Below are 55,249 nucleotides of genomic sequence, written 5' to 3'. Positions count from 1 at the left end.
ACGTCATCATCGAACCAGGACTGAAGGTATGCAGCACGGGGACCAGTGTCCTTGATCACCTTCCAGCGCTTGGTGCGCTTCAGCGAGGCAGAGAGCCGGGATTCCACTGCCCGGAAGGCCGCCACCGGCGTGACGAGTGCTTGAAGCTTCGCCTGTGCGATATAGACGGCCAGCGGATTGATGTCGGTGCCGTAGCCTATCGCGCGAGAGTGCGCGCACTCGACCAATGTGGTTCCACTGCCACAGAACGGATCAAGGACCCGCTGACCGGGCGAGACTTCAAAGATGTTGAGTAGCGCCCTGACGACCTGCGGATTGAATTTCCCCTTGTACTCGTGAAGTCCATGAACAGAGTACCTTGTCGCTTGCCTATTTTTTCCGAGGCGAGCAGCATCTTCGAGACGGGCCTGAGTTGTCTCCACAGCTCCGTGCCCGTTGATCGCCTGCGAGAAGTACGTGAGCCGCGCCGCGCTTTCGCAATCAACCGGATCAAGAATTTCGATGCCCTCGGGCACCTCGCGCAGCTTCACTCCATCGAATAAAGCGGAGATTTCACGGGCCGCAAGATCCCGCTCGTAGGGATAGTAGCGATAGTTGTGCCACGTTAAACGGATCATGCCGCATCCCTCCGCAGCACAAGCACCGTCTCCTTCTTTATGTTGGCATGTGAAAGATTAAAGGACTTCCGGTTTGCCGACAGGACTCTGTCTTTGAGGAACACGGGTACAAATCCTGTGGCGAGTCCGGCGTTCTCAATAATCTTGGCGTTATCGACAATTTTGCCGTGAATGCGGGAGCGGCCCACGACGAAACAGGCATACCCGCCCGGCACGACGACTTGCTCAAGCAGAGCGAACGTTTTTCGCATCTGGTCCACAAAATGATCTGCCGTATGGTGGTTTTTCTTGAAGAAATGGGCGCGCGCGCCGATTTCCTTTTCCTTGACCGCAATAGGATCGAAGCCCAGCCACCACATACGATATTTATGGTAAAGCCAGTACTCGTAGGCGTTCGGGTATGGCGGCGAGGTGATGACGAGGCCAACTGGCTCTCCGACATCAGCAGCATTGACCTGTAATGTGTCCGCCTCAATCACAGTTGATGGCGACAGCGCGTAAGTGCGAGAATGAAGAACGTAAGCAAGGCGATCAACCGCGCGGCTGAACATCGGAAACACTTCGTCTGCCGTGGTATTCTTCGCAATGGCGGCATAACGAGTGTCGCTCTCCTGGTTTGAAACCCTGACGATAATGCTAGAGAGAGCTAGTCGCAGAATGTCTCTGGCCTCAGGAGCGGCAGTGGCAATCGCCTCGGTCAGGCAAGCGAGGCGGGCCTGAATATCCTTGCGGAACCAATGGTCCAAATTGGGAATGGCCGGGATTTCCGGATCGCGGACGCTATCCGCCGCTGAAAGAACCTTGCGCGCAGCTTCCTCCAGAGTCTCCGGTGCGGTGGAGACTTTCACCCTGCTCATCAGACAAGCGATGGGGTTGAGGTCTATCCCAACAGATCGGAAGCCGCGCCTCTGGCTTTCCACCAGTGTCGTGCCGCTGCCGCAGAACGGATCAAGGACAGCCGTTCCTGGCTGGACCGGCAGACATTCGAGAACCGCCCGTGGCAACTCTGCAACGAACTTCGCTGGGTAAGGGTGAACTCCCTCGATTTCGCTGTGCGCGATCCTGTTAGGGAAGTCCCAATCCACCGAAGATAATGCTTTATGCTCAGGCCGGGAGGGTAGGTCAAAGTCTGCTGATGGAGAGAAGTCGTCAGCAAGTGGTTCGAGGCAGTCGGTCATGAGCTGCGCCCTTCTGTTTTTTGGTTATAGGTGCGCACCAGAGGAAGCGACTCCTGTGTAATTGCCTGCTCCTGTTGATGTAGGAAGTCCATGACAGCACGACGGGCTACCTGTGCAACAGGCATGTCATCCCGGCCCGCCACTGCGAGCAGTTGGGAATATGCGCGATCATCGAGATTGATGGTCACGCGGGCGGTCTTCGTGCGTCCTCTTGGCCTAGCCATGCCCACAGTTTAGTGCTGCAAAAAACTGTTCGTAAAGGGACTTCGGCTCTGGGGGCCCCAGATGCTGTGGACAGTTTCTTGGCCAGGGAGAAGCCGTGGTTAGCAGCAAAGAGAGGAGCCGTGCAGCGAGGCAGATGCAGGAGGGCTCAGTGGCTCCCTTCAGGCGCTGATCCAAGGGGGCGCGAGCCCTGGCCGTGGTCCATCTTCGGCAAGATGGCGGCATCCAATCCGCGCAGGGTTGGTCGATGGGAGGTCCAGTGAGGGAGAGTGAAGTCTCCTTACTGGTCAGGGTTCCAAGGGGCTCGAAGGCTCTTGGTCGATGGGATGGGTCCAGGGTAAGGGTAGCGCGAAAGCTCCCCTCCCTGGTCTCGATGAAGTCGTCTCCATGAAATGGTCAGGGGTCTTGGGGGCAGGAACGCCCTCAAGTCGATGGGTGCAGGGAGAAGCGAAGTCTCCCTGCGAGTGGTCAACCGGCGATACGGTTGATGGCTCTGGAACGGGGTCGATCCCCTGAAAGAGCCAAGGCCGGGGGATGCAACGGGGGTGCGCAGCGGCCCCCTTGCCAAGTGTGTGTTGTACTACAACACACATCTTGCGTCTGCTAGATAACGGCCATCCAGATGCGACGGCATGATGCTTAGCGTGACGCCTTCTTTGCCGTCTCTGGCTCCAGCATGATTTCGAGGTAACGCTCGATGAACTCTTCGGTGGTTAGCATGCCAGCGAACTCTCCGGCGATGCCATCTGCATCCTGTGCCATCTTCGCAGCCCGCTCGTAGGCTGTCTTCGAAAGCGTGATCGTTAGTTCGATTTCGTCGTCCATCATCTTCACTCCGACGAGCGTGGCACTCGTTGTAATGCAACATCGTACTGAGACTGCCGATCTAGCGAAGGCGCGTCCACGGCAAACACATCATGCAGCGTCGGCATTATCATCGCGCCAGAAAATCCGAACGGTTCCCGTCTCAGAACGTACATATGGCTGAACAGGAAATCGCGGATCATGATGAGTATGTCCTGGCTGCCGACCGGCAGGCAGACACCTTGTCGGCTCAGTGCATTCGCCTCCGAGTACGTCGTCTTTCCATGTTCTGGACCGTTCTCATCGGGAAGAAAGTACCTCTCGCGCGCAACCCCGTAGTCCAGCCCTTCTCCTGGGCCGATGGACAATATTACGGGCGCGCTTTCCACTTCCGGCTGCTTCCCAATCGGAGCAACCGCGATCCCCATTGCCGGTCTGCCCGGCTGGCTGAGAGCCGCAGAAGAATCGAAGTGCCTTTCGCGTAGAACGCGAAGCACATAGTCGCCTTCAAGGGCGGCCCAGAGCCCCGCATACCCAAAGACATCTCCGACGAAGTGCTTCATCGCCAGTCCCAGCTCTTCTTCGGGCGGCGTTACCATCTGAACTTTAAGGAACTCGACGCAGGCGTTCAGGAATGTTGCGCCGCGCATACGCTTGCCCTTGCGTAGTCTTTGGATGTTTTTCAAGGTCGAGTCGTAAGTCACGTTATTCGACAAGTATTTCCCGATTTCATTCGCAAGGGTGACATCCCCCACCTTGTGTTTCGAGCGATAGTCAAGGATCGCGCGTCTGATCCGCTCGACCTGATGGTCCTCAAACCTCCGGACGAAATCCATGAAGTGTCCAGTCACTGTCCAAGCGCGGGCGGTACGGGATCACCTAAATTTCCTCTCATCGCGCGAGGCGATCATAGCCCTTAGCCGAATTCTGGAAAGGGTCTCGCCGCGACGAACAAGGAGATCGCGATGAACAGCAACGCTTACAGCCACGGTTACAAAACCGGCGTCAACGGCGGCAAGGTCAACACGAACGGCATGCCGTCCCAGCAGAAGCAAAGCACCGATGCCGGTGTGAACGCGGGCAACGCAGCGCGCGGCAAGAAGTAAGCCGCGCGGCCCCTGGCGGGGCGATCCGTTGTCCCGCCCTCCCAGTCAGCAGACGCCAACCAGTTTGAGGACGAAGGTGATCCCATGCGCACAAATCCACGAGGGGGCGCGTACTACGACATCTGTCCGTACTGCCGCCTCTCGCCCATCGACTACCTGATTTACCCGCGTCGCTTTCCATGCCGCGTTTGCCGGAATGGGAAGCTCCGGCCTGACGAGGTGAACCAGCTTCTTTGCAGGGGTGTTCACAGTGGCCCGCGCTTCTAACCAAAAGAGAGGATCGCCGACCGGCAGCCTGCTTGTCGGCGTGTCCTTCTTCGCTCTGGCGAGCTACTGGCCCGAGCTAACAGGCGCGCGGCCCGACGCCGCCGAGCAATTCTATCTCGGCTTCTTCCAGTTCATCGGTGCAATGGCTTCGCTCGGCGGGCTGGCCGGGTATTACAAGTCATGGCGGCAGCGCGAGAAGCGCAAGCAGGCCGAAACCGCCTCGGGCGTGTTTGGCTCCGCCGCCTTCGCGACGCTCGACGATTGCGCGCGGGCGGGCCTGCTCGATCCGCGCGGGCTTTACCTCGGGCTGCTCGATGGGCAGCCGCTCTTTTACAGCGGCAAGGCGCATTTGCTGACCGTTGCTCCCGCCCGCCAGGGCAAGGGGATCAATGTCGTCATCCCGAACCTGCTGCATTTCCAGGGGTCAGTCTTCGTTACCGATCCCAAGGGAGAACTTGCGGCGGTAACGGCGGCGCACCGCGCCGAGCGATTTGGCCAGAAGGTCTACGTCCTCAATCCCTGGGGCTTGCACGGTCTGCCCCAGCACCGCTGCAATCCCTTGCAGCCGCTGATCGAAGCGGCGAACGATCCGGCGCTTCTTCGCGGCATCTCCGATGAAGCCAAGGCGATTGCGCTGCAACTGCTGCCCGAGCCGGAAGATTCGCGGAACCGCTATTTCCGGGAAGGCGCGCGGACCATCCTGCGCGCGGTGATGCTGCACCTTGCGACGCGCGGCATGCCGGAACATTGCACCCTGCCGGAGATGTGGCGGGTGCTGTCCAGCACGAGCCGCGTCGAAGCCGCTGTTCGCCGGATGGTCGAGTCTGACGCGCTGTTCGGAATGGTTGCCGATGTGGGGCAAGACCTCGCCAACCAGATCGACGACAACCCGGAGCAGTTTGCCGACTTCCGACAGGGTGCGTTGCAGACGCTCGACATCTTCGATCCGATCGGCTGGCTTGGTGATGCTGTCAGCGGCGCGGATGTGGACTTCAAGGCGCTGAAGGAAGGCAAGGCCAGCATCTATGTCGTCGTCCCGCAGGACAGGATCGCAACGCACGGGGCCTGGCTCGGCCTTGTGACGCGGCAAGCGATCACGGCGGTCGCCCGGTCGTCGGGCAAGAGCGAAGTGCTGTTTCTGCTGGATGAGTTTGCGAACATGGGCAGGCTCTCGGGCCTTGCAGAGAGCCTGACGGCGCTGCCCGGACTCGGCGTGCGCGTTTGGGCATTTGTCCAGGAACTGTCCGAGCTTATCCGGCTGTATGGTCCACATACTGCCCGAACGGTGCTTTCGCAGGCTGAAGTGAAGCAGTTCTTCGCGGTGCAGGACGACCAGCTTGCCAGGACGCTCTCGGCGGCGCTCGGCCAACGCACGGTGAAGACCCGCAACTTCAATCTCGGGCGCTTCGATGACGATGAGATAGGCGAAAGCCTGAGCGAAACCGGCAGGCCCCTCATGTCAGCCGACGAAATCCGGCTGATGGGCGCAGATGAGCAGCTTCTGCTGATCAAGGCGGCGCTGCCCGTCCGGGCGCAGAGGCTTCCGGTGTGGTTCGTGTGGCCCTGGGCAACATGGCTCGCGCCGAACCCCGTCGAAGGAGACTATCCGCTGACCCTGCCGTGCTTGGAACTGAACTACCGCGAAAGGAGCGGGAGCCGTGAGTGAGTTTGATGTTGAAGTCATTGGCGCGGGATCACCCCGCAAGCCTGACGGAGCGCGCAAGCGGACGTTCAGGGCGGCCCGTCGCCTCGCGCAGGCGCTGTTATTGCGCCCTCGCATTCTGGTGCTGAGTGGATCGGCGGCTTTCGTCCTGGTCGGCGGAACGCCGCATGTCGGCTGGGACTACCAGTGCCGTCATCCGATGACGCCGGGGCAGCCCTGCCGGTCGGTGGATTACTGCGCTTACTACGGAGTCCAGGGACGGCGGATCGTGTTCCCGGAGGACGGTGAGACCTGCCGGGTCGTCAACTTCCTGCGGATCGACTGGCAACGGATCGTGTGAGGACAGGCCAATGGACGCGACGCGAAAGAACCACCATCAGCGCAGCGGGACACGCTTCTCGAAGGATGGCCGCACTGTGTTCGTGTGGCTGCGCGTGGATCGCCGGAAGTATGAGTTCGCGCGCTCCTGGGCGCTGCATCATGCGGACGCTGATCCTGACGGCACGGCAGAGGATCAACTCGAAGGGTATCTCAACATGGCGCTCATGGAGCACATGGATGAGATGGACTGGAGAGGATCGCCGGAGATCGAGGCGTACTATCGAGGGTTGCCGAATTACGGAAAACCCGTTGGCGACTCGGACGACGAAATCCCCTTCTAGCCAAGGAAATCCGCGCCTTTCCGGGCATCGCAAGTTTGTGTGACCACATCCCTGAGCTGTATAATTAAAGTAGAGGGCATGAAATGTTGACCGATGAGAAAAATGGCGGAAACACAGGCGAGAACTCGCCTGCCGGTGGCGACGGCCTTGCCAAGCGTTTCGATGCGTCGGCGCGGCCCGTCCTTACCGTCGATGTCGCGAAATATCAGGTGCTGCTCGATGATCCGAGCCTGAGCGAAGCACAGAAAGAGGAATTTCTGCGCGCTCTTTGGTCCATCGTCGTAACCTTCGTTGAACTCGGCTTCGGCGTCCATCCGTTGCAGGAAGTATGTGGACAAGATTCCGAATCTTCTTTTCCGAGCGCAAAGAAGGCTTTCGATCAGGTAGAATCAAAGAAATCAGTGGAAACTCAAGACGACAGAGACTCCGGCCCAACAGCCGGTTTAAAAGATCATGAATACACATAGCAACAGTGATGATATCACCAAGGCAGTCATCTATTGCCGCGTGTCGAGTGCGAAGCAAACGGTGCGCGGCGATGGTCTTGCCTCACAGGAAACCCGTTGCCGCGAGTTTGCAAAATACAAAGGCTATGAGGTTGTCGAAGTCTTCCGTGATGATACGTCCGGCAGCCTTACGTCGCGGCCCGGAATGCAGGCCATGCTGTCCTTCCTCAAGGGGCAGCGTAAGGAGCAGCATGCGGTCATCATCGACGATATCAGCCGCCTCGCGCGTGGCCTCATGGCGCACTTCGAACTGCGGGTGAAAATCGGCGACGCGGGCGGTGTCCTCGTAAGTCCCTCAATCGAGTTCGGCGAAGATTCCGACTCCCAGCTCGTCGAAAACCTGCTGGCGTCGGTTTCGCAGCACCAGCGTCAGAAGAATGGAGAGCAGACCATCAACCGTATGCGGGCGCGGACCCAGAACGGTTATTGGGTTTTCCAGGCTCCCGTCGGCTACCGCTATGAGCGCGCAAGCGGTCACGGCAAGCTGCTGGTGCGTGACGAACCCAATGCCTCCATCCTGCAAGAAGCGCTGGAAGGCTACGCCTCCGGGCGCTTCGAAACGCAAGTCGAGGTCAAGCGCTTTCTCGAACGGCAGCCGTCCTTTCCGAAGGACCTACCGAACGGCGAGATACGCAACCAGCGCATCCATGATCTCCTGACGCGCGTGGTCTATGCGGGATACATCGAAGCCCCGAATTGGGGCGTTGGGCTGCGCAAGGGCCAGCATGAAGGGCTCATCAGCTTCGAGACATTCGAGAAGATACAGGCGCGGCTTAAGAGCACGGCCAAGGCTCCGGCGCGCAAAGACATCAGCGCCGATTTCCCGCTGCGCGGCTTTATCCTGTGCAACGACTGCGGCAAGCCGCTGACGGCCTGCTGGTCGCAAGGCAAGTCGCAGAAGTACCCCTATTACCTCTGCGCGACGAAAGGCTGCGAGAGCTATCGCAAGTCGATCAAGCGCGACGAACTTGAAGCGGCGTTCGAGGGCGTTCTTCAGAGCCTTGAGCCGTCACCCAACCTGTTCAAGATCGTGAAGGCCATGTTCAAGGATGCCTGGGACATGCGGCTTGCACAGGCCAACGAGACGGCAAAGGTTTTGAAGGCCAATGTTGCTCAGATCGAGAAGCAGATTGAAGCGCTGCTCGACCGGATCGTCGAATCAGGAAACGCGAGCGTCATCACTGCTTATGAGAAGCGGATAGCGAAGCTGGAACGCGAGAAGGTGCTGGCGCAGGAAAGGCTCACCGTGACCGGCAAGCCCAGGCTCACCTTGGAGGAGTCGTTCGAACACGCGCTCGCGTTTCTCTCAAGCCCTTGGAACCTATGGTGTAATTCTGACCTGATAGGCAGGAAAACGGTGCTCAGGCTGGCTTTTATGGAGCCGCTGGCATACTGCCGCAATCAGGGACTTCGAACACCTAATTTAGCCTTTCCGTTCAAGGCATTAGGTGGCTTCTACAGTGGAAAATGCGAGATGGCGCACCCGACAGGATTCGAACCTGTGACCTCTGCCTTCGGAGTTTTTTAGACTGCCTTTCGCTACAGATCGCGAGGGCACGCCATGTTTCTCTATCATACTGATTTCAAAAAGAAAATTGGAATTCTCTTTCCTCTGCGCTATCCTACATCCCGCCTGAATTTACTTCCGGCTGCTTCCGTGGTGCTTCCGCGGAATCAGCCCCTCTTCAGGGGAGGTTACGTCTGATGGCAAAACTGACCAAACGAATTGTCGAATCCGCCGAGGTTCGCGAGAAGGACTACTTCGTCTGGGACGACGAACTGCCGGGCTTCGGCCTGCGCGTTTTCGCATCTGGCAAACGCAGCTATCTCATTCAGTATCGAGCCGCCGGTCGCACCCGGCGCTTCACCATCGGGCTTCATGGAATCTGGACGGCCGAGAACGCTCGGCAAGAGGCCAAAGCCCAACTCGGCCGAGTCGCACGCGGCGAGAATCCCTCCGAAGAACGCCAGCTCGACCACAAAGCAATCACGGTGAAAGAACTCTGCACTCTCTATCTGAATGACATGAACGCCGGCCTCATCATGGGAAAAGGCGGTCGACCAAAGAAGCCTACGACGATAGTGACCGATACGGGGCGCATCAACCGGCACATCATTCCGCTTCTCGGCGCCCGCCGAGTGAAGGATCTCGCCAAGGCCGACGTAAACAAGCTCCTCAAAGACGTCATGGCGGGTAAGACCAGGGTTTCGGTCAAGACCGACAAGCTACGGGGAAAGGCTATCGTGCGCGGCGGTGCGGGAACCGCCGCGCGAACCGTCAGTCTTCTTGGCGGCATCCTCACCTACGCCGTAGATGCCGGCATCATAGACCGCAACCCTGCGCACGGCATCAAGAAGCCGAAAGACAATGTCCGCAAGCGTCGGCTGTCCGACGCGGAGTATCGCATCCTGGGCGTCATGCTGCGCGAGGCAGCAGAGGACGAGAAATACGCGATGACCGTCGAGATCATCCGCCAGATCGCCATGACGGGTTGTCGGCGTTCAGAAATCATCTCGCTGACGTGGAACGAGGTCGACACGGATGCGAGTTGCTTGCGTCTCACCGATAGCAAGGAAGGCGCTTCTACCCGACCCATCGGCCTTCCGGTCATCGAATTTCTGGAAGCGCAGAAGAAGAAGGCGACCGCAACTTATGTGTTCCCGGGCACGCGGTCGGACGACGGCGCCTTCGGCAGCTTCCCCAATCATTGGAAGCAGATGTTCAAGGACTCGCCCTTGGCCGGCGTCACACCGCACGTCCTGCGCCACAGCTTCGCGAGCATCGCAAACGATCTCGGCTTCACCGAAGTCTCCATCGCCGCACTGGTCGGCCACTCCAAGGGCACCGTGACGAGCAAATATATCCATACGCTCGACACTGCTCTCATCATGGCCGCCGATACCATCTCCGGCTACATTCAAGGCCTGCTCGATGGCATTGCCTTCAAACAGACCGCGTATGCGTTGGACCGAGATTCCCGAAAAACGGCCCTCGCGAGGTTCCTACAGAACGCGGTCGATGAAGGTGCCGGATCGGCCCCCGACCAGCTCGCCGCCTAATCCTCGCGGAAGACTCATCTTGACTCCGGTGTGGGAAAGTTAGAACAAATAGAGAACATGATGCAGAATCCCAAGCAGGAGGTCAACGACGAACGTGCGGCCACAGCCCGCCCTTGCGGAATTGCGCGCGCAGATCGCCCGGATCGAAGGGCGAAGCCAGCGCGTGCGATCGGCGCTGCCGTTCGGCCTCGCCGAGGTCGACGCGCGCCTTCCGGACGGTGGACTCGCGCTCGGAGCGCTGCATGAGATCGCAGGGGGCGGCAACGGCGTCGTCGACGGGGCGGCCGCCGCGCTGTTCGCCGCCGGGATCGCGGCCCGCACGAAAGGGAAGGTGCTCTGGTGCATCACGCAGCCGGACCTCTTCGCCCCGGCGCTCGACAAGGCCGGGCTGCGTCCCGATCGCGTGATCTATCTGAGAGCGGGCGACCAGACTTCCGTTCTCGCCTGCATGGAGGAAGGGCTGCGCCATGGCGGGCTCGGCGCGGTCGTCGGTGAGGTCGCGCATCTGTCCATGAAGGCGTCCCGGCGGTTGATGCTGGCCGCCGAGGGCACCGGAACGATCGGACTGGCGCTGCGGCGCTGGCGCCGTCAGGCCGACTCCATGGATTTCGGGCAGCCAACCTCCTCGGCCACGCGCTGGCGAGTCTCGGTGCTGCCCTCAACCCCCTTGCCGGTTCCCGGCCTTGGCCGCCACCGATGGCTGGTCGAGCTGATCCGCGCGCGCGCAGGGGAAAGTGCTGATTTCGAGTTGGAAGCGTGTGATGCGAAAACGGGTCGTCTCAATCTACCTGCCGAGCTGGCCGACAGACCGGGTGCGGCGAATGACCGGCTCCGCCGTGCCGCCGGCTGACGCTCCGCTGGTCCTTTCGGGCCGGCAAGGAGCGAAGCGGGTGGTGACGGCGGCGGATGCGGCAGCGCAGGCGATGGGCCTGCGCGCCGGGACGCCGGTGGCCAAAGCCCAGGCGCTCGTCGCCGGGCTCGTCGTGCGCGACGCCGATCCCGTAGGCGACAGCGAAGCCTTGGAGCGCCTGGCGCTCTGGATGCTCCAGCGCTTTTCCCCAATCGTCGCCGCCGACCAGCCGGACGGCATCGTCATCGACAGCTCGGGCGCCGATCATCTGCATGGCGGCGAGGCGGCGATGCTGGACGCGCTGATCGGCCGCCTTGCCATGTCGGGCGTCGAGGCGCGCGCGGCCGTCGCCGACACCTGGGGCGCTGCACATGCGCTCGCGCGATACGCGGCCAGCCCCACCTTCATTGCCGAACCCGAACACGGCGCCGCCGTAATCGCGCCGCTGCCGATCGCCGCACTGCGCCTGCCGCCGGCCATGCCCGCCGAGCTGCGCGTCCTCGGCCTCGAGCGGATCAAGGATTTGCTGTCCCAGCCGCGCGCGCCCCTCGCGCTGCGCTTCGGCCCCGAGCCCGGCCGGCGGATCGACGAGGCGTTGGGCCGCTCGGCCGAGCCGATCGAGCCCATCCGGTTGCCCGAGCTGGCCGAGACGCGGCGGGTCTTTGCCGAGCCCATCTCGGCGGCCGAGACCATCGCGCGTTACATCGAAAAGCTCGTCGTTGCGCTCTGCGCGATCCTCGAACAGAGGGGCCAGGGCGCACGGCGGCTCGATCTCATCTGCCAGCGCGTCGACAACCGCACCGAGGCCGTGCGGGTCGGAACCGCCCGGCCGGTGCGGGACGCCAAGCGCCTGACACGGCTGCTGTGCGACCGGATCGAAACCATCGACCCCGGCTTCGGCATCGAGACCATGACGCTCTGCGCCACGCTTGCCGAACCGCTGACGCCGCGCCAGTCGGCGACCACGCTGATCGAAGAGGCCGAGCCGGACATCTCCGACCTCATCGACACGCTGGCGAACCGGGTTGGCGAACGCGCCATCTATCGGGCTGCGCCCGTCGCCAGCGACGTGCCGGAGCGCTGCGTCCGGCACATCCCGGCGCTTGCCCCCGAGACCGGCGAGACCTGGCCGGACGCCTGGCCGCGTCCTGCGCGGCTCCTGCTCAGGCCGGAGCCGATCGAGACCATTGCTCTCCTCCCCGACCATCCGCCCGTATCCTTTACCTGGCGCGGCGTTCGCCGCCGCGTGGCGCGGGCGGACGGCCCCGAGCGCGTCTTCGGGGAATGGTGGGCGCGGGACGCCGAGATGGCGGCGGTCAGGGATTACTTCCGGGTCGAGGACGACACAGGCGAGCGCTTCTGGCTCTATCGCGCCGGCGACGGTGAAGACCCGGCCACGGGCTCGCATCGCTGGTTCATCCACGGAATCTTCGGATGACCGCGAACCGCTACGCAGAGCTTCAGGTGACGAGCCATTTCAGCTTCCTGCGCGGCGCATCGTCGGCCGAGGAGCTGTTCGCCGCGGCCGCCCTCATGGGGATCGAGGCGCTCGGCATCGTGGACCGCAGCTCCCTCGCCGGGATCGTCCGAGCTTGGGAGGCGGCCAAGGCGACAGGCATACGGCTGGTCATCGGCTGCCGTCTCGACCTGGCCTGCGGCGCGTCGATCCTCGTCTATCCGACCGACCGCGCAGCCTATGCGCGGCTCTGCCGGCTGCTGAGTCTCGGCAAGGGTCGGGCCGGAAAAGGGAAGTGCCATCTCGAATGGACCGATCTTGCGCGCTATGCCGAGGGGCAGATCGCCCTTCTCGTGCCCGACGAGGCCGACGAGACCTGCACGATGCGGCTGCGCCGCCTGCGCGATGTCTTCGGGGATCGCGCCCATCTCGCGCTCACCCTGCGGCGCCGTCCCAACGACCAGATGCGCCTCCATGAGTTGTCCGGCCTTGCGTCGCGCATGGGCGTGGCATGTGTCGTCACCAACGACGTCCTGTTTCACGAGCCGGGACGCCGCGTTCTCCAAGACGTGGTGACGGCGATCCGCCACACGACCACCGTGGATGCGCTCGGCTTCCGCCGCGAGCGCCACGCCGATCGCTATCTCAAGAGCCCCGAGGAAATGCACCGGCTGTTTGCCCGCTATCCCGAGGCGCTGGCGCGCACGGTCGAGATCGCGGAGCGTTGCCGCTTCTCTCTCGACGAGCTGGTCTATCAATATCCCGAGGAGCGCGACGACCCCGCGCTGTCTCCCCAGCAGACGCTCGAGCGCCTGACCTGGGAAGGCGCTGCGTCCCGCTATCCCGACGGCCTGCCCGACACCGTGCGCGCCACGCTTAACCATGAGCTGGGCCTCATCGCCCAGCTCGACTACGCGCCCTACTTCCTCACCGTCCATTCCATCGTTCGCTTCGCGCGCAGCCAGGGCATCCTGTGCCAGGGGCGCGGCTCGGCCGCAAACTCGGCGGTCTGCTATGTGCTCGGCGTCACCTCGATCGACCCGGACCGCAACCAGCTCCTCTTCGAGCGCTTCGTCTCGGCCGAGAGGAATGAGCCGCCCGACATCGACGTCGATTTCGAGCACGACAGGCGCGAGGAGGTCATCCAGTGGATCTACGCGACCTACGGCCGCGACCGTGCCGCGCTGTGCTGCACTGTGATCCGCTACCGCGCCAAAGGCGCGCTCAGGGACGTCGGCAAGGCGCTCGGCCTTCCCGAAGACCTCATCAGCACGCTCTCCACCCAGGTTTGGGGCTGGTCCGAGCAAGAAGTCGGTCCCCAACACGTCGATCAGCTCAACCTCAACATGGCCGACCGGCGGCTGCGGCTGACGCTGGAGCTTGCCCGCGCCCTGATCGGCTTTCCCAGACACTTGAGCCAGCATCCAGGCGGGTTCGTCCTGACGCGCGACCGGCTTGACGATCTGGTCCCGATCGAACCCGCAGCGATGGAGGCTCGCCAGACTATTGAATGGGATAAAGACGACATCGACGCGCTCAGGATGATGAAGGTCGACGTCCTCGGTCTCGGCATGTTGAGCTGTATGCGGCGCGCCCTCGACCTGCTGGCCGAGCACAAGGGCGTCGCGCTCGATCTCGCCTCCATTCCGGCAGAAGACCCCCGCACCTACGCCATGATCCGGCGCGCCGATACGCTTGGCACTTTCCAAATTGAGAGCCGGGCACAGATGTCCATGCTTCCCCGGCTCAAGCCCCGCACCTTCTACGATCTGGTCATCGAGGTCGCCATCGTGCGGCCTGGTCCCATCCAGGGCGATATGGTCCATCCCTATCTGCGGCGACGGGAAGGCCGCGAGGACGTCCATTATCCCAAGCCCGAGCTGGAAGCCGTGCTCGGCAAGACGCTCGGCGTGCCGCTCTTTCAGGAGCAAGCCATGATGGTTGCGGTGTCCTGTGCGGGTTTCACGCCCGGCGAGGCCGACCAACTGCGGCGCTCCATGGCCACCTTCAAATTCACCGGAGGAGTCTCGAAATTTCGCGATAAACTCGTCGCCGGCATGGTCGCCAACGGCTATGAAGAAGCCTTCGCGCTCGCCACCTTCAAGCAATTGGAAGGCTTTGGTAGTTACGGCTTCCCGGAATCGCACGCCGCATCCTTCGCCCTGATCGCCTATGCCTCGTCGTGGGTGAAATGCTGGCATCCGGACGTCTTTGCCTGCGCGCTCCTCAATTCCCAGCCGATGGGGTTCTACGCCGACGCCCAGATCGTGCGCGACGCCCGCGACCACGGCGTCGAGATCCGACCCGTCTGCATCAATAGCTCGCGCTGGGACTGCACGCTCGAACCGACCGCCGACGAAAGCCGCTTCGCGGTGCGCCTCGGCATGAGAATGGTCAAGGGGCTGCCCAACCGCGATGTGGCCGCGATTGTCGCGGCGCGCGAGGAGTTGCGCTTCGCCTCAGTCGACGATCTTTGGCGGCGCGCCGGCGTCCCGACCGCTGCGCTCACCCGGCTCGCCGAGGCCGACGCCTTCCGTCCCGCCTTCGGCCTGGCCCGGCGCGAGGCGCTATGGGCGATCCGCCCGCTGCGCGACGAGCCCTTGCCGCTCTTTGCCGCCGCCGCCCGCCACGAACCTGAACCGGCCCCGGAGCTTCCCGAGCCGCCCGTCCGGCTTCGCCCGATGACCGATGGCCGGGAAGTGGTCGAGGACTACGGCCACACCGGACTTTCGCTCCGCGCCCATCCGGTGTCGTTCCTGCGCGCCGATCTGGCCCGCCGCCGCATCGTGCCCTGCGCGCAAGCGATGGGCGCGCGCGACGGGCGCTGGCTGGAGACCGCCGGGCTGATCCTCGTCCGGCAGCGGCCCGGCTCGGCCAAGGGCGTGATGTTCGTGACCGTCGAGGATGAGAGCGGCATCGCCAACATCGTCGTCTGGACCAAGACCTTCGAGAAATACCGCCGTGTCCTTCTTTCATCGGCCATGCTCGGCGTGAAGGGTCGCGTCCAGCGTGAGGGTGAGGTGGTGCATGTCGTCGCCCACCACCTCACCGACCTGACCGCGCTTCTCCAGACCGTGGGCCAGCGGGAGGGTGAATTTCCGCTGCCGCACGGCCGCGGGGACGAGTTCCACCATGGAAGCCCGGCTCCCGATCCGCGCACGTTGCCCAAGGTGCCGCGCACGCGCGACATCGGCGATCCCTACCAACATCTGGACGAAATGGGCGACGGCAAAGGCGAAATCCGCGTCAGGACGCGGGATTTCAGATGACGGATCAAGCCGCCAACATCCTGCACGCCGACCTCGACGCCTTCTATGCCAGTGTCGAGCAACTCCTGAATCCAGCCCTGCGTGGCAAGCCGATCGCAGTCGGCGGCGGCGTGGTCCTGGCCGCCAGCTACGAAGCCAAGGCGTTCGGCGTCAGGGGCGGCATGGCCGGCAGGAAGGCGCGGGAACTCTGCCCGCAGCTCGTCTTCGTCGGCGGCCATTTCGAGGACTATCAACGCCTTGGTGACGCCGCAATTGCCATCATCGGCGACTTCACGCCGCTGGTCGAGCGCATCTCGATCGACGAAGCCTTCGCGGACGTCACCGGCTGCACCCACCTCTTCGGTCCGCCAGCCGAGATCGCTGCCGAGATCCGCCGACGCATCCGCGACCGGCTCGGCCTGCCGATCTCGGTCGGCGTAGCGCGCACGAAGCACCTCGCCAAAATCGCCTCGCAGGTCGCCAAGCCCGATGGCCTCGTCGTCGTCGATCCGACCCGTGAGATCGACTTTCTCCATCCCCTCCCGGTCGGGCTGATGTGGGGCGTCGGCCCAGTCACGCAGGTCAAGCTGCGCGAGCAGGGTATTCTCACCATCGGCCAGTTGGCGGAAACGCCAGGCCACTCACTCGCACGCCTGCTCGGCCCGGCAGCCGGCGAGAAGCTGTCGGCGCTCGCCTGGAATCGCGATGCGCGCGAAATCCGCACCCACACCCGCGCCCGCTCAGCCGGCGCACAGTCGGCGCTCGGTCGAAAGCCGGCCACCGAACAGGTCTTCAAGCCCGTTGTTCGCCATCTGGCCGATCGCGTTGCCGCGCGGCTGCGCGACAAGGCGCTCGCGGGCCGCACGATCACCGTGCGCGTGCGCTTCGTCGACATGCACGCCGTTACGCGCTCGCTGACCCTCGACGCGCCGATCTCGGCGACAGCGATGCTGGCAGAGATCGCCGAGGAGCTGGTGCGCGCCGCCTTGGCCGATCATCCGCGAGAGCGGTTCATCACGCTGGTCGCCGTCTCGATCTCGCATCTGCGCCAGCAGCCTGCGATCCAGCTCGACCTCCCGCTCGGCCTGCCGGACGAAAAACACCGGCCCGGCACCCGGCAGGGCATCGCTCGCTGGTCGGCCGACCGGGCCATGGACGCCGTGCGCGCCCGCTTCGGCCGCGACGCCTTGGGCTATGCCACCGCGCAGCTCGACCGCGGGCGTTCAGTGCCGGACGCCTTCAGGGAACTGGCCGAAAAGAACCTCGGAAATGTTGATCGCGGCGATGGCTCTGACATAGACTGAGGCTGCGTCCGAATGTGATTGCTTGCCCTCACGCCGCCGTGGAGGGCAGCCGAGCGCAAACGGATATGGGAGCGCGCGACATGCGCCTCACCGCGAATACCCTTCGATTCGTCCTGGCCTACACGCTCGTCGGCATCGCCTTTCTCGCAACCCTGGTCCTCGGCTACGACTTTGGCATCCCCGGCATGCTCGTTTTCGTTCCCCCGATGGTCGCCTCCTATGGTGTGCTGCTCGCCCTCTCACGCACGCCCTGGCTCGGAGACGTCGCGCACGGGCTACAGAACGCGCCTTCACACCTCGTCTCCATGACGCTGGCCGCGATCGTCCTGCTCTGGGCGTCTTCCCTTACCGGATTTTATGAGCAGGTTGCGGCGTTCAATGCGGGGGCGCCTTTGACGGCGCGCCTCGTCATCGACGTCATCGCAATCGGACTGCTCGTTGCCGGCGCCTTCGTGGCCGGGATCGCACTGGCGCACCGTGGCGTCCCCGACATGGACGTTCTCCATCCCTTCGTCGCGGCAAACATGCTCTTGCTCGCCTACACGCTGGCCACGACGGCGATCGCCGGACTTCCGGCTGGGCCGAATCCGCAGATACCCGCCGCCGCTCTCGCGTTGATGGCGATCGGCTATGTCCGATGGGCTATTCGTTCCCGACGCGAGGCGGCGCACGCCGCTCGCGATGCACGTCGCTAGGCGGCGCCCTTGCGCACCGTCTCGACCGCAAGCGATCCGGCTCCGAGCGGATGGAGAAGTTCCGACTCCGGCCTCGTCAGCCAGATCCACGCTGCCCAATCCTCGGGGCGCAGAACCACGATCTGGCGATCGTGATAGGGCTTCACGTCCGGGCCGGGCTCGGTCGTCAGCATCGCGAAGGCCATCGGATGGTTGCCCTTGGCTTCACGCCAGATGCCGGCGATCGCCATGAACGGGGCATCGTTTAGCGTGAAGCGATGCTTGGTCTTCGGATATTTGCTGCCCGTGAACTCGAAAAAGCCCGACGAGGGGATCAGGCATCGTCTCGTCTTGGAGAAGTCGCGGCCTTCCGAGCGGAAGTTGAAGACAGGCCCGCGCTTGGGCTGGTCGGACGGCAGGCCGAAATTCATCGGCGCCAGCTCGATCTCGGTGTCGTTCGCGGTGGACCTCATGACCGGCCCCATCTCGTTAATGCGAATGTTGCTAGCGAAGGGAAGGTCGAGTTCGGTTTGCTGCGTCGGAACGTTCAATTCCAACGCCTGCATCATCTTGACGTATTCAACCCATTTGACGTGTTGCTCGTAGGCATTGCACATTGCGCAAGTCTATCGCGAAAATCTGGGAACTTCGAGGCTGGGCGTCGCCCTCCGGGCCGGGCTCTCGGCTGGCGCTGAAGCACCGCTAAGCGGGTCTTCACCCTGGCGGGCTTCGATCCCTGACGCGAGAGGCTAGCCGCCGCGAACCGCAATCCGCCACGCATCGGCTTGTCACACACAGATACTTGTTCAAGGAGAAGCCGTGTAGATGGATGTGCTCAAGGATCTCCCACCGGGAACGATTTGGCCGCACCTGCTCGACGCGATCGAGCATCAGGTGCTCGCCGACCTGCGATCCTACGCGCAGTCTCGGAAGAACGATGTCGAGCGCGGGGCCGAGACGCCGGACCTAGCCGCGCTGATCGTCGACAAATATTGCGAGGGTCTCGCCAAGGCGCTGCGCATCGCCGGCATCGACTCGATGGTGCGCAGGGAAGGCGATCGTCTCTGCCGCGAAATCGACCCTGATTTCGACGCACACCGCAACGCGCGTTGGGCCGCGCGGCCCTGTGCGCTGTCTTATTGATCGCACCCGTCGAGGCGCCGCTTTGCGCCGGCTCGGCCGGCGCAGCGAGAGGAAGAGGATGGCCGGGTTGGCCGTGACGGGTTGAGGATCGGGAGAGAGGCTCCCGAGGCCCGTCGCGGAGACCGATCCCGATGGCCAGGAAATCCCAACGCCCCGGCAACGACCGGCCAAGCCTATACGACGACATCACCGACAAAATCATCGCCGAGCTGGAGGCCGGAAAGCTTCCATGGGTCCAGCCCTGGGGCAGCACCGCCGCCCCGCTCGCCATGCCGAAGAACGCTGCCACCAACCGGCACTATTCAGGCATCAATGTGCTGCTGCTTTGGGGCGCAGTGGTCCAGCACGGCTACCCCTGCCAAAGCTGGCTGACCTACAAGCAGGCCGAGTCGCTCGGCGGCAACGTGATGAAGGGCGAGCGCGGCACGACGATCGTCTATGCCAACAAATTCGTCCCCGACGGCGAGAAGACGCGGGCCGCAGAGGTCGGCGAAGACCCGCAGGCGATCCCGTTCCTCAAGCGCTACAGCGTCTTCAACGCAGCCCAATGCGAGGGCCTGCCCGACGACGTCATGGCCGCGGCACCGCCGCCGCCTCCCGGTCTGATCGAGCCCAGGGTCGAGGCGCTGATAACGGCAACGGACATCGACCTGCGCATCGGCGGCAACCGGGCCTTCTACGTCCCGGCGCTCGACTATGTTCAGGTCCCGCCGCCGCAAGCCTATTTCGAGCCCATCAACTGGCATCGCACCGCCCTGCACGAGCTGGGGCACGCGACGGGCCATGCCTCCCGGCTCGGCCGTGACCTCTCGGGCGGCTTCGGCACGAAGAAATACGCCTTCGAGGAGTTGGTCGCCGAATTGAACGCGGCGTTCTGCTGCGCCTCACTCGGCATCACGCCCACGGTGCGCCATGCCGATTATATCGGCTCCTGGCTCGAGGTGCTGCGCGAGGACAACCGCGCCATCGTGCGGGCCGCCAGTCTCGCCAGCAAGGCGGCTGACTGGCTGCTCGGCTTCCTGCCGGAAAGCGCCGAGGCCGATGACAGCGGCGACGCCGACATGGGCGCGGTCGAGATCGACAGGAGGGCGGCATGATCCTCCTCACCGACGAGTTGCGCGCCCAGCTTCTGGCCAATGGCCGCATCCGCGACGCCGACCATGTGCCGGTGGTGAAGTTCTTCAATCCGCTCGGCGCCGGCGTCTGGCTGGCCACCGAACTGGACGGGGACGGCGATACGCTTTTCGGTCTCGCCGATCTCGGCGAGCCGGAGCTGGGCTATTTCTCGCTCGAGGAAATGATCTCGGTGCGCCTGCCGTTCGGGTTGGGCATCGAGCGCGACGTCCTCTTTACCGGCGACTTTCCGATCTCGGTCTGGACCGAGGCTGCGCGGGAGGCCGGCAGCATCCGCGCGGCCGAACGGATCATCCGCACGGCACGGCAGTCGCGGTGGGAGGGCGTGTGATGCGCTTCCGCCGCTGGCACAGGCCCGAACCCTACAATGACACGTCGCGCAAGCGCGCGGCGTTCCTCCGCAAGCAGCGCCTCGAACGGGAGGCGCTGCCCCTCTTCGCCGACCAGATCGCCGACGGCCAGCACGGCGTCGACGAGGAGATGGCCCGTCGCGGCGTCTGGTGGGACGAGGCCGAGCGGGAGCGCCGCCGCATGCGGGCGGCCTCCTGGCGCAAGGCCCGCGCGCGTCTCTTCGCGTTGCCCGACGCGCTGCGGCGCACCGTGCGCGAGATCTGGCGGGATTGCCCCTATCCCGCCGATCCGGGGTATTTCGCCGATCTCCTCCATCAGATCGACGTCGGCCGCGTCGATCCGCACCGTCCGCCCTGGAAGTTCCATCCCGAGCTGAAGGCGCGGATGACGCCTGACCCGTCGAGCTTCGACGCGGCCTTCCGCCAGATCGGCCAGCGTAAGATCGGCGGCGCGCCGAAGACCACGGAAGCCGACGAGCTGCTGTTCTGCGGCAATCTCGGCTCCGGCATCCTGTTCCTGCGCTCGCGTGTCCGTCTCATCGAAAGGCACGAGAGCTTCTACACCTCATCCAACCATCGCCTGCGGGACTCCAAGGTCGGCAGCGGCGGCCATTTCGTCGAGATCTAAGTGACGGGCGAGTGCTCCGACACGGACCTGGCCACCATCGAGCGCATCGCACAGGCGGCCGACACGCGGCCGGTTGTAGTCCGGCGGGCGGCACGGCCCGGACGGGTCACGAGCGGGAGGGCGGCGTGACGATCACGACTGCTCTTGGCCGCCGCCGCTCGCCATAGGCGGTGTTCTCCCCGCCTGCAGCCGCAGCCCCCGCAAAGTCGACGGCCTTGCCGTTCCCCATCGCAAGCCGCCCGCAGGCGACCGCTTCGGTGACTGTCCGGAATTGCGGCGGTCCCTCGGAGCCCTACCGCTCACGGCGAGCGGCAACAGGTAGGAGCATTCCATGACTGTCCCGATCTCCACCCCACCCGTCTTCGTCTTCGGCTCCAACCTCGCCGGCCGCCACGGCAAGGGCGCGGCTCTGTGGGCGCGCCAGCACCGTGGCGCGATCTACGGCCGCGGCGTCGGTCTGCAGGGCAATTCCTATGCGCTCCCGACGAAGGATCGCCATCTGCGCGTCCTCCCGCTTGAGGTGATCCGCAGCTATGTCGCCGACTTCCTCGGCTACGCGCGTCGTCGGCCGGACCTGCGTTTCGAGGTCACGCCGATCGCCTGCGGCCTGGCCGGCTATCGCCCGAACCAGATCGCACCGATGTTCGCCGACTCGCCCGAGAACGTGTTCCTGCCGACCACATTCCGCGCCGTGCTTGCAGCGCCGGCGAAGGCAGTGCGTCATGGCTGACCGCCCGCCTCCGCTCCGCCACAATGGCGGGCCGCCGCTCGACGATCCCACGCCCGACAGGCCGGGCCGCTGCCGCGACTGCCGCCACTGGACGCCGCCGCCGGAAAACCTCGAACGCGACTACGAGTTCTTCCGGCTCGGCCTCTCCCGCCGCCGCGTGAAGCGCCCGACCGGCACTTGCGACCGCGTGCTGCTCGGCAATTCCGAGATACCCGCCTTCGCAGGCACGGCGGGGAACTTCAGTTGCCGCAACTTCGAGGCCGCTCCGCCGAAGCCCGCGCCAAAGGGCGGCGGCTTCGTCACGATCTGGCGCGGCGATCGTATCCTCTGGCAAGGGCCGGAGGACGAGATACCGCCGCGCTTCCGCGACGGCGACGATGCCTCCGACCCCCTGACTGCCTGTCATTGCTCTCCCCACAACCATCGCCGCGCCCGGCTGGCGGCCTGGCTTCCCATCGACATGGAGATCGTCATGATGACCCGCGACGCCCTGAGCGCCGCTCTCGCGCGAATGGAGCAGACCCTCGCCGATGCCCGCCACAACCTCGCCCTCGCCGAACGCGCCGTTCGCGACCGCGCCGAGGCCATGACGATCCAGCAGAGGCCGAAGGCACGCCACTATAACCGCCGCATGAGCCGGTGGACCGGCGCGGACGAGGCCGCGTATCTGTGTGTCCTCGATGATCTGCTCGTTGCGGTCGGGCCGGACCTCGACCGGCTGCGGCGTAGGATCGAGCGACAGGAGGCGGCCATCGTCGCGCTGCGCCGGAAATATGGCGTCAATGACGAGCGGCCGTGCCAGCGCTTCGGCCGCTGACGCGGTGCCGGCCGCGGAAGGTTAGAGGGAGAGAGGGAATGGGGTTTTCGTGACGGGTTTACGGTCGAGAGAGTGGCTCTCGGCGCCCGTCACGGAGAAACCACCATGGCCCGAGCTGCCAAGAAGAAGCCCGCCCTCGAACTGATCGAGTTCTCGCGGGCGCGCGACATTCCCTTCAACCGCATCCATCTGTCGAACGACAATGTGCGCGAGGTCGACGTCGAAGCTGGCCTCGACGAGCTTACCTTCGACATCGATCGCCGCGAGGATCTGATCCAGGGCATCAACGTCCGCGCTGTCCTCGACGCCGACGGCAACGAGACCGGCGATTTCGAGACACCGGCGGGCGGCCGCCGCTATCGTGCGATCGCACGTCTGGTCGCGGCCGGCCGCTTCCCCGAGGATGGCCTGATCCCCTGCATCGTCAAGAAGGCTAACGCCAAGACCTCCGCCGTCGACGACTCGCTCGCCGAGAACACGTTCCGGCTGGCGCTCCATCCCCTCGACCAGTTCAAGGCGTTCAAGCGCATGGTCGATGGCGGCATGACCCATGAGGAGGTCGCCAGCGCCTACTTCACGACGACGCGCTATGTCGAGCAGCGCCTGGTGCTCGCCAAGGTCTCGCCCAAGCTGCATGAGGTCTATGCCGAAAACGGCATGACGCTCAAGACGCTGGAGGCGTTTACCGCGCACCCGGATCACGAGCGGCAAGAACAAGTATGGGACGCCGTCCGGCAGTCCCACCACAAGGAGCCCTGGCAAATCCGGGAGATGCTCACCGAGACCGAGGTTCCCGCGTCCGACAAACGCGCGGTCTTCGTCGGCCTCGACGCCTACCTGGCAGCGGGCGGGCCGGTCCTGCCACGCTACCTCTTCGACGATGACGAGGAGGGCTGGCTCGAAGACGTGTCGCTCCTCGACCGTCTGGTCGCCGAGAAGCTGAAGGCCGCCGCCGACGAGGTGGCCACCGAGGGCTGGAAGTGGGTCGAAGCCGACCTCGACCTTCCCTATGGCTATGACCACGACCTGCGCGGGATCGTCGGCACGCCCGCTGAAATGTCCGCGAAGGAGCGTCGCCAGCGCGAAAAGCTGCGCGACGAGCAGGAGCGCCTTGAGGCCAAGTATCCTGCCGATCAGGAGCTGCCCGAAGAAATCGATCGGCGCCTTGGCGAGATCGAAAAGCAGCTCGAAGCCTTCGAGCGTCGCCCGACCGTCTTCGATCCGGCCGACATCGCCATCGGCGGCGCCTTCGTCACCGTCAACGAGGACGGCGAGCTTGTCGTCGATCGCGGCTGGGTGCGTCCCGAGGACGAGCCGGTGGAGACCGTCGATGGAGAGGACACCGAAGGCGTCGAGCCGGAGGTCGGCATCGACGGCGATGGCGATATGGCGCCCGACGCGCAGCACACCGTCGTCACCGTCAACGGCCAGCCGGTTGAGCCCGAAGAGGAAGTGGACGTCATCAAGCCTCTCCCCGAGAAGCTGGTGATCGAGCTGTCCGCGCATCGCACCATCGCGCTGCGCAACGCAGTGGGTAGCAATCCGCACGTCGCCATGACGGCGGTGCTGCACAAGCTGGTTCGTGACACATTCAGGCGGTCCACGCGCGGCGCGAGCGTTCAAGTCTCGGTTCACGAGGTCTATTGCAGCAATCAGGGAACCGACCTCAAGACCACGCCCTACGCCAAGGCCGTGGACGAGCGGCACGCCGCATGGAAGGCCCAGGTCCCGACCGACGACGACCAACTCTGGGACTGGCTCGTTGCGCTTGATGACGAAAGCCGGATGGCGCTGCTGGCCCATTGCATGTCTCTGGGGATCAACGCGCTCTACGAGCGGCCCAACCCTCTGAGCGCCAGCGGCATCTCCGAAAAGCAGCTCCAGGCTCGCATGGCGGAAGCCGATCGCCTGGCCCGCGTGACCGATCTCGACATGGCGGAAGCCGGGTTCCGGCCCACCGTCGCGAACTATTTCGGTCGCGTGACGAAGAAGCGCATCCTCGAAGCCATCGCCGAAGGCGTTGGCGAGAGCACCGCCAATCTTCTCGACCTTCAGAAGAAGGACAAGATGGCGATGGCGTCCGAGGCCGAGGAGCGGCTTGCCAATACCGGCTGGCTCCCGGAACCCCTGCGCCTCTTCAGCGAGGAGCCGGCCGTCGAGGCTGCGGCCGAGGCGGACGAGCCTGATGTTGCGCTGCCCGACTTCCTCGCCGGCGAGGGCGAAGTCGCCGAGACCGAAAGTGACGGCGATCCGGAGGCCCTTGTCGCCGCCGAATGACGCGCACCGACGGGGCGGCACCCGCTGCCCTGTCTCTCTTCCTCTTCCACCACACGGCCCGGCATCCCGCCGGGCCGTTTTCGTTTCAGGAGACACCTTCCATGTCAGCATCCCTCATATTCGACTGCGCGCCACTGGGCTCGCTGGTCACCTATTCGGACGGCGCCCCAAAGCCACCCACCCGCTTCACCAAGAAGCTCGCCGCCTGGGAGCGCCGCAACGGCGTCGGCCGCCTTGTGCGCAAGGAGCCCGGCCGCGAACGGCCGACCTATTCGTCCCCGCCTTGCTTCACGCTGCGCGAGGGCGACTTCAGCGCGGGCGGCATCATCCTCGTCACGGTGATGCACACCTACGGAATCGACAGCGATCTCCAGTTTCGCGTGGTCGAGCGCCCGAAGGTGGGTCAGGTCCGCGTCGTCCAGAATGTCGGCGACAACGTCGAGTTGCTGCACCTCGCCGACAACCGCGAGGCGGCCGAACTCTGGCTGGCGAAATCCGGATATACGCGGGCCCGGCTCGATGACGTCACGGCCGACGAGGTGGGTGCGGATGCCGTCGAAGGCCGCGCCGCCTGATCACCCCGCTTCACGTCCACCCGGCTCGCCGTCACACGACGGCGGGCCATCCTGTTTCAGGAGATCACCATGGCCATTCCCGATCACGCCCGCACCAATTTCAAAACGCTCCTGCGCGCGGCCGGCGACGGCAATCTCGCACTTATGGAGTGCCTCGATGCCGCGACCGGCGAGCATCGCTATGTCATTTGCGCGGTCAGCCGCGCGGACGACGGCGATTTCGTCATGACGCCCTTTGGCCACCTGGCGGACGGCAATCCCTACGACGCCTACCTCCCGCCCGATCCCGACGACCCGAACGGCTTCGTCCCGAGGGTCTGAGAGAAAGAGGGCTGACGGACCGGGGCAGGTTCGGGCGGGCGAAGACAGAGCGCCGTCCGGGCCTGTCCTTCAATCACTCTGGAGACCAGACTCATGACAATCGACCTCACCACCCGCAGGCCCGCGACCATCGTTCCCGACGACCGCCGCGAGAAGTTCCTGCCAGCCCTGTTCGGACTTCAGTTCCTGATCGTCGCCGAAAACACGGTCTATACGATCATGGAGCGCCTCAGCCCCTATGACTATGGCGGCGGCTTCTGGAGTTTCTACGAGCGCGACGGCAAACCGCTGTTCCTCGCACCCGACACCGATCGACGCTTCCGGATCGAAAGCGCGCTGACCGAGTTCCGCGGCGACGTCTCCGCAGAGGCCGCCGGCATCATCGCCACGCTGTTCGTCTTGTCGCATCTTTCCTTCAAGTTCGAGTCGGACCGCCTGGCGGAAGGCTACAAGCGCCTCTTTGCCTATTCGGACGGACATCCCGAATCGTCCGCGATCTTCGCGGCCATCAACTGACTGGCACAAAGCGTCCTGCCGCGCGGCAGGACGCTTTTTTCATGCCCGCTGTGCCGCGGTTGCCGACGGCGAGAGTGAGAGAGGGGCCGGTTTGGCCGTGACGGGTTGGAAGGTGGGAGAGAGACCGCCACCGAGCTTCTGCGGCTGCCGCAGGCCGCGTGATCACCCATCCGATTTCCGCCCATCGGCCCGGCCGCGTTCCGGGCGTTTAACCCACGGAGTTTCCCATGCCGAAATTTGTCGTCAGCGCTGGCCACGACGCCTTCGCCTACTACGAAACCGTCCTCGAGGCCGACACGCCCGAAGAGGCACGAAAGCTTGCCAAGAGCGTCCACTACGATGGCGAATGGTTCGCCACCGGCCATGTGCAGGAGTTCGACGACTACGAGATCGACGAGTATCACGGAGTTCGCCTGCTCGAAGAGGGCGAGACCGTCGAAGCATTCCTGACCATCGGCGTCACCGCCCAGGAACGCGACGCCGTGCTGACGGGCCTGCGGCTCCTTCAGCTCGCCGTTGCGCGCGGTGACATCGACCAGGCGCTCAAGAGCATCGTCACGAATGACGACACGCACGCCGGCCTCGATCTCACCCAGATCGACGCCCTGTGCGAGCGCATCAACGTCTAGGAGGCGCGCATGTATGCCACCTATCTGCGCCTCGACATCTTCGTGTGGGACAGCGACCGCACCGTCATCCGCGCCGCGCGCGGCAGGCTCGCCCGAACCGCCCGCTGCGATCCCGCCAAGCGGGATGCACGCAAGCAGTTCTACCGCGACATGCTCCGCCACCATGCCGATGCCCAGCGGCTGGCGAGGCATTTCCGTCTCTGACGCCACCGGCGTCGCAATCCCCCAAATCCTGCCCGGCCTCGCGCCGGGCTTTCTCGTTTCAGGAGGCCGTCATGCCCGTTTACACCATCGAGACCACCCGCTTTCTGCCGTCCTACCGGCATCGCACCTATCGCGACGACACGGTTGCGGGAGCTTGCCGTCAGGCCGTCGAGGATAAGGACTGGAGAGGCATGACGCTTGATCGCGAGTGTGCAGGAGAAACCTTCGTCTCGGGAATCTGGAAAGGCGCCGAGGCAAGCCGATCCACCCCGCCGGTTCCCATCCCCTCGCATTTCGAGGAATCCATTCAGCGCAGGGCGAGACAATTCGAGGTCCTGCATGGCCTTCTCAAAATGCTGCTCGCCGATGTCCGGGCCGGCCGGCCATCGTCCGACGAATGGATAGAGCGCGCCGCCTCCGCCGTGGCGCGCGGCGACGCGATCATGGCCGATGCGCGCGACCCGGACGAGCCCACGGACAACGGTGGAGCGGCGGACGACGTCTCTCCAGCAGGAGAACGGCCATGATGCGCGCCATCTATTCCGATCTCCCCGTCACGGTGCTGGACACCGAACGCGCTGTTCTCCGCGCGGCGGTGAAGCGTTTGCCCGCCTGGGTGCGGCGCGATCCATGCCGCCGGCTCCTTCGCCGGAAGTTCTACCGAGAGATGCTGCGATGCCACGCCCAAGCGCAGCGCGGCGTCAGCCTGACCCTGCACTGACCCCGATCCCGTCTTCCCACAAACCGCCCCGGCCCTCGCGCCGGGGCTTCTCGTTTCAGGAACCCGACATGGCCGACTTCTTTACCCATTTCTCTTGCGTGCTCGATGTAGGCACTCCCGACAACGCCGCTCGCGCTCTCGACCTCTACAACGCACTCTCGGCGGAAAATGCCGCCGAAGATCCACCATCGGACGGGTTTGTCCTTTCGATCCAGCCCGAGCATGGCGGAACCACGCTCTGGATGCGCGATGACGTCACCGGCGATCCCGAGCATGTCATCCAGTTCGTCAAGCGCTGCGCCGCCGAGTTTGGCCTCAAGGGGTTGTGGGGCTTCCAATACGCCAACACCTGTTCGCGGCCGCGCATCAATGCTTTCGGAGGGGGCCTGCACGTCCTTGATCTCGCCACGGGCAAAACCGTCGATTGGCTTTACACCGATGGTTGGCTTGCCACCGTGCTGGACGGAGGCAACCCCTATGACTGAGGCAAGCGCCCGACCTTCCGGCCGGGCGCTGTTGTCACGCCAGCCAGGTCACCGTCTGAGAGGGAGAGGAAGGCCGGGAAGGGTTTGAACCTGTGCGGTCGAGAGAGAGCGCCATGCGGGTTCTATCCCGTTCCGCTCTCCCGAGGTTCCCACCATGACCATGACTTCCGCATCCGCGGCGGCATCCGCCACCGCGTCGCTCTCGCTCGCCGCCGAAACCGATGTTGCCGCCTGCGTCTTCGACGCGGCCGGCCTGCTGCTTCCCCATCTCGAACGCGGCCAACGTGTAGATGCCGCCACGTTGCGCGCCGCGATGGAGTCCGCCTTCGGCGCCTCCGACGCGACCGGCGCATGGACCTGGAAATCCGCATACGAGGCGAGCGAGGCGGCGACCGTCCTGTTCATCCGGAGATACGGGAAGGCGCTGTTGCGTAAAGCCGGCTCCCCGGCCGACAGCCTGCCGCTGCTGGTCAGGATCGCCGGGCTGCTGCCGACGCATACCCGCCGCTCCGAGGAAGCGCAGACCTTCCAGCAGTTCTCAACCCCGATCCCGCTCGGCCTGGCCGCAGTGACCGCCGCCGCCATCACCCCGACCGACCGTGTGCTCGAACCCTCAGCGGGGACCGGCCTCCTCGCCATTCTGGCCGAGATCGCCGGTGGCGCGCTCGTTCTCAACGAGCTGGCCGAGATGCGCGCCGGGCTGCTCTCCTCCCTCTTTCCGGCCCTGACCATCACCCGCTTCGACGCGGCCCAGATCGACGATCATCTCGATCCGGCCATGGTTCCCTCCGTCGTGCTGATGAATCCGCCATTTTCCGTGATGGCGAATGTCGAAGGCCGCATGGCCGAAGCCACGTTTCGCCATATCGCCTCGGCGCTCGCGCGCCTTGCGCCCGGCGGCCGGCTGGTGACGATCACCGGCGTCAGCTTCGCGCCAGACAATCCGGCCTGGACCTCGGCCTTCACCCGTCTGCAGGAACGCGGTCGCGTCGTCTTCACATCGGCCATCGACGGGTCCGTTTATGCCAAGCACGGCACGACGATCGACACACGGCTCACGGTCATCGACAGGCTGCCGGCCGACGATCCGGCGATCTTCCCTGGCGTTCCAGGCGTGGCGCAAGACGTCGCCACACTGATGGGATGGATCGCCGAACAGGTTCCGCCCCGGCTCGCGGTCGAATTGCCCTGCCTGTCTGCCGCGTCGCCGGCCGCGTCCGCGCCCCGCACCGTGCGCGGCTATCTCAACCGGACCGCGCGGATCGCGCGCCCTGTTCCGTCCGCCACGCCGGAGGCGGCACCCCTCCATTACGAAACCCATGATTGGCAGGCCGCCGAGGGCGGCCACATCGGCGACGCGATCTACGAGGACTACGGCCTTCAGGTCCTCCGTATTCCCGGCGCCCAGGCCCATCCGACCCCGCTCGTCCAGTCCGCGGCCATGGCGAGCGTCGCGCCGCCAAAGCCGAGCTATCGGCCGCATCTGCCAAAGAACGTCCACATGCTCCTATCGGACGCGCAGCTTGAGACCGTCATTTATGCGGGCGAGGCCCATTCGGACCACATCCCCGGCGCCTGGACGGTGGACGACACGCTCGACGTTGTCTCGGCCGCGCCGGAGGACGCCGTGGACGCCCTCCTGTTCCGCCAAGGATTCATGATCGGCGATGGCACCGGCGTCGGCAAGGGCCGGGAATCTGCCGCCATCATCCTCGACAACTGGATGCAGGGCCGGCGCAAGGCGGTCTGGATCTCGAAGTCCGACAAGCTGCTGGAGGATGCCCAGCGCGATTGGGGGGCGCTCGGAATGGAGCGTCTGCTGATCTTTCCGCTATCGCGATTCCCGCAGGGCCAGCCGATCACGCTCGATGAGGGTGTCCTTTTTCTGACCTATGCCACGCTGCGCTCCGACGCGCGCGGAGAGAGGGTTTCCAGGGTCGAGCAGATCGTCCAATGGTTGGGTCCGAAGTTTGACGGAGTGATCATTTTCGACGAGGCGCATGCGATGGCCAACGCGGCCGGCGGCAAGGGCGAACGCGGAGACGTCGCCCCGTCCCAGCAGGGTCGGGCCGGCCTTCGTCTGCAACATGCGCTGCCCCAGGCTCGTATCGTCTATGTGTCGGCCACCGGCGCGACCACGGTGCATAATCTCGCCTATGCCCAGCGTCTTGGCCTCTGGGGCGGCGAGGATTTCCCGTTCGGGACACGCGCCGAGTTTGTCGAGGCGATCGAGGGCGGTGGCGTCGCGGCCATGGAAGTTCTCGCGCGAGACCTACGCGCGCTCGGCCTCTACACCGCCCGTTCACTCTCGTTCGCCGGCGTCGAATACGAGCTGGTCGAACACGAACTGACGTCCGAGCAGACCCGCATCTACGACGCCTATGCCGGGGCGTTCGCCATCATCCATAACAATCTGGATGCAGCGATGGAGGCGTCGAATATCACCGGCTCGTCCGGCACCCTGAACCGGCAGGCGAAGTCGGCGGCGCGCAGCGCCTTCGAATCCGCCAAGCAGAGGTTTTTCGGCCATCTGCTCACGTCGATGAAAACCCCGACGTTGATCCGCTCGATCGCCCGCGATCTGGAGGAAGGCCACGCAGCCGTCATCCAGATCGTTTCCACCGGCGAGGCACTGATGGAACGCCGGCTGGCGGAATTGCCCACCGAGGAATGGAACGACGTCCGCGTCGACATTACCCCAAGGGAATATGTGCTCGACTATCTTGCCCATTCCTTCCCGGTGCAGCTCTACGAGCCGTTCACCGATTCCGAGGGCAACCTGTCGTCGCGGCCCGTAACACGCGCGGGCCAGCCAGTCGAGTGCCGCCAGGCGGTGGCCCGGCGCGACGGGCTGATCGCCAAGCTCGCCAGCCTGCCGCCAGTCCCCGGCGCGCTCGACCAACTCGTCCAGCATTTCGGCACCGACACCGTGGCCGAAGTCACGGGCCGGTCCCGGCGTATCGTCCGCAAGGTCGGCCACGGCGTCACCATCGATCGGTTGGTGGTCGAGAACCGAGCGGCCTCGGCCAACCTCGCCGAGACCCAGGCGTTCATGGACGACGCCAAACGCGCGCTGGTGTTCAGCGACGCGGGCGGCACCGGCCGGTCCTACCATGCCGAACTGTCGGCGAAGAACACGCGGCTGCGCGTCCACTATCTGCTCGAAGCCGGCTGGCGGGCCGACACCGCCATTCAGGGGCTCGGCCGGACGCATCGCACCAACCAGAAGCAACCGCCGCTGTTCCGGCCGATCTCGACCAATGTGAAGGCGGAGAGGCGCTTTCTCAGCACCATTGCGCGGCGGCTCGACACGCTGGGCGCGATCACGCGCGGCCAGCGCCAGACCGGCGGCCAAGGGCTGTTCCGGCCCGAGGACAATCTTGAATCGCACTATGCGCGGGATGCCCTGCGCCAGCTCTACCTCCTGCTCGTGCGCGGCAAGGTCGAAGGCTGCTCGCTCGAACGCTTCGAGGCCGCCACCGGCCTGAGACTGATGGACGAGAACGGCATCAAGGATGAACTTCCGCCGATCACAACGTTTCTCAACCGTCTGCTGGCCCTGACGATCGAGCTTCAGGGCATCCTCTTTGCGGTGTTCGAGCAGCTCCTGACAGCCCGCATCGAGGGCGCCATCGCTTCCGGCACCTACGACGCCGGGCTCGAAACGCTGCGCGCCGAGAGCTTCGTCGTCACCGATCGGCAGACGATCTACACCCATCCCCGGACTGGCGCCGAAACCCGTCTGCTGACGATCACGGAGCGGAGGCGCAACTGGCCGGTGACGCTCGAGGCCGCCCTGGCCGAGCTGGCCGACCCGCGCGCGAAGCTCCTCGTCAACGAGCAATCGAGCCGCGCGGCCGTGCAGGTTCCGACCACCAGCGTCATGCTCGACGATGGCGAGATCGAGCGGCGCGTCCGGCTGATCCGGCCGATGGAGAAACAGAACATTCCCACCCGTCTCCTGGGCGAGACCCGTTGGGTCGAAGCCGAGCGCGACGTCTTCGCCTCGACCTGGAACGCCGAGGTCGCGGAGGTGCCGGAGTTCTACGACGGCACCCTGCACATGGTGACGGGCCTACTGCTGCCGATCTGGAAGCGGCTGCCGAACGAGTCCACCCGCGTCTATCGGCTCCAGACCGACACTGGCGAGCGCGTCATCGGCCGCCGCGTATCGCCGGCCTGGGTCGCGCAGGCCACCGCGACCGGGACGACGGCGCTCACGCCCGATGACGCCTTCACGGCGCTCATGGACGGTCGCACGGTCCTCGATCTCGCGGAGGGCCTTCAGCTTCGCCGCGTCCGCGTTATGGGCGCACACCGAATCGAGCTGTCGGGCTTTACCGACACGATGCGCGAGCGGCTGACGGCCTACGGGCTTTTTCACGAAATCATCTCGTGGAAGCTCAGGATGTTCGTGCCGACCGATGCGTCCGGCGTCGCGGTGCTCGGCCGTATCCTCGACCGCTGGTCGGTCGAGCGCATCGGCGAGCGGGAGGCGGCGTAATGTCCCGGCACGACGCCTCGGAGCTGGCAATCCGTCTCGGCCGGAGGGCCGAGGCGGTCTGCCGCCATTATCTCTCCAACGGTCGACGCGAAGGCCACTACTGGCTGGTGGGCGATGTCAACAACACGCCCGGCCGTTCCATGTTCGTGCGCCTAACCGGCCCGGAGAGCGGCAAGGGCGCAGCCGGGAACTGGACCGACGCAGCGTTTGCAGACGCCTATGGCGATCTGCTTGACGTGATCGGGGCGGCGATCGGGCGTTCCGACTTCCGCTCCATCGCGGCTGAGGCCCGCCGCTTTCTAGCGCTGCCTGACCCCAATCCACCAGAGCGGACCGACCACGACTGGAAACCGGCCCCGCCACGATCGCGCGAAGCCGCGCGCCGGCTGGTTGCCATTTCTCAGCCCATCCGCGGCACGATTGCGGAAACCTATCTGCGCAATCGCGGCATCACGGCATTGCACGATCTCGGAAGCCTGCACTTCCATCCCGGTTGCTACTACCGTCCTCGAGGGTCGCGCGTCACCCAGGCACTGCCGGCGATGATCGCCTCCGTCACCGACCTCGCCGACGCCATGACCGGCGCGCATCGCACTTGGCTCTCCCCGGACGGCGCCGCAAAGGCGGCTGTCGAAACGCCGCGCCGGGCGATGGGCGAACTTCTCGGCAACGGCGTCCGGTTCGGGCGGTCGGGCGCAGTGATGGCGGCCGGCGAGGGCATCGAGACGGTGCTATCAGTCCGCTCGGGCCTGCCCCGGATGCCGATGATCGCGGCGCTCTCTGCGGCTCACCTCGCGGCCATCCTGTTCCCGGCGGAATTGCGTAGGCTCTATGTCGTCCGTGATCGAGATCCGGCTGGTAACCGCGCGCGGGACAGGCTCATCTCCACCGCAACGGCGGCCGGGATCGAGGCCATCGGGCTCGCACCGCGCGGCGGCGACTTCAACAATGATCTTCGCGATGACGGCCTTGATGCTCTCATGGCGTTGCTGAGGGACCAGATCCACCCCGACGATGCAGGCCGCTTCCTCGGCAGTTGAGCCGTGATGATCGGAGCCGGCGATACGACCGGCGCGGTGTCGTCCGGTCATGCGGCCGGGTGTCCGTGTGCCGGAGAGGCCGGCGACCTTGGCCTTCTGAGAGGGCGAGCGGCCCACAAACGGGCCGGGCAGGCAATGGCCGGGTCCGGCTAATTTCCGCCGGCGGGGACGAGCCCCGCCTTTGCAGCGCGAAACAAATTACCCGGACCCGGCCATCGAGGCCCCCGCGAGAGTGCGGGGACTGCCAGACCGTCCCGCCCGTGGGCTTTCGTCGCCATGAAGGCCGCGGCGGTCGCGGCTAGCCTCACAAGGAGCCACCGGGATGACCCAACACGACGACGATTTCGAGCCGGTCCACGCCTCGTCCCCAACCGATCACGTTCTCAACGAATTGCAGCTCTACGGCTACCGCCCTTTCGAGGAAGAACCCGATCCTCGCCCGCTGCCCGAGGGCAACGCGGTCGCGGGCGCCATCGCCGACATCTTCGACGCCCTGGTCGCCACGCTCGGCGACACCCGCCTCGAACCCGACCTCGACGAGTTGCTCTGGGGGACGGTCAATCTGTTCCACCGTGCAGCCGGCCGAATCGAACGCGAGCTTGACGACAACGAACGTGCCCAGCGCCGGCTTCAGCGGGAGCAGGACGGCTCGGAAGTGAAATCCACCGAGCTGGAGCGCCTGACGGCAGAGGGCCAGACCCTGATCGAGCGGCGCAACGCCTTCGAGCTGATGCGCGACCAGGCCAGTGATCACTTCGAGCGCCAGACCGGCACGCCGTGGCGGCCGCGCACCGGCTCGCTGGTCAACCATCGCAACCTGACGGCGGCGGTGATCGACAGCCGCGACTTCCTGGCTGCCCGGCGCCGCGCCGAGAACGAGGTGATGCTACCCTCCGGTCCGGTGGTTGCGGTCTCGGGCGGCACCGACTTCAACGACCACCACTTCATCTGGGCGAAGCTCGACCAGGCCCTTGAGAAGCGGCCGGACATGGTGCTGATGCATGGCGGCTCCGATCGCGGCGCCGAGAAGATCGCCGCCCGCTGGGCAGATGACCGCAAGGTCAAGCAGATCCCGCTGAGGCCGGACTTCAAGAAATATCCGGCGAAGCAAGCGCCTTACAAGCGCAACGACGCGATGCTCGAAATCCTCCCGGTCGGCGTCCTCGTCTTTGGCACCGGCGGGATTCAGGGCAATATCTACGACAAGGCCCGCAAGCTAGGCATTCCGGCCCGGATGTATGAAGGTGGCGCGTGAGCGCCACCTTCCTCCCGTCGACGGACACCGGCTTGCCGACGATCCGAGACCGTCCACGTGTCGGCGCGGCAATGCCCCCAAGCCCACCGTCACGGCTCCTGTAGCGACCGCAAGCAGCGAGGCGCAAGCCGCCGCATCCTCTCGGAGAGCATCCCGCTGCCGCCGATGACGAGGCTCGCAGCTTCGCCGCTCATCGCCGTGCGCCGCAAATAAACACCTTGCCCGCGATAGTGTTTCGGGCGATTCTACCGTCTAGCAAGGAGGCCGCCATGTCACTCATCCTGCTTGCGATCACCGCCGCGATCGTGGTGTGCGTCATCGCATATTACTTCGCCATCTACGCCCTTCCGTTCATGGTCGGGCTAACGGCATTCCAGTGGGTCTATGCCACGGAGGCGGGCGTCCTCATGTCGGGACTCGCGGCGCTCGGTGCTGCGCTGGCGTCCGTCGCCCTTGTGATCGCGGTCGTCGGCATTGCCAAGAACCCAGCCGTGCGGCTTATCGCGCTCGCGGTTTTCGCCACGCCTGCCTTCATCGCCGGCTACGCGCTGATCTATGGCATCCTAAAGAACGCCACCGATTCCGCCATGTTGCTAAACTCGGTTGGCATCACCGCCGGGGTCGTTGTCGGCGTTGCGGCGATCGTGAACCTCAACGCGCTCGGTGAGGCCGCTCTGTCGCGCTGAGCGCCATGCCGGCCGGTTTTCCGAAGCCCAGAACGGATAACCTCGGAGCGCATCGGTCGGACGGCCCGGTTGGGGTCGGCGCCAGGTCTTTGGAAAGACCCTCCCTCTCGCCCCTTCAGTCAACCGCAACTCGGAATCGGCAGAACGTTGGCGGGTTGCAGCTCGACGCCTAATCCGTCCACATCTCGGCGTCGTCCGTTCCACCGCTTCATTCAGCTTCAAACCCTTCGCACGATGTCGGTCGTGCGCGACGTCGAACCGCGACGAGCGCCAAAGACGGTGTTCTCTGCGTGGCATCACGAACCGGGACGGTTCCGTCTCCGAAGCAGGAAGCAAGTGAAACTATCAGTCTGCTTGGATTCTGGTTCCGGGGTCGGTGTCGGTTTTGACACCTTCTCATTGCCGTCGAGGATGATGTTTCGGCACTTCGCCCCGTTTGAGTTCTGCGGAAGGACATATCCCTCCTCCTCAATGATCCCTAAGTCCGTTCGGCCGCCGCCCGCAACCCTCACGCCTATCCGACCGTGTTGGCGCTAAAGCGCCTGCCCGCACCACTCGGGGCGTGAGGGCGAGCCGCCGACGAGTCGGCGGTTGCAAACGACTTCCGCCGGCCTTGGCCGGGTTCACGTCGGAGGGACGGTCCCTCCGCCAAGAGCAAACGGAGACATCAAATGACCAACATCGTTATCCTCAACGGCAACCTCGGTGCCGACCCCGAAGTCCGCAACACCGGAAACGGCAATCGCGTCGCCAACTTCTCTCTCGCCACTTCCCGCCCGCGCTACGCAGACGGCTCCATCGTCCGGGACGAGAACGGCCGCGCCGAGCAGGACACCGAATGGCATCGGGTCGTCGCCTTCAACGGCCAGGCCAAGTCCGCCGAGAAGTGCGTGAAGGGCATGAAGGTGCTGGTGATCGGCCGCAACAAGACGCAGAAGTGGACGGATAAGGAAGGCGTCACGCGCTACACCACCGAGGTCATCGCCGAGAAGATCGAGTTTCAGGCTTGGCCGAAGCGGGTGAACGACGCCGGTGGCGCCAACGATCCCGACGACGAGATCCCTTTCTGAGCAGCGCGACCAAGCACCCGGCGGCGCAAGCCGCCGGGGCTTTAGTCATGTTCACCGGCCGGCAAGCCGCTGCTCCTGGCGGTGTCCCTTCGCCCCCACTGTGCCTTCTTGCATTCCTTGGACATTGCAGCCCGAACTCCGGCCTTTCTCGTCCTCCACTTTCCCGCCACGGCCCTTGCCTCCATTCGGCTTTCCCCACCAACACGGAGCCTGCACGGCGGGCGGCTGTGACTGCGGCATCGCGGCCTTTGCATCCTGATCGCGGACGATCGCCTCCGCTTTCTTGCGCTTTCCGTCTTCCAGAACACCGTCCTGACGTTCAACCCGTAAAGGGTCGGCTACGCTGTTCGCGTGCCGCCTCGCGCGGCTTCGCCCTTCGAGGTGAACGCGGCCGCAACCCGGAAATCCGGGCGCCTGTCGCGGGGACGCTCCCCGCATCAAGACAGGAGCAGATACGATGCCTTTCTCCCGCAAACACGCCTACGAACGCGCCTGGAGCCTCGCAATCACCCTCATGGCCAGCATTGTTGTCTTTCAGGCCGGGGATGGCAGTTTCGGTGTCGTGCCCGAATCCGAGTACGACGGCGACGACGGCGCAGTGATCCACACGTTCGACCCGCATGCGGTGTGACCCGTCAGCCGGCCGCCGGTCCTCGAATCACCGGCGGCCGCGCAACTCAACGGCGCACCTTTTAGCGCGTGATACCCTTGGAAATGGTTGATGACCACCGCAAAAAACGGCTATAATAGCCGTATTTCTGGCGCCTACGCCCCGAGTTGTGGCGGTGATCCGTGGCATGATCACTGCCCGACAGGTTCGGGCCGCGCGGGCGTTGCTTGACTGGACTCAAGACACGCTAGCAGAAGAGGCCCTCGTATCGCTGACAGCCCTCAAACGCCTCGAAGACCGGCGCGAGTTGAAAGTTCACGAGTCGACGCGCGTTCAGGTCCAGCGCGCGCTCGAAAAGGCCGGGATCGTCTTCATCGCGACCGAAGGCGGACGCGGTGTCATGCTGGTTCAACGGCCGAACGCTACGGTCCTGTCCTGACGGCTCCGCGCACGGGCGTTCACCGACATCGAGGATTTTTGCTCCCTATCTCGGGCAAGCTGGAATAATGATTGCCTGCGCGGCGGCCTTGACGAAATCGTGTTGAGACGGATGCTCGCCGTGAACCGCCCCACCTTCCTCGACGAACCGCCCGTGAGCGACAAGCTCACCGACTATGACCGGGCACATTTCAAGCTCTACATGCGTCTTCTGCACGCCGAAGCCGATGGCTCGAATTGGGAGGAAGCCGTCGCGATTCTCTTCGGAATCGACCCTTCCGCCGAGCCTGAACGTGCCTTGCGCATCCACGACGCACACCTCGCTCGCGCCCGCTGGACGAGCGAACACTTCTATCGCGAGATGGTTCGGCAAAGTCACCACTGAACGGGCGTTGTTCCGCATTCAACACGTGTTGCGCCGCCGTTGGCTTCCCAGACACGCGGTGCCTCGGAATCAATCAACCTTCGGATGTATAGATTTCGGGGAGGAGACCGATGGTTCCCGATACATCCCAATGGCGAGACGAGGCCGCCTACGATTACCTCGACCATGTGCCGGCCGCCGGTTTCGCTTGGGAATGGTTGCGTCGCAACGCACACTATCAACACGACTACGAAACGCTCCTGCGCGAGGCGCCGGACATGAACGATCTTGAGGAGGTGATCCAGCGCCGCTGGGGGTTGCGATTTCCCGGCGAGGCCGTCCCATACCTGGGTGGATCAGCTCGTCCTCTGGTCGGCCGAGAGCCACAGCGGCGTGCTGCCGCTCGTGGCGGTGCCTCCTGAATTTCCTGTCGGCGGGGCCCCCGCTGCGCTCGATCTCGGCGGCGCGATTGCTGCATCCGATGGGCTGCATCTGCGCTATCGTGGGCCCGGAGCTGACATTCAGCTCCTCGTCCTTGGTGGGACGTCACCTGGCGCGCCATTGGCCGCCCTCGTGCTGCTTGACGCCGACGCGCTCGATCGTCTTGCGGAGATCGAGCGGTTCTGGCGAGCGCTCATCGGTCGGCCCCTTCCGGCTGATCGGCGCCTGACGGTGCAGCAGCGCCGAAAGCTGCGCCTCATGCTTCAGGCGGTCGACGGTCGCGCGGAGCAGGCCAGCTTGCGGGAGATCGCCGAGGTGCTGTTCGGTCCCTCCCGCATAGCCGAGCATCCGTGGAAAACCTCGCCCTGGCGGGGCCGCGTCAACCGGCTCGTGCGCGACGGACGGGCCATGATCTCGGGAGGCTATCGGCGGCTCCTGCGCCAGCGACGCCGTCCCGCCTGACCGTGATGCAGTGTCTTGCCCATCCATACAAAATTTTGTATAGAGAACGAGATGCCTGAGCCAAAGCCTGTCGAGTTCCGGGGCAGCGCCCTCGACGATCTGCGCGCATTCCCCACCTCGGCGCGACGGGAGGCTGGTCACCAACTGGATCAGGTCCAGAACGGTCGCCAGCCCGACGACTGGAAGCCGATGCCCCCCATCGGGCAGGGCGTTCAGGAGATCAGAATACGCGATGCGGCTGGCGCGTTCCGCGTCATCTACATCGCGAAGTTTGCCGATGCGATCTATGTGCTGCATTGCTTCCAGAAGAAGACGCAGCGCACCGCAAAGACCGATCTCGAACTCGCCGTGCGCCGGTATCGGGACTTGATGAAGGAGCTGGGCTGATGAGCAAGAACCGCTTCCAGAGCGTGTGGGACGCCATCGAAGACACGCCCGCCGCGGCCGAGAATATGAAGCTCCGATCGGCGCTGATGATGGCCCTGAAGGACCATATCGACCGCACCGGCATGAGCCAGTCCGACGCGGCCAAGGTATTCGGCGTCACGCAGCCGCGCGTGTCCGATCTCGTGCGGGGCAAGATCGACCTGTTCGCGCTGGACACGCTCGTCAACATGGCGGCCTCCGCCGGTCTCCATGTCGAGCTGCGCATCCGCGAAGTCGCCTGAGCCCACCGCGTTCGCCGCATCCGATCTACCAGATATTCCCCACCATCTTCCTCGCAGTCGCTGCACGCGGCTCGCGTGATGTCATGCCATAGACGCGGACGGCCTCTGGCCGCCCCACCGTTTCTTCAATGGCGACATGGGTGTTCGAACTAGGCACCCCCTAACTGCGTCCTCCCCCCTCGCGACCTTCCTTCGCCACCGTGGCCTCCATCCGCCGCCAGTCGGCAGCGGCTCCTGACGAACCCACGGAGGCCCGATCATGTCCACCAAAATAGCGGCATTGCCGCCGCGCTTTCTGCGCACCAAGGAAGCGGCCGCGTTTCTCGGCCTGTCGCCCCGCACCCTCGAAAAACATCGGACCTACGGCACGGGCCCCGCCTACCGAAAACTCGGCGGCCGCGTCGTCTACGCCGTTGACGACCTCGAAGCGTGGGCCGATCGCGGCGCTGTCACCTCAACATCGGACCCGCGCGGGACCGTGCTGCCGGCCAAGCGCCACGATCCACACCCGCCGGCTCATTCCGGCCGCTATGCGCGCTGAGGCGACCGTGCCGCGTCGTCGCCTTAACCCATCCGAGCGCGCCACGCTCGACCCATTCGTGGTCGCGTCCGGCGCCGCCGCGCCGCGCGACCAGCGCGACCTTATGGAGCGACCCTTCTTTTCGCTCGCAAAATCGCGGCGCACGCGCCCGATCCTTTACGAGGCGGGCGACGTGCGTGTCGAGGTTTACGCCGTGGCGCAACACGGCATGGCGACGATCTGGGACGCGGACGTGCTCATCTGGGCCGCCAGCCAGATTGTCGAGGCGCAAAACGACGGCCTTACGACATCGCGGTTCCTGCGCTTCACGCCCTATCACCTGCTCACCGCAATCGGTCGCGAGACCGGCGCCAGCGACTATCGCCTGCTGAAGGCGGCGCTGACCCGTCTGCAATCGACGGCGGTGCGCACGACCATCCGCCAGGGCGAACACTGGCGACGCCACCAATTCTCGTGGGTGAACGAATGGGAGGAGCTGACGACGCATTCGGGCCGCGTCGAAGGCATGGAGTTCGTCCTGCCCGACTGGTTCTATCGCGGCGTCGTCGACCGCTCGCTGGTGCTGGCGATCGACCCCGCCTATTTTCGGCTCAGGGGCGGCATTGAACGCTGGCTTTACCGCGTCGCGCGCAAGCATGCGGGCCATCAGGCGCATGGCTGGCTGTTCGACCTTCCACACCTTCACGAGAAGTCCGGCAGTCTCGCCCGCGTCTCTGATTTTGCCCTCGACATTCGCCGCATAGCAGCGCGTCAGCCGCTGCCGGGATATCGCCTGCGCATCGAACGCGACGGTCGCCGTGAGATGCTGCGCATCCTCCCCTTTGGAGATCGCCGCCGCCCTGTGGACGGTGCTGTGGAAACCATCGGGAGATCAGGCGCACGCACTATCGGGAGATCAGGCGCAACCCTATCGGGAGATCAGGCGCACAAACCCCAGCTAAGTCTCTGGCCCGAAAGTGCGATTCCGGCCCTTAACAAAGAGTCTAACAAAGATTCTAACTTTCTTCTGGGCCGGAAAAGCGGGGAAGACGGCTGCATCCGCAGCGCCTTCGGCGTCCACCGCGACGATCACGATGAGACGGACGCGCCCCTTGGGACCACACCGGGAGGGGAACGATGATCCCTCCCGCCGATGTTCGCGCCGCCTACAAGGCTGCCCCGCACCTAACCCATGTGGAGCTGACGTGGCGCGAAGGCCGCGTCGAGCACTGGCTTCGCTTCGGCCATCCGACCACCGAGCAGCGCATCGACCGCTTTCGTCGCATCGCCAGCTTCGCGCCGGATAGCGTCATCGCATTCGTCCGCTGGGCATCAAACGAGTTCGGAACGGTCGTCTCGCGCATCGACATTGCCCGAACGGTGCGTCCCGGCGAAGCCTATCAGACGCTGCCATTCGTGCGGCGCGGCGGCGAACTGCTGCTGTCGGTCAAGGGCTGGCCCAAGGTCGAAAAGGTGTTGCTCGCCATCGACGCCGTCGAGGCCCTCGGTCTCGATCCGGCCGATGTCGCACCCGACCACTGGCGGCATCTCCACAACCGCCTGATGGTCGGTCAGGAGCCGCGGGCCTATACGCTCGAACGACACCAGCTCTGGCTTCTTCGGCGGGCGATCGCGCCATGATCCCGCGCCGCCCGGATCGTTCCGATCTCCTGTCGACGCAGCCGCAGGATCATGCTGCGTCGCTCCTGACCGGGGATTGTCGCGACCTTATGCCGGCACACGGCCCGTTCGACATGATCCTCGCCGATCCGCCCTACGGCGACACTTCCTTGGGCTGGGACCGGCGTGTCTCGGGCTGGTTGCCGCTCGCGCGCGCGGCGCTGAGGCACAGCGGCTCGCTTTGGGTGTTCGGATCGCTGCGCTCCTTCATGGCGACCGCCGATCTGTTCGCCGACGCCGGGTTCCGTCTCGCACAGGAAATCGTCTGGGAGAAGCAGAACGGCACCAGCTTCCACTCAGATCGCTTCAAACGCGTCCACGAAATCGTCGTCCAGTTCTACCCGGCAGAGACGCCTTGGCGCGACATCTACAACGACGTCCAGACGACGCCGGATGCAACGGCGCGCACCGTGCGACGCAAGCAGCGCCCGCCGCACACCGGCCATATCGACGCCGGCCACTATGTCAGCCACGACGGCGGGCCGCGCATCATGCGTTCCGTCATCTACGTGCGCAACACGCACGGACGCGCCATTCATCCGACCGAAAAACCTTCCGCGCTTCTGGAAATCCTGATCCGCACGAGCTGCCCGCCGGGCGGCCTGGTTGGAGACTGGTTCGCCGGTTCGGGTTCCGCCGGTGAAGCCTGCCGGCTGACCGGACGAAACTATCTCGGCTGCGAGATCGACGGCGCGATGGCGGAAAGGGCGCGCACGCGCATCGCCTCAGTCCTGCCGCTCTGCGGCGGCGGCCCGAAATCCACTCTGCGAGGGGAGATCGAGCGATGAGCCCGCGCCGCCTCACGCTTGTCGTCATGCTCGCGGGCACCGCGTTGGTGGCCGCGCCAACGTGGACCGGCCACGGGCCGCGCTTCATCTGGAACACCTCGGCGAGTGTGCCGATCGGGCTCTACGGCATCGAGCCGGTCGGTCAGGTCGACGTCGCCGATCTCGTCGCTGTGGCGCCGCCAGAACCGCTCGCCGAGTTCCTCGCGGAGCGCGGCTATCTCGCACGCAACGTTCCGCTCATCAAACGTGTCCTCGCAGTCTCGGGCACCGTTGTCTGCCGGCATGGAACGACGATCATCGCCTATGGCCACGCCTATGGCGAGGCCCGCAATCAAGATGCGCTGGGCCGCCCTCTGCCGTCCTGGCAAGGCTGCCGGCAGCTCGGCGAAAACGAGGTGTTCCTGATGAACTGGGACGCCTCCGACAGCTTCGATGGCCGGTATTTCGGTCCGCTTCCCACTAGCTCGATCACCGCCCGCGTCATCCCTGTCTGGACCGACGAGACCGGCGACGGCCGCTTCCGATGGCGGGCGGCCGATCCGGCTCTCCAACCCTGATCCCTTCCGCAACCGCCACCGCAAAGGAGCATTCTCATGGCGATCATCCTAAAATTTGTCCGCAACGAGGAGGGTTTTTCGGGCAGCCTCAAGACCCTGACGCTCGACCGGGAACTCCTCATGCTGCCCGTCGAGAACCCGAACCCGGACAGCGACACAGACTACCCGGAGTACCGCATCTGGCTTGCCAATAAGCACGGCCCCTTCGGCGCAGCATGGAAGCGCACCGGCGAGCAGGCCGGAACCGGATACAACATTCTGCTCGAAGACCCGATGTTCGGGTCGCCTATCCGGGGGCATATGTTCCAGACCGACGAGCAAGGCCAGACCTGGTCGGTCCGCTGGTTCCCCCCGAAAAAGCAACCCAAGCAGGACTGAGCTATGCCGGTTCTCTGCATCGGGCAGGCAGGCAGGCAGTGCGGCGGTCGTCGCCACATCGCCTCCCTCCTACTTACCGGCCTTGTGCTCGCCATCGCTCCGCCGCCGGTCACCATGGCGCAGACCGTGCCGGTCGAGCGCCCCGAAATCGGCGGTCCCTACGCGGCATTTATCGCCGAGGCCGCACAGCGTTTCGGCATGCCCGCGCTGTGGATCGCGGCCGTGCTCGACGCGGAAAGCGCTGGCGATCAGCGCGCCGTTTCCTCGGCTGGCGCGCGGGGATTGATGCAGGTCATGCCGGACACCTGGGCCGAGCTGCGCGTGCGCTATCGGTTTGGCGACAACCCGTTCGCGGCGCGCGACAACATCATGGCCGGCGCCGCATATCTCCGCGAGATGTGGGACCTTTACGGCAATGTCGGTGCGATGCTCGCCGCGTACAATGCCGGGCCCGGCCGCTACGACGAATACCTCTCCACGGGCCGCCCCCTGCCGGCCGAGACGCGCGCATACGTCACCGCGCTCGCCCCTATTCTCGGCCGCGAACCGCTGCCCGAGGGCGTGATTTCGCGTCCTCCCGTTCCGGCCGATTGGCGTGAAGCACCATTGTTCGTTACGGGCTTCGACGCCGTTCCGACAGCGCCTCACTCGCCTGCGGAATCGGCCGATCCGGAGCCGAGCGAGACCATCTTCGTCCCCCGTGCAGGCGACGGAGTCCAGCCATGACCCGCTTCGCACCTTCGCGCGCGCCGGCGCATGGCTGGGAAGGAAGGACGGAAGGGACGGGTGACCTCGGGGTCACGACAGTCGGAGGGCGAGATAAAAGCGGCACGCCATTTTGCTGTAAGCCATTGCTATCGCATGGCTTTTGGCGTGCCGGTCGGTCGGGCCGCGTGCCACGGCCATGCGATTTCATCGCAATTTCAGGGACTTGCGCGACCCCAAGCCCGTTTCCAGCGCTCCGAGGGAGGCCGGCATGAGTGACGGCGAGCGCAATTTCAACGTCCGTCCAGGGCGCATCCGCTCGACCCGCGCGCCGCGTCAGAAGAGCTTCCTCAACCAGGTGCTGCGCGCTGCCCAGAAGGTCGGCCACACATCGAGCTACAAGGCGTCCGGCAAAGGAGCGTCCAATCGCGGCCGCTCGACCTTCGGGCGCGGCAGGAACAGCTTCAGCCGCACGCGCTTGTTCGGCTCCCATCGCCGCGTCGTGGTCAAGGCCCGCATCGCCCGCCATAGCGGCCGTGCCTACCGTGCGGCGCCGCTCTCCGCGCACCTTAACTATCTCAAGCGCGACGGCGTGAGCCGTGACGGCGAGAACGGCATCATGTTCGACGCCCAGTCCGACGTGGCTGATGATCGCGGCTTTGCCGAGCGCTGCAAGGATGACCGGCACCACTTTCGCTTCATCATCTCGCCCGAAGACGCGGCCGAACTGACCGACCTCAAGGCTTACACGCGCGATCTGGCCAAGCAGATGGAATCCGACCTCGGAACCGACCTCGACTGGGTTGCCGTCGATCACTGGAACACCGACAACCCGCACGTTCATCTGCTCGTGCGCGGCGTCGACCAGACGGGCGCCGACCTCGTCATCTCTCGCGACTACATCAGCCACGGCCTGCGATCACGCGCCGAGGAGTTGGCCGGGATCGAGCTGGGGCCGAAACCCGAGCACGAAATCCGCTCAGCACTCGAAAGGGAGGTGACGGCAGAGCGCTGGACGCGGATCGATGTCGAGATCCGCATCGCCGCCGATGACGTAGGCTATATCGACGTGCGGCCGGATACTCCACGACCCACCGATCCGGACATCCGCCGTCTGATGGTCGGCCGGCTCCAGCATCTCGAAACGATGGACCTCGCCACGCGGGCCGGCCCCGGCGAGTGGGTTGTCGGGCTCGAGGCCGAACGCACCCTGCGCGACCTGTCGATGCGCGGTGACATCATCAAGACCATGCACCGCGCGTTCTATGAGCAGGGTCGCGAGCGCGGTGTCGCCGACTTCGTAATCGACGCCGGCAAGGCCGGTCCGCCGATCATCGGCCGCTTGGTCGACAAGGGCCTGCACAACGAGCTGACAGGCGAAGCCTATGCCGTGATCGACGGCACAGACGGTCGCGCCCATCACGTCCGCTTCCGCGGCGTTGGAGCCTTCGAGCACGCGCCCGAGATCGGCGGCGTCGTCGAGGTGCGCCGCTTCGGTTCTCCGAACGACGAACGGCCGACCCTGGTGCTCGCCAACCGCTCCGACCTCGACCTTCAAAAGCAGATCACGGCGCCGGGCGCGACGTGGCTCGATCACCGGCTCGTAGAGCGCGAAACCATGCCGCTCGCGATGGGCGGCTTCGGCCGCGAGGTCCGCGAGGCGATGAACGCGCGCGCCGTGCATCTCGCGGACGAGGGCCTCGCGCGCCGCGAAAACCATCGCATCGTCCTGCAACGCAACCTCTTGGCGACGCTGCGGCGCCGGGAGCTTGATGCGGTGGGTGAGCAGCTAACCGCCGAGACCGGGCTGTCCCATCAGTTCGCCCAAGCCGGCGAGCATGTCGCGGGCGTCTATCGCCGGCAGCTTGCGCTGTCCTCCGGCCGCTTCGCGATGATCGACGACGGGCTCGGCTTCCAACTCGTGCCCTGGTCCCGCGAGATCGAAAAGAAGCTCGGCCAGCATATCTCGGGCGTCGCGAAGGCAGGCGGCGGCATCGACTGGAGCCTCGGCCGCAAACGCGATCTGGGGATCTGAGGAAAGGAGCATCGCCATGACGCAGACCAAAATCCTTTGGGGCCAGATCATCATCGTCTCCCTGATCGTGCTGACCTCCGTGTGGGGCGGCACGCAATGGGTGGCCTGGCGTCTCGGCTTCCAGCCTCAGCTCGGTCAGCCCTGGTTCGAGCTATTCGGGTGGCCGGTCTATCTGCCGCCGTCGCTGATGTGGTGGTGGTTTTCGTTCGAGGCTTACGCACCGCGCATCTTCTGGGAGGGCGGCATCATCGCAGCCTCCGGCGGCATCCTGTCGATTGCCGTCGCCATCACCATGTCGGTGATCCGTGCCCGTGAGGCGACCGGACTCGACACCTACGGCTCGGCGCGGTGGGCCGAAAAGAGGGATATCGCGGCGGCGGGCCTGCTCGGTCGGGATGGTGTCGTGCTCGGAAAGTTCGAACGGGACTATCTCAGACACGACGGGCCGGAGCATGTGTTGTGCTTTGCCCCGACACGGAGCGGCAAGGGCGTTGGCCTGGTCGTGCCGACGCTGCTCACCTGGCCAGGCAGTTGCGTCGTGCATGACATCAAAGGCGAAAACTGGCAGCTCACTGCCGGCTTCCGCGCACGGCACGGTCGCGCCCTCCTGTTCGATCCCACCAACGCCAACTCGGCCGCCTACAATCCGCTGCTCGAAGTCAGGAAGGGGGAGTGGGAAGTTCGGGACGTTCAGAACGTGGCCGACGTGCTGGTCGATCCGGAAGGTTCACTGGAGAAACGGAATCACTGGGAAAAGACCTCCCACTCGCTGCTCGTCGGCGCGATCCTCCACGTCCTCTATGCCGAGGCCGACAAGACGCTCGCTGGCGTGGCCGGCTTCCTCTCCGATCCGCGCCGGCCGATTGAGACGACTTTGAAGGCCATGATGACCACGCCGCATCTCGGCGAAAAGGGTCCGCACCCTGTCGTCGCGTCGGCCGCACGCGAGCTGCTGAACAAGTCAGACAATGAACGCTCGGGCGTTCTGTCCACCGCCATGTCGTTCCTCGGCCTCTATCGCGATCCCGTCGTCGCCCACGTCACGCGCCGCTGCGACTGGCGCATCGCCGACCTCGTCTCGGGCGAGCGCCCGGCTAGCCTTTACCTCGTGGTGCCGCCCTCCGACATATCGCGGACAAAGCCGCTCATCAGGCTGGTGCTCAACCAGATCGGCCGCAGGCTCACCGAGGATCTGAACGCCAAGGATCGACGGCATCGAGTGCTGATGATGCTCGACGAGTTTCCGGCTTTGGGCCGCCTGGACTTTTTCGAGAGCGCTTTGGCCTTTATGGCGGGCTACGGGATCAAGAGCTTCCTCATCGCTCAGAGCCTCAACCAGATCGAGAAGGCGTATGGGCAGAACAATTCGATTCTCGACAACTGCCATGTCCGGGTGAGCTTCGCCACCAACGACGAGAGGACAGCCAAGCGTATCAGCGACGCTCTCGGCACCGCGACCGAGCTGAAGGCCATGCAGAACTATGCCGGCCACCGCCTCGCACCCTGGTTGGGACACTTGATGGTGTCGCGCTCGGAAACCGCGCGGCAGCTCCTCACCCCCGGCGAGGTGATGCAGTTGCCGCCAGACGACGAGATCGTGATGATTGCCGGCTCGCCGCCGATCCGGGCAACGAAGGCACGCTATTTCGAGGACGTTCGCTTCACCGAACGCGTTCTGCAACCCCCCGATCCGACGACCGAGCAGCGCGTCTCGCTCGCCGATGGCTGGTCGGAGCTTGAACCTCGAAAGCCAGACGCGGTGCTCCTGGCCGAAGTTGATAAGGCCGAGCAGGACCGCGCCAACGCGGGTCTACGTCGGGAGCCTGAGCTGCCGCAGCATGTCGAGATCGTCCATGACACCACGGAGCCGACCCCCGAACGTGAGTTCGCCCTGGTCGAGGACAATGCCGAGGACCGACTACGGCAGGCGCAGAACCAGGCGCTGCGCCGTCAGATGCGTGGCGTCGCCCGGCAGGTATCGATGAACCCCGATGAAGGGATGGATTTGTGAGGGAACGCCGATGCGCCGCCGCATGAACTGCTATTTCGACGCCGAGCTTCACAACCAGATCGTTGATGCGGCCGCCCGCCAGCGCATCGCGCAGACGTCCGTGGTCGAGGCCGCAGTCGCGTCCTATTTCTCGCCCGATGGCGCCGATCGGCGCGAAGCCGCCTTCACCCGTCGCCTCGACCGCATGTCGCGCCAGCTCCTGCGGCTGGAGCGCAATGTCGGCGTGACCGTGGAAACCGTTGCTCTGTTCGTCCGTTTCTGGCTTGCGGTGACACCGCCTCTCGATCCCGATGCGCACGCCAGCGCGCAGGCAAAGGCGCACCAGCGCTACGAGGGCTTCATCGACACGCTCGCCCGACGCGTGCAGGCCGGCGAGAGCTTCCTAAACGAGATTCCCGACGACATAGAAGCTCACAGCCCAGACGCGACTGGCGAGTAACGCCATGCATGACCGCAAAGCCAGCTTCCGAGCCTGACCGGGCCGTCATCGGCGATGCCCGCGCCTCGACCGGCGCGCTGCATCCAATGCACCATGTAGTTCGCCCGGTCACCTCCGACCGCATCGCCATCTGATTCGGCTTCGCAGCCAGTTTTCACCGATCGATCCGGACCCTCGATTCCGCCGTTCGCCTGTCTTTGCACGCCAGGCCACTACTACGATCAAATCCCTGTTGCCTAAGCACTTTTTCCGGTTCTCTTAATCGTCCCCGACGCGCTGCGATCCATCGAGCGCACGAGAAAACGGGGACGGGAATGGCGGACTTCAGCCGGCAATCGGAAGCGACGACACGCGGGGCGCGGATGCTGCGCACGGCGATGGGTCCGGCTATTGCCGGCTTCCTCGAAGACACCCGCGTCGTCGAAGTGATGCTCAATCCGGACGGACGCCTGTGGGTCGACCGCCTGGCCGAGGGCCTCGCCGATACCGGAGAACGGCTCTCGCCCGCTGACGGCGAGCGCATCATCCGGCTGGTCGCGCATCACGTCGGTGTCGAGGTGCATCCGCGCTCGCCGCGCGTGTCGGCTGAGCTGCCCGAGACCGGCGAGCGGTTCGAGGGCCTTTTGCCTCCCGTGGTCTCGTCGCCGGCTTTCGCCATCAGAAAGCCGGCGGTCGCGATCTTCACGCTCGACGACTATGTGGCCGCCGGGATCATGGAAAGCGGTCAAGCCGAGGTGCTGCGCATGGCGGTCGCCGCGCGCAAGAACATCCTCGTCGCCGGCGGCACCTCGACCGGAAAAACCACGCTCACCAATGCGCTGCTGGCCGAGATGGCCAAGACCGAGGATCGCGTCGTCATCATCGAGGACACGCGCGAGCTTCAGTGCAGCGCTCCCAACCTCGTCGCCATGCGAACCAAGGACGGCGTGGCGACACTCTCGGATCTGGTGCGCTCGTCGCTCCGCTTTCGTCCGGACCGCATCCCGATCGGGGAAGTGCGCGGGAGCGAAGCGCTGGACCTTCTGAAAGCGTGGGGGACCGGGCATCCCGGCGGGGCCGGCACTATTCACGCCGGCAGCGCCATCGGTGCGCTGCGTCGTCTCGAGCAGCTCATCCAGGAAGCCGTCGTCACCGTCCCCCGCGCTCTGATCGCCGAGACGGTCGACCTGATCGCCGTGCTCTCCGGCAGGGGCGCCGCGCGCCGTCTCTCCGAGCTTTCCGCCGTCGAGGGCCTTGGCCCGGATGGCGACTACCGCCTCAAGCCCGCAACACCCAGCCACGACGGAGACGAAATATGATCCCTGAACGACAGCCCATGCGGTCGGCACGCCGGCTGCGCAGTCAGCCCCTTTGTCGATGCATCCTCGGCCGGCTCAGCAGCGCCGGAATCTCTGTCGTCACGATGCTCTATGCGCTCCCGGCCTATGCCGCTGGCTCCTCGATGCCTTGGGAAGCGCCTCTGGAATCCATCCTCGAATCCATCGAGGGGCCGGTCGCCAAGATCATTGCAGTGATCATCATCATCATCACGGGCCTGACGCTCGCATTCGGCGACACCAGCGGCGGCTTTCGGAGATTGATCCAGATCGTATTCGGTCTGTCGATTGCCTTCGCCGCGTCAAGCTTCTTCCTGTCCTTCTTCTCGTTCGGCGGCGGGGCGCTGGTCGGATGAACGGGCTCGGAGATCATACCGGGCCGATCGCCGGCTTCTTCGCTCCGGTTCACCGCTCGCTGACCGAGCCGATTCTGCTGGGCGGCGCGCCGCGCGCCGTCGCCATCGCCAACGGCACCATCGCCGCAGCGATCGCGCTTGGGCTGCGCCTGTGGCTCGCCGGTCTGGTGATCTGGGCGATCGGGCATTTCGCCGCCGTATGGGCGGCGCGGCGTGACGCCCAGTTCATGGACGTGACCCGCCGGCACCTCCGCTATCCGTCCTTCATGCGCGCGTGAGGCGAAGGCGATGCTGAACCTTGCCGAATACCGCAATCGGAGCACGCGCCTCGCGGACTATCTGCCTTGGGCTGCCCTCGTAGCGCCGGGCGTCGTGCTCAACAAGGACGGCAGCTTCCAGCGCACGGCGCGCTTCCGCGGACCCGACCTCGACTCGGCTACGCCGGCCGAGCTGGTCGGCACGACGGCCCGGCTCAACAATGCGCTGCGCCGACTCGGCAGCGGGTGGGCCGTCTTCGTCGAGGCCCAGCGCGTCCAGGCAACGCACTATCCCGACAGCCAGTTTCCCGACGCAGCCTCCGCGCTGATCGACGTCGAGCGGCGCGAGCAGTTCGAAGCCGAAGGCGTCCATTTCGAAAGCCGCTACTTCCTGACCTTTCTTTGGATGCCGCCCGCCGAGGAGGCAAGCCGCGCTGAAAGCTGGCTCTACGAGGGCAAGGCGCGCACGGGCGTCGATCCCTGGGAATTGCTCGCCGGCTTCGTCGATCGGACCGATCGTATCCTCCAGCTTGTCGAAGGTTTCGTGCCGGAGGTCGACTGGCTCGATGACGGCGAGACGCTGACCTATCTGCATTCGACCGTCTCGACCCGGCGTCAGCGGGTGCGCGTGCCCGAAGCGCCGATGTATCTCGACGCGATTCTGGTCGATGAGCCGCTGGCCGGCGGCCTCGAACCACGTCTGGGCGAACATCATCTGCGCACGCTCACCGTCACCGGATTCCCCACCGCGACCTTCCCCGGCATCCTCGACGAGTTGAATCGGCTGGCGTTCGAGTATCGCTGGTCCACGCGGGCAATCCTGCTGGACAAGACGGACGCGACCAAGCTCCTGACGCGCATCCGTCGCCAGTGGTTCGCCAAGCGGAAGTCCGTCGCGGCCATTGTCAAAGAAGTCATGACCAATGAGGCATCGACGCTGCTCGACAGCGACGCGGCCAACAAAGCGTTCGACGCGGACATGGCTTTGCAGGAGCTGGGCAGCGACGACGTGGGCGAAGCCTATGTCACCGCCACTGTTACGGTTTGGGATCGCGATCCCGCAATCGCAGTCGAAAAGCTCCGGCTGGTCGAGAAGATCATCCAGGCGCGAGATTTCACGTCGATCCCCGAAACCATCAACGCGATCGAAGCGTGGCTCGGCTCGTTGCCTGGGCAGCCTTACGCCAATGTGCGGCAGCCGCCGGTCTCGACGCTCAACATCGCCCACATGGTGCCACTCTCGGCCGTGTGGGCGGGGCCGGAACGGAACGATCACCTCGGCGCGCCCCCGCTGCTTTACGGCAGGACCGAGGGATCGACTCCGTTCCGGTTCTCCCTTCACGTCGGCGACGTAGGCCACACACTCGTCGTCGGCCCGACCGGCGCCGGCAAGTCCGTGCTGCTGGCGCTGATGGCGCTCCAGTTCCGCCGCTACACGAACAACCAGATCTTCGCCTTCGATTTCGGCGGCTCCATCCGCATCGCAGCGCTCGCGATGGGCGGCGATTGGCACGACCTGGGCGGCGGGCTCAGCGACGGCGCAGACGCGACCGTCTCGCTACAGCCCCTCGCGCGCATCCATGATGTTCCCGAACGTGCTTGGGCAGCGGACTGGATCGTGTCGATCCTCGGCCGCGAGGGCGTTCAGATCACCCCGGAGGTCAAGGAGCATCTATGGTCGGCGCTGACCTCGCTGGCCTCCGCGCCGGTCGACGAGCGCACGATCACCGGACTTTCGGTGCTGCTGCAATCGAACGAATTGAAGCGTGCGCTGCGACCCTACTGTGTCGGCGGTCCCTGGGGTCGGTTGCTCGACGCCGAGCGCGAGCATCTCGGCGAGGGCTCGGTGCAGGCTTTCGAGACCGAGGGTCTGGTCGGCACCGGCGCTGCATCTGCCGTGCTGACCTACCTCTTCCATCGCATCGAGGGTCGCCTGGACGGCCGGCCCACGCTCCTCATTATCGACGAGGGTTGGCTGGCGCTCGACGATGAGAACTTCGCCGACCAGCTCCGCGAGTGGCTGAAGACGCTCAGAAAAAAGAACGCTGCCGTGATATTCGCCACGCAGTCGCTTTCCGACATTGGCGACTCGGCGATTGCCGCCGCGATCGTCGAGAGCTGCCCGACGCGATTGTTCCTTCCCAACGAACGTGCAATCGAGCCGCAAATCCTCGCGATCTACCGCAAGTTCGGGCTCAACGACCGCCAGATCGAAATCCTCGCGCGGGCGACGCCCAAACGCGACTACTACTGCCAGAGCCGCCGCGGCAATCGCCTTTTCGAGCTTGGCCTGGGCGACGTTGCGCTCGCGCTCTGCGCCGCATCCTCCAAGCAGCATCACGCCCGTGTCGACCGTGTGCTGGCCACCGCCGGCCGTGACCGCTTTCTCGAAGCGTGGCTCGGTGACTGCGACCTTGGCTGGGCGGCCGACCTCATTCCCGACCTTCCCAACATTGCCGGCAGCGAGATGGCGCCGGCCGATGTGCCGCCCCCCAACCAGCGTCCAGAGGAGATCGACCAATGACCCGAAATTCCGCCTGCCGGATCGTCGGCGTGAGCGCCATCGCCATCACACTTGCAGCCCCGCTTGCACTTGCGCCGGTCGTTTCGACGCCGGCTCACGCGCAGCTCTTCGGCTTCGGCCGGATCGTCTTCGATCCGACCAACTACGCCGAAAACCTTCTCACGGCGGCGCGCTCTCTTGAGCAGATCAACAACCAGATCCAGTCGCTTCAGAACGAAGCGCAGATGCTCATCAACCAGGCCCGTAATCTTGCCAGCCTGCCGCACTCCTCGCTCCAGCAGCTCCAGCAGGCTGTCTCGCGCACCCAGCAGCTTCTCGGCGAGGCGCAGCGTATCGCTTTCGACGTCCGCGAGATCGACCAGATCTTCGACAATCAATACGCCAATGTCGATCTCTCGATGACGGACCGGCAGCTCGTCGATCAGGCGCGAGATCGCTGGGGGAACACGGTCGGCGCGCTTCAGGACGCCATGAGGGTGCAGGCGGGCGTCGTTGGCAATATCGACGCCCAGCGGACCGAGATGTCCGCCCTCGTCGGGCAGAGCCAGAACGCGGTCGGCGCGCTTCAGGCGACCCAGGCCGGCAACCAGCTTCTCGCGCTTCAGGCGCAACAGCTCGCCGACCTCACCGCCATGCTCGCAGCCAACGGCCGTGCCACCGCTCTCGTCGATGCCGAACGCGCGGCTGCCGCCGAGCAGGGGCGCGTCCAGCGGCAGCGGTTCCTCACCCCCGGCCCCGGCTACCAGCCGGGCAACTAGGCCGGTCGGAAAGGGGGACACCATGGACGGCAAAGTGCTGACCCGTATCGGTGCGATAGTTTTCGTCTCGGTCGCCATGACGGCGGCGGTTATCGACATGGCGCGCCGGGACGCGCCAGCGCCAAACCGTCCTGCGCCTGCGATCGGTGTGGAAACGCCCCGCACCGATCCGCTGCGTGAGAGCCTCATCAGATGCCAGGGCATCGGCGAGGCCGCAACCCGCGATCCCGACTGCCTCGCTGCCTGGGCCGAAAACCGACGCCGTTTCCTCGGCCAGACAGAAGGACGCTGAGCATGGAGGGCGCTGGCGTCATCGACCGCTTCTTGCAGGTCTTCACGACCTACATCGATTCCGGCTTCGGTCTGCTCGGCGGTGAGGTGGCGTTCATTGCGACCACGCTCATCGTGATCGACGTGACGCTGGCCGCCCTGTTCTGGGCATGGGGAGCTGATGACGACGTTCTCGCGAAGTTCATCAAAAAGGTCATTTTCGTCGGCGTGTTCGCCTACCTGATCAGCAACTGGCAGACCCTCGCTCAGATCGTGTTCGACAGCTTCGCCGGCCTCGGGCTGCAAGCCTCCGGCACGGGGTTTTCGACCGCGGACCTCATGCGGCCAGGTCGTGTCGCGCAGACCGGACTCGACGCCGGCCGTCCGCTGCTCGAATCCATCTCTGATCTCATGGGCTATTGGTCGTTCTTCGAGAACTTCCTGCAAATCATCTGCCTGCTCTTCGCATGGGCACTCGTGCTGCTCGCTTTCTTCATCCTGTCGATCCAGCTCTTCGTCACGCTGATCGAGTTCAAGCTGACGACGCTCGCCGGCTTCGTCCTCATCCCGTTCGGGCTATTTGGGCAGAGTGCATTCATGGCCGAACGCGTTCTGGGCAACGTCGTCAGCTCCGGCATCAAAGTGTTGGTCCTCGCCGTCATCATTGGCATCGGCTCGACACTCTTCGGTGAGTTCACGGCCGGCTTCGGCGGCGAGCAGCCGACCGTCGACGACGCGATGGCAATCGTGCTGGCGGCGCTCTCCCTTCTCGGCCTCGGCATTTTCGGGCCAGGAATCGCGAACGGCATCGTCAGCGGCGGACCGCAGCTCGGTGCGGGCGCGGCCGTAGGGACCGGCCTTGCCGTCGCCGGCGCAGGGGTCGCGGCAGGTGGCGGGGCGATGCTCGCCGCGCGCGGCGGGGCAGCCGCCCTCTCTGGTGGCGCGGCCGTCGCACGTGGAGGAGCCGCCG

64 protein-coding genes (1 of these 64 cut by a window edge) are annotated in these 55,249 nt (G+C 65.0%); 57 read left to right on the top strand and 7 right to left on the bottom strand.

Translation table 11 applies throughout. The annotated features are described in order from the left end of the window. From GNP00_RS14745 to GNP00_RS14725, 5 genes are all read right to left on the bottom strand, one after another. Positions 1–530 carry the 5' end (the start) of a TRM11 family SAM-dependent methyltransferase gene (locus tag GNP00_RS14745; protein ID WP_343034291.1) on the bottom strand. It extends 871 nt beyond the left edge of the window, so 530 of the gene's 1,401 nt are visible here — the first part of the coding sequence; the start codon lies at positions 528–530; its stop codon lies off the left edge, out of view. An 83-nt stretch (positions 531–613) separates the two neighbouring features. Then, positions 614–1,795 (bottom strand): DNA methyltransferase, encoded by a 1,182-nt coding sequence (locus GNP00_RS14740; protein ID WP_011583108.1) that lies wholly within the window; start codon positions 1,793–1,795, stop codon positions 614–616. Beyond that, positions 1,792–1,983 (bottom strand): hypothetical protein, encoded by a 192-nt coding sequence (locus tag GNP00_RS14735; RefSeq protein ID WP_157038135.1) that lies wholly within the window; start codon positions 1,981–1,983, stop codon positions 1,792–1,794. Before GNP00_RS14735 ends, GNP00_RS14740 begins: the two co-directional genes overlap by 4 nt. 673 nt (positions 1,984–2,656) lie before the next feature. Next, positions 2,657–2,845 carry a hypothetical protein gene (locus GNP00_RS14730; protein ID WP_041544913.1) on the bottom strand — a complete coding sequence of 63 codons (189 nt, stop codon included), beginning with the start codon at positions 2,843–2,845 and terminating at the stop codon, positions 2,657–2,659. Positions 2,846–2,847: 2 nt separating this feature from the next. Further along, positions 2,848–3,657, bottom strand: a complete 810-nt coding sequence (locus GNP00_RS14725; protein WP_011583109.1) for a hypothetical protein — start codon at positions 3,655–3,657, stop codon at positions 2,848–2,850. Positions 3,658–3,786: 129 nt separating this feature from the next. Here GNP00_RS14725 and GNP00_RS14720 point away from each other — a divergent pair, with 129 nt between their 5' ends. From GNP00_RS14720 to GNP00_RS14665, 12 genes are all read left to right on the top strand, one after another. Beyond that, positions 3,787–3,927 (top strand): hypothetical protein, encoded by a 141-nt coding sequence (locus GNP00_RS14720; protein WP_157038136.1) that lies wholly within the window; start codon positions 3,787–3,789, stop codon positions 3,925–3,927. 250 nt (positions 3,928–4,177) lie between these two features. Beyond that, positions 4,178–5,860 (top strand): type IV secretory system conjugative DNA transfer family protein, encoded by a 1,683-nt coding sequence (locus GNP00_RS14715; protein WP_166016125.1) that lies wholly within the window; start codon positions 4,178–4,180, stop codon positions 5,858–5,860. After that, positions 5,853–6,197, top strand: a complete 345-nt coding sequence (locus GNP00_RS14710; protein ID WP_011583110.1) for a hypothetical protein — start codon at positions 5,853–5,855, stop codon at positions 6,195–6,197. The genes GNP00_RS14715 and GNP00_RS14710 overlap by 8 nt, the downstream gene beginning before the upstream one ends. Before the next feature lie 10 nt (positions 6,198–6,207). Next, positions 6,208–6,519, top strand: coding sequence for a hypothetical protein (locus tag GNP00_RS14705; protein WP_011583111.1), 312 nt, complete (start codon positions 6,208–6,210; stop codon positions 6,517–6,519). 83 nt (positions 6,520–6,602) lie between these two features. After that, positions 6,603–6,986 carry a Cas5 family CRISPR-associated protein gene (locus GNP00_RS14700; RefSeq protein WP_011583112.1) on the top strand — a complete coding sequence of 128 codons (384 nt, stop codon included), beginning with the start codon at positions 6,603–6,605 and terminating at the stop codon, positions 6,984–6,986. Further along, complete coding sequence (locus GNP00_RS14695; protein ID WP_011583113.1) at positions 6,973–8,553, top strand: recombinase family protein; 1,581 nt, start codon at positions 6,973–6,975, stop codon at positions 8,551–8,553. Before GNP00_RS14700 ends, GNP00_RS14695 begins: the two co-directional genes overlap by 14 nt. A 176-nt stretch (positions 8,554–8,729) precedes the next feature. After that, on the top strand, positions 8,730–10,085 hold the full coding sequence (locus GNP00_RS14690) for a tyrosine-type recombinase/integrase (RefSeq protein ID WP_011583114.1): 1,356 nt from the start codon (positions 8,730–8,732) through the stop codon (positions 10,083–10,085). Positions 10,086–10,179: 94 nt separating this feature from the next. Continuing rightward, complete coding sequence (locus tag GNP00_RS14685; protein ID WP_011583115.1) at positions 10,180–10,935, top strand: hypothetical protein; 756 nt, start codon at positions 10,180–10,182, stop codon at positions 10,933–10,935. Continuing rightward, positions 10,907–12,373, top strand: a complete 1,467-nt coding sequence (locus GNP00_RS14680) for a Y-family DNA polymerase (protein WP_083764542.1) — start codon at positions 10,907–10,909, stop codon at positions 12,371–12,373. Before GNP00_RS14685 ends, GNP00_RS14680 begins: the two co-directional genes overlap by 29 nt. Beyond that, the gene (locus tag GNP00_RS14675; protein ID WP_011583117.1) at positions 12,370–15,660 is read left to right on the top strand and encodes an error-prone DNA polymerase; all 3,291 of its coding nucleotides are present in this window, start codon (positions 12,370–12,372) and stop codon (positions 15,658–15,660) included. Before GNP00_RS14680 ends, GNP00_RS14675 begins: the two co-directional genes overlap by 4 nt. Next, positions 15,657–16,943, top strand: coding sequence for a DNA polymerase IV (dinB, locus tag GNP00_RS14670; RefSeq protein WP_011583118.1), 1,287 nt, complete (start codon positions 15,657–15,659; stop codon positions 16,941–16,943). The genes GNP00_RS14675 and dinB overlap by 4 nt, the downstream gene beginning before the upstream one ends. 80 nt (positions 16,944–17,023) lie before the next feature. Next, a complete protein-coding gene (locus GNP00_RS14665; protein ID WP_011583119.1) occupies positions 17,024–17,638 on the top strand; it encodes a hypothetical protein in 615 nt (204 codons plus the stop codon). Here GNP00_RS14665 and GNP00_RS14660 read toward each other — a convergent pair. Further along, positions 17,635–18,234, bottom strand: coding sequence for an SOS response-associated peptidase (locus tag GNP00_RS14660; protein WP_011583120.1), 600 nt, complete (start codon positions 18,232–18,234; stop codon positions 17,635–17,637). The two genes, GNP00_RS14665 and GNP00_RS14660, sit on opposite strands and share 4 nt — an antisense overlap. A 208-nt stretch (positions 18,235–18,442) precedes the next feature. Between GNP00_RS14660 and GNP00_RS14655 the strand changes: the two genes are divergently transcribed. From GNP00_RS14655 to GNP00_RS14640, 4 genes are all read left to right on the top strand, one after another. After that, positions 18,443–18,760 (top strand): hypothetical protein, encoded by a 318-nt coding sequence (locus GNP00_RS14655; protein WP_011583121.1) that lies wholly within the window; start codon positions 18,443–18,445, stop codon positions 18,758–18,760. Between the two features lie 131 nt (positions 18,761–18,891). Further along, on the top strand, positions 18,892–19,857 hold the full coding sequence (locus GNP00_RS14650; protein ID WP_011583122.1) for an ArdC family protein: 966 nt from the start codon (positions 18,892–18,894) through the stop codon (positions 19,855–19,857). Next, on the top strand, positions 19,854–20,225 hold the full coding sequence (locus tag GNP00_RS14645) for a DUF2958 domain-containing protein (protein WP_011583123.1): 372 nt from the start codon (positions 19,854–19,856) through the stop codon (positions 20,223–20,225). The genes GNP00_RS14650 and GNP00_RS14645 overlap by 4 nt, the downstream gene beginning before the upstream one ends. Then, a complete protein-coding gene (locus tag GNP00_RS14640; RefSeq protein WP_011583124.1) occupies positions 20,225–20,872 on the top strand; it encodes a hypothetical protein in 648 nt (215 codons plus the stop codon). Before GNP00_RS14645 ends, GNP00_RS14640 begins: the two co-directional genes overlap by 1 nt. Positions 20,873–20,978: 106 nt before the next feature. On the opposite strand, the gene GNP00_RS23610 is transcribed toward GNP00_RS14640, so the two are convergent. Further along, the gene (locus GNP00_RS23610) at positions 20,979–21,101 is read right to left on the bottom strand and encodes a hypothetical protein (protein WP_281352083.1); all 123 of its coding nucleotides are present in this window, start codon (positions 21,099–21,101) and stop codon (positions 20,979–20,981) included. Positions 21,102–21,203: 102 nt separating this feature from the next. On the opposite strand from GNP00_RS23610, the gene GNP00_RS14635 reads away from it, so the two are divergent. From GNP00_RS14635 to trbL, 41 genes are all read left to right on the top strand, one after another. After that, on the top strand, positions 21,204–21,602 hold the full coding sequence (locus tag GNP00_RS14635) for an A1S_2505 family phage non-structural protein (protein ID WP_011583125.1): 399 nt from the start codon (positions 21,204–21,206) through the stop codon (positions 21,600–21,602). Next, positions 21,595–22,419 (top strand): hypothetical protein, encoded by an 825-nt coding sequence (locus GNP00_RS23410; protein ID WP_011583126.1) that lies wholly within the window; start codon positions 21,595–21,597, stop codon positions 22,417–22,419. Before GNP00_RS14635 ends, GNP00_RS23410 begins: the two co-directional genes overlap by 8 nt. Positions 22,420–22,524: 105 nt before the next feature. Further along, positions 22,525–24,696 (top strand): ParB/RepB/Spo0J family partition protein, encoded by a 2,172-nt coding sequence (locus GNP00_RS14620; protein ID WP_011583127.1) that lies wholly within the window; start codon positions 22,525–22,527, stop codon positions 24,694–24,696. A 101-nt stretch (positions 24,697–24,797) separates the two neighbouring features. Then, positions 24,798–25,271, top strand: a complete 474-nt coding sequence (locus GNP00_RS14615) for a hypothetical protein (protein ID WP_011583128.1) — start codon at positions 24,798–24,800, stop codon at positions 25,269–25,271. A gap of 69 nt (positions 25,272–25,340) precedes the next feature. Further along, the gene (locus tag GNP00_RS14610) at positions 25,341–25,592 is read left to right on the top strand and encodes a DUF6117 family protein (protein ID WP_011583129.1); all 252 of its coding nucleotides are present in this window, start codon (positions 25,341–25,343) and stop codon (positions 25,590–25,592) included. A 93-nt stretch (positions 25,593–25,685) separates the two neighbouring features. Next, positions 25,686–26,108 (top strand): antirestriction protein, encoded by a 423-nt coding sequence (locus GNP00_RS14605; RefSeq protein WP_011583130.1) that lies wholly within the window; start codon positions 25,686–25,688, stop codon positions 26,106–26,108. 227 nt (positions 26,109–26,335) lie between these two features. Further along, entirely contained in the window at positions 26,336–26,737 is a 402-nt protein-coding gene (locus GNP00_RS14600; protein ID WP_011583131.1) for a hypothetical protein, read from the top strand. 9 nt (positions 26,738–26,746) lie between these two features. After that, the gene (locus GNP00_RS14595; RefSeq protein ID WP_011583132.1) at positions 26,747–26,941 is read left to right on the top strand and encodes a hypothetical protein; all 195 of its coding nucleotides are present in this window, start codon (positions 26,747–26,749) and stop codon (positions 26,939–26,941) included. Between the two features lie 71 nt (positions 26,942–27,012). Continuing rightward, a complete protein-coding gene (locus GNP00_RS14590; RefSeq protein WP_011583133.1) occupies positions 27,013–27,468 on the top strand; it encodes a hypothetical protein in 456 nt (151 codons plus the stop codon). Continuing rightward, positions 27,465–27,662 carry a hypothetical protein gene (locus GNP00_RS14585; protein ID WP_157038137.1) on the top strand — a complete coding sequence of 66 codons (198 nt, stop codon included), beginning with the start codon at positions 27,465–27,467 and terminating at the stop codon, positions 27,660–27,662. The genes GNP00_RS14590 and GNP00_RS14585 overlap by 4 nt, the downstream gene beginning before the upstream one ends. Positions 27,663–27,730: 68 nt before the next feature. Beyond that, positions 27,731–28,147, top strand: a complete 417-nt coding sequence (locus tag GNP00_RS14580; RefSeq protein ID WP_011583135.1) for a hypothetical protein — start codon at positions 27,731–27,733, stop codon at positions 28,145–28,147. 154 nt (positions 28,148–28,301) lie between these two features. Then, positions 28,302–32,651, top strand: coding sequence for a strawberry notch family protein (locus GNP00_RS14575; protein WP_166016124.1), 4,350 nt, complete (start codon positions 28,302–28,304; stop codon positions 32,649–32,651). Further along, on the top strand, positions 32,651–33,691 hold the full coding sequence (locus GNP00_RS14570) for a DUF7146 domain-containing protein (RefSeq protein ID WP_011583137.1): 1,041 nt from the start codon (positions 32,651–32,653) through the stop codon (positions 33,689–33,691). The genes GNP00_RS14575 and GNP00_RS14570 overlap by 1 nt, the downstream gene beginning before the upstream one ends. Positions 33,692–34,013: 322 nt before the next feature. Further along, positions 34,014–34,946, top strand: a complete 933-nt coding sequence (locus GNP00_RS14565) for a DUF2493 domain-containing protein (RefSeq protein ID WP_011583138.1) — start codon at positions 34,014–34,016, stop codon at positions 34,944–34,946. A 269-nt stretch (positions 34,947–35,215) separates the two neighbouring features. Continuing rightward, positions 35,216–35,632 carry a hypothetical protein gene (locus GNP00_RS14560; RefSeq protein WP_011583139.1) on the top strand — a complete coding sequence of 139 codons (417 nt, stop codon included), beginning with the start codon at positions 35,216–35,218 and terminating at the stop codon, positions 35,630–35,632. A gap of 671 nt (positions 35,633–36,303) precedes the next feature. After that, on the top strand, positions 36,304–36,702 hold the full coding sequence (locus GNP00_RS14555) for a single-stranded DNA-binding protein (protein WP_011583140.1): 399 nt from the start codon (positions 36,304–36,306) through the stop codon (positions 36,700–36,702). 457 nt (positions 36,703–37,159) lie between these two features. Continuing rightward, positions 37,160–37,333 carry a hypothetical protein gene (locus GNP00_RS14550; protein WP_011583142.1) on the top strand — a complete coding sequence of 58 codons (174 nt, stop codon included), beginning with the start codon at positions 37,160–37,162 and terminating at the stop codon, positions 37,331–37,333. Positions 37,334–37,499: 166 nt separating this feature from the next. Next, a complete protein-coding gene (locus GNP00_RS14545; RefSeq protein WP_041544920.1) occupies positions 37,500–37,751 on the top strand; it encodes a helix-turn-helix domain-containing protein in 252 nt (83 codons plus the stop codon). 111 nt (positions 37,752–37,862) lie between these two features. Continuing rightward, positions 37,863–38,135, top strand: a complete 273-nt coding sequence (locus GNP00_RS14540; protein WP_011583144.1) for a hypothetical protein — start codon at positions 37,863–37,865, stop codon at positions 38,133–38,135. A gap of 110 nt (positions 38,136–38,245) precedes the next feature. Beyond that, positions 38,246–38,536, top strand: coding sequence for a transcriptional regulator domain-containing protein (locus GNP00_RS14535; RefSeq protein ID WP_011583145.1), 291 nt, complete (start codon positions 38,246–38,248; stop codon positions 38,534–38,536). After that, positions 38,466–39,017: a DNA -binding domain-containing protein gene (locus tag GNP00_RS14530; RefSeq protein ID WP_157038139.1), complete on the top strand. Its 552-nt coding sequence runs from the start codon at positions 38,466–38,468 to the stop codon at positions 39,015–39,017. The genes GNP00_RS14535 and GNP00_RS14530 overlap by 71 nt, the downstream gene beginning before the upstream one ends. Before the next feature lie 51 nt (positions 39,018–39,068). Next, on the top strand, positions 39,069–39,404 hold the full coding sequence (locus tag GNP00_RS14525) for a type II toxin-antitoxin system RelE/ParE family toxin (protein WP_041544921.1): 336 nt from the start codon (positions 39,069–39,071) through the stop codon (positions 39,402–39,404). Next, positions 39,404–39,685, top strand: coding sequence for a helix-turn-helix domain-containing protein (locus GNP00_RS14520; protein WP_011583148.1), 282 nt, complete (start codon positions 39,404–39,406; stop codon positions 39,683–39,685). Before GNP00_RS14525 ends, GNP00_RS14520 begins: the two co-directional genes overlap by 1 nt. Positions 39,686–39,944: 259 nt before the next feature. Next, positions 39,945–40,226, top strand: a complete 282-nt coding sequence (locus tag GNP00_RS14515; RefSeq protein WP_011583149.1) for a helix-turn-helix transcriptional regulator — start codon at positions 39,945–39,947, stop codon at positions 40,224–40,226. Further along, positions 40,216–41,346, top strand: coding sequence for a replication initiator protein A (locus GNP00_RS14510; protein ID WP_083764551.1), 1,131 nt, complete (start codon positions 40,216–40,218; stop codon positions 41,344–41,346). Before GNP00_RS14515 ends, GNP00_RS14510 begins: the two co-directional genes overlap by 11 nt. Then, positions 41,343–41,846 (top strand): DUF2840 domain-containing protein, encoded by a 504-nt coding sequence (locus GNP00_RS14505; RefSeq protein ID WP_011583151.1) that lies wholly within the window; start codon positions 41,343–41,345, stop codon positions 41,844–41,846. The genes GNP00_RS14510 and GNP00_RS14505 overlap by 4 nt, the downstream gene beginning before the upstream one ends. Before the next feature lie 89 nt (positions 41,847–41,935). Further along, positions 41,936–42,673 carry a DNA-methyltransferase gene (locus GNP00_RS14500; RefSeq protein ID WP_041545748.1) on the top strand — a complete coding sequence of 246 codons (738 nt, stop codon included), beginning with the start codon at positions 41,936–41,938 and terminating at the stop codon, positions 42,671–42,673. After that, entirely contained in the window at positions 42,670–43,230 is a 561-nt protein-coding gene (locus GNP00_RS14495) for a S26 family signal peptidase (RefSeq protein ID WP_011583153.1), read from the top strand. The genes GNP00_RS14500 and GNP00_RS14495 overlap by 4 nt, the downstream gene beginning before the upstream one ends. A gap of 36 nt (positions 43,231–43,266) precedes the next feature. Further along, a complete protein-coding gene (locus GNP00_RS14490) occupies positions 43,267–43,608 on the top strand; it encodes a DUF736 domain-containing protein (protein ID WP_011583154.1) in 342 nt (113 codons plus the stop codon). Between the two features lie 3 nt (positions 43,609–43,611). Beyond that, on the top strand, positions 43,612–44,334 hold the full coding sequence (locus tag GNP00_RS14485; RefSeq protein ID WP_166016122.1) for a lytic transglycosylase domain-containing protein: 723 nt from the start codon (positions 43,612–43,614) through the stop codon (positions 44,332–44,334). Positions 44,335–44,584: 250 nt separating this feature from the next. Next, complete coding sequence (locus GNP00_RS14480; protein WP_011583156.1) at positions 44,585–46,348, top strand: relaxase/mobilization nuclease domain-containing protein; 1,764 nt, start codon at positions 44,585–44,587, stop codon at positions 46,346–46,348. Positions 46,349–46,364: 16 nt separating this feature from the next. Continuing rightward, positions 46,365–48,359, top strand: a complete 1,995-nt coding sequence (locus GNP00_RS14475; protein ID WP_011583157.1) for a conjugal transfer protein TraG — start codon at positions 46,365–46,367, stop codon at positions 48,357–48,359. A 10-nt stretch (positions 48,360–48,369) separates the two neighbouring features. Beyond that, positions 48,370–48,798, top strand: coding sequence for a hypothetical protein (locus tag GNP00_RS14470; protein ID WP_011583158.1), 429 nt, complete (start codon positions 48,370–48,372; stop codon positions 48,796–48,798). 8 nt (positions 48,799–48,806) lie between these two features. Then, complete coding sequence (locus GNP00_RS23605; protein WP_281352084.1) at positions 48,807–48,932, top strand: hypothetical protein; 126 nt, start codon at positions 48,807–48,809, stop codon at positions 48,930–48,932. 180 nt (positions 48,933–49,112) lie between these two features. Further along, on the top strand, positions 49,113–50,096 hold the full coding sequence (gene trbB / locus GNP00_RS14465; protein WP_011583159.1) for a P-type conjugative transfer ATPase TrbB: 984 nt from the start codon (positions 49,113–49,115) through the stop codon (positions 50,094–50,096). Positions 50,097–50,113: 17 nt separating this feature from the next. Further along, complete coding sequence (locus GNP00_RS14460) at positions 50,114–50,470, top strand: TrbC/VirB2 family type IV secretion system protein (RefSeq protein ID WP_049764964.1); 357 nt, start codon at positions 50,114–50,116, stop codon at positions 50,468–50,470. Further along, entirely contained in the window at positions 50,467–50,748 is a 282-nt protein-coding gene (locus tag GNP00_RS14455) for a VirB3 family type IV secretion system protein (RefSeq protein WP_011583161.1), read from the top strand. The genes GNP00_RS14460 and GNP00_RS14455 overlap by 4 nt, the downstream gene beginning before the upstream one ends. 10 nt (positions 50,749–50,758) lie before the next feature. Beyond that, positions 50,759–53,251, top strand: a complete 2,493-nt coding sequence (trbE, locus tag GNP00_RS14450; RefSeq protein ID WP_011583162.1) for a conjugal transfer protein TrbE — start codon at positions 50,759–50,761, stop codon at positions 53,249–53,251. Continuing rightward, entirely contained in the window at positions 53,248–54,009 is a 762-nt protein-coding gene (gene trbJ / locus GNP00_RS14445; RefSeq protein ID WP_011583163.1) for a P-type conjugative transfer protein TrbJ, read from the top strand. Before trbE ends, trbJ begins: the two co-directional genes overlap by 4 nt. Before the next feature lie 22 nt (positions 54,010–54,031). Further along, entirely contained in the window at positions 54,032–54,301 is a 270-nt protein-coding gene (gene trbK-alt, locus GNP00_RS14440; protein ID WP_011583164.1) for a putative entry exclusion protein TrbK-alt, read from the top strand. Positions 54,302–54,303: 2 nt separating this feature from the next. After that, positions 54,304–55,249: P-type conjugative transfer protein TrbL (trbL, locus tag GNP00_RS14435; RefSeq protein ID WP_166016120.1), on the top strand; the 946-nt coding region annotated here is incomplete at its 3' end.

The organism is Chelativorans multitrophicus, assembly GCF_011317445.1.
Lineage (GTDB): Bacteria > Pseudomonadota > Alphaproteobacteria > Rhizobiales > Rhizobiaceae > Chelativorans > Chelativorans multitrophicus.
The sequence above is the reverse complement of the archived record's forward strand: the minus strand, read 5'-3'. Positions and strand labels throughout refer to the sequence as shown.

Coding starts and splice junctions, on each gene's coding strand:
- GNP00_RS14610 (WP_011583129.1), top strand. CDS start 25,341: ATGGCCATTCCCGATCACGCCCGCACCAATTTCAAAACGCTCCTGCGC.
- GNP00_RS14570 (WP_011583137.1), top strand. CDS start 32,651: ATGTCCCGGCACGACGCCTCGGAGCTGGCAATCCGTCTCGGCCGGAGG.
- GNP00_RS14650 (WP_011583122.1), top strand. CDS start 18,892: ATGGCCAGGAAATCCCAACGCCCCGGCAACGACCGGCCAAGCCTATAC.
- GNP00_RS14705 (WP_011583111.1), top strand. CDS start 6,208: ATGGACGCGACGCGAAAGAACCACCATCAGCGCAGCGGGACACGCTTC.
- GNP00_RS14470 (WP_011583158.1), top strand. CDS start 48,370: ATGCGCCGCCGCATGAACTGCTATTTCGACGCCGAGCTTCACAACCAG.
- GNP00_RS14555 (WP_011583140.1), top strand. CDS start 36,304: ATGACCAACATCGTTATCCTCAACGGCAACCTCGGTGCCGACCCCGAA.
- GNP00_RS14505 (WP_011583151.1), top strand. CDS start 41,343: ATGATCCCTCCCGCCGATGTTCGCGCCGCCTACAAGGCTGCCCCGCAC.
- GNP00_RS14535 (WP_011583145.1), top strand. CDS start 38,246: ATGGTTCCCGATACATCCCAATGGCGAGACGAGGCCGCCTACGATTAC.
- GNP00_RS14515 (WP_011583149.1), top strand. CDS start 39,945: ATGTCCACCAAAATAGCGGCATTGCCGCCGCGCTTTCTGCGCACCAAG.
- GNP00_RS14480 (WP_011583156.1), top strand. CDS start 44,585: ATGAGTGACGGCGAGCGCAATTTCAACGTCCGTCCAGGGCGCATCCGC.
- GNP00_RS14585 (WP_157038137.1), top strand. CDS start 27,465: ATGATGCGCGCCATCTATTCCGATCTCCCCGTCACGGTGCTGGACACC.
- GNP00_RS14700 (WP_011583112.1), top strand. CDS start 6,603: ATGTTGACCGATGAGAAAAATGGCGGAAACACAGGCGAGAACTCGCCT.
- trbJ (WP_011583163.1), top strand. CDS start 53,248: ATGACCCGAAATTCCGCCTGCCGGATCGTCGGCGTGAGCGCCATCGCC.
- GNP00_RS14720 (WP_157038136.1), top strand. CDS start 3,787: ATGAACAGCAACGCTTACAGCCACGGTTACAAAACCGGCGTCAACGGC.
- GNP00_RS14475 (WP_011583157.1), top strand. CDS start 46,365: ATGACGCAGACCAAAATCCTTTGGGGCCAGATCATCATCGTCTCCCTG.
- GNP00_RS23605 (WP_281352084.1), top strand. CDS start 48,807: ATGACCGCAAAGCCAGCTTCCGAGCCTGACCGGGCCGTCATCGGCGAT.
- GNP00_RS14615 (WP_011583128.1), top strand. CDS start 24,798: ATGTCAGCATCCCTCATATTCGACTGCGCGCCACTGGGCTCGCTGGTC.
- GNP00_RS14660 (WP_011583120.1), bottom strand. CDS start 18,234: ATGTGCAATGCCTACGAGCAACACGTCAAATGGGTTGAATACGTCAAG.
- GNP00_RS14665 (WP_011583119.1), top strand. CDS start 17,024: ATGCGCCTCACCGCGAATACCCTTCGATTCGTCCTGGCCTACACGCTC.
- GNP00_RS14605 (WP_011583130.1), top strand. CDS start 25,686: ATGACAATCGACCTCACCACCCGCAGGCCCGCGACCATCGTTCCCGAC.
- GNP00_RS14725 (WP_011583109.1), bottom strand. CDS start 3,657: ATGGATTTCGTCCGGAGGTTTGAGGACCATCAGGTCGAGCGGATCAGA.
- GNP00_RS14495 (WP_011583153.1), top strand. CDS start 42,670: ATGAGCCCGCGCCGCCTCACGCTTGTCGTCATGCTCGCGGGCACCGCG.
- GNP00_RS14635 (WP_011583125.1), top strand. CDS start 21,204: ATGACTGTCCCGATCTCCACCCCACCCGTCTTCGTCTTCGGCTCCAAC.
- GNP00_RS14540 (WP_011583144.1), top strand. CDS start 37,863: ATGCTCGCCGTGAACCGCCCCACCTTCCTCGACGAACCGCCCGTGAGC.
- trbE (WP_011583162.1), top strand. CDS start 50,759: ATGCTGAACCTTGCCGAATACCGCAATCGGAGCACGCGCCTCGCGGAC.
- GNP00_RS14640 (WP_011583124.1), top strand. CDS start 20,225: ATGCGCTTCCGCCGCTGGCACAGGCCCGAACCCTACAATGACACGTCG.
- GNP00_RS14680 (WP_083764542.1), top strand. CDS start 10,907: ATGACCGGCTCCGCCGTGCCGCCGGCTGACGCTCCGCTGGTCCTTTCG.
- GNP00_RS14460 (WP_049764964.1), top strand. CDS start 50,114: ATGCGGTCGGCACGCCGGCTGCGCAGTCAGCCCCTTTGTCGATGCATC.
- GNP00_RS14655 (WP_011583121.1), top strand. CDS start 18,443: ATGGATGTGCTCAAGGATCTCCCACCGGGAACGATTTGGCCGCACCTG.
- GNP00_RS23410 (WP_011583126.1), top strand. CDS start 21,595: ATGGCTGACCGCCCGCCTCCGCTCCGCCACAATGGCGGGCCGCCGCTC.
- GNP00_RS14500 (WP_041545748.1), top strand. CDS start 41,936: ATGCCGGCACACGGCCCGTTCGACATGATCCTCGCCGATCCGCCCTAC.
- GNP00_RS14595 (WP_011583132.1), top strand. CDS start 26,747: ATGTATGCCACCTATCTGCGCCTCGACATCTTCGTGTGGGACAGCGAC.
- GNP00_RS14690 (WP_011583114.1), top strand. CDS start 8,730: ATGGCAAAACTGACCAAACGAATTGTCGAATCCGCCGAGGTTCGCGAG.
- GNP00_RS14645 (WP_011583123.1), top strand. CDS start 19,854: ATGATCCTCCTCACCGACGAGTTGCGCGCCCAGCTTCTGGCCAATGGC.
- GNP00_RS14545 (WP_041544920.1), top strand. CDS start 37,500: ATGATCACTGCCCGACAGGTTCGGGCCGCGCGGGCGTTGCTTGACTGG.
- GNP00_RS14590 (WP_011583133.1), top strand. CDS start 27,013: ATGCCCGTTTACACCATCGAGACCACCCGCTTTCTGCCGTCCTACCGG.
- GNP00_RS14740 (WP_011583108.1), bottom strand. CDS start 1,795: ATGACCGACTGCCTCGAACCACTTGCTGACGACTTCTCTCCATCAGCA.
- GNP00_RS14520 (WP_011583148.1), top strand. CDS start 39,404: ATGAGCAAGAACCGCTTCCAGAGCGTGTGGGACGCCATCGAAGACACG.
- GNP00_RS14455 (WP_011583161.1), top strand. CDS start 50,467: ATGAACGGGCTCGGAGATCATACCGGGCCGATCGCCGGCTTCTTCGCT.
- GNP00_RS14550 (WP_011583142.1), top strand. CDS start 37,160: ATGCCTTTCTCCCGCAAACACGCCTACGAACGCGCCTGGAGCCTCGCA.
- dinB (WP_011583118.1), top strand. CDS start 15,657: ATGACGGATCAAGCCGCCAACATCCTGCACGCCGACCTCGACGCCTTC.
- trbK-alt (WP_011583164.1), top strand. CDS start 54,032: ATGGACGGCAAAGTGCTGACCCGTATCGGTGCGATAGTTTTCGTCTCG.
- GNP00_RS14600 (WP_011583131.1), top strand. CDS start 26,336: ATGCCGAAATTTGTCGTCAGCGCTGGCCACGACGCCTTCGCCTACTAC.
- GNP00_RS14675 (WP_011583117.1), top strand. CDS start 12,370: ATGACCGCGAACCGCTACGCAGAGCTTCAGGTGACGAGCCATTTCAGC.
- GNP00_RS14560 (WP_011583139.1), top strand. CDS start 35,216: ATGTCACTCATCCTGCTTGCGATCACCGCCGCGATCGTGGTGTGCGTC.
- GNP00_RS14620 (WP_011583127.1), top strand. CDS start 22,525: ATGGCCCGAGCTGCCAAGAAGAAGCCCGCCCTCGAACTGATCGAGTTC.
- GNP00_RS14575 (WP_166016124.1), top strand. CDS start 28,302: ATGACCATGACTTCCGCATCCGCGGCGGCATCCGCCACCGCGTCGCTC.
- trbB (WP_011583159.1), top strand. CDS start 49,113: ATGGCGGACTTCAGCCGGCAATCGGAAGCGACGACACGCGGGGCGCGG.
- GNP00_RS14695 (WP_011583113.1), top strand. CDS start 6,973: ATGAATACACATAGCAACAGTGATGATATCACCAAGGCAGTCATCTAT.
- GNP00_RS14485 (WP_166016122.1), top strand. CDS start 43,612: ATGCCGGTTCTCTGCATCGGGCAGGCAGGCAGGCAGTGCGGCGGTCGT.
- GNP00_RS14730 (WP_041544913.1), bottom strand. CDS start 2,845: ATGATGGACGACGAAATCGAACTAACGATCACGCTTTCGAAGACAGCC.
- GNP00_RS14565 (WP_011583138.1), top strand. CDS start 34,014: ATGACCCAACACGACGACGATTTCGAGCCGGTCCACGCCTCGTCCCCA.
- GNP00_RS14580 (WP_011583135.1), top strand. CDS start 27,731: ATGGCCGACTTCTTTACCCATTTCTCTTGCGTGCTCGATGTAGGCACT.
- GNP00_RS23610 (WP_281352083.1), bottom strand. CDS start 21,101: ATGGGGAACGGCAAGGCCGTCGACTTTGCGGGGGCTGCGGCTGCAGGC.
- GNP00_RS14490 (WP_011583154.1), top strand. CDS start 43,267: ATGGCGATCATCCTAAAATTTGTCCGCAACGAGGAGGGTTTTTCGGGC.
- GNP00_RS14525 (WP_041544921.1), top strand. CDS start 39,069: ATGCCTGAGCCAAAGCCTGTCGAGTTCCGGGGCAGCGCCCTCGACGAT.
- GNP00_RS14510 (WP_083764551.1), top strand. CDS start 40,216: ATGCGCGCTGAGGCGACCGTGCCGCGTCGTCGCCTTAACCCATCCGAG.